The organism is Stenotrophomonas maltophilia group sp. SKK55, assembly GCF_057179845.1.
Map to the genome: position 1 here is coordinate 448945 of NZ_JBXUHP010000059.1, position 57671 is coordinate 506615.

The 57671-nt window shown below is 60.0% G+C and carries 53 protein-coding genes and 1 pseudogene (1 of these 54 running past the window's edge); 41 read left to right on the top strand and 13 right to left on the bottom strand.

Annotated elements, in window-relative coordinates; genetic code table 11:
• The 7 genes from AC2A1N_RS20180 to AC2A1N_RS20210 form a co-directional block, all read left to right on the top strand.
• A protein-coding gene (locus AC2A1N_RS20180; protein ID WP_484373297.1) for a rolling circle replication-associated protein crosses the window boundary here: on the top strand, window positions 1-197 show its final stretch. It extends 553 nt beyond the left edge of the window; only the last 197 of its 750 coding nucleotides appear in the window; its start codon lies beyond the left edge, outside the window; it ends in the stop codon at window positions 195-197.
• A gap of 73 nt (window positions 198-270) precedes the next feature.
• A complete protein-coding gene (locus AC2A1N_RS20185) occupies window positions 271-567 on the top strand; it encodes a hypothetical protein (RefSeq protein ID WP_065198572.1) in 297 nt (98 codons plus the stop codon).
• Between the two features lie 249 nt (window positions 568-816).
• Window positions 817-1047, top strand: coding sequence for a hypothetical protein (locus tag AC2A1N_RS20190; RefSeq protein ID WP_484373299.1), 231 nt, complete (start codon window positions 817-819; stop codon window positions 1045-1047).
• A 644-nt stretch (window positions 1048-1691) separates the two neighbouring features.
• Window positions 1692-2585 carry a virulence factor TspB C-terminal domain-related protein gene (locus tag AC2A1N_RS20195; protein ID WP_484373301.1) on the top strand — a complete coding sequence of 298 codons (894 nt, stop codon included), beginning with the start codon at window positions 1692-1694 and terminating at the stop codon, window positions 2583-2585.
• Entirely contained in the window at window positions 2585-2905 is a 321-nt protein-coding gene (locus AC2A1N_RS20200; RefSeq protein ID WP_484373303.1) for a DUF2523 family protein, read from the top strand. The genes AC2A1N_RS20195 and AC2A1N_RS20200 overlap by 1 nt, the downstream gene beginning before the upstream one ends.
• On the top strand, window positions 2902-4086 hold the full coding sequence (locus AC2A1N_RS20205; RefSeq protein WP_484373305.1) for a zonular occludens toxin domain-containing protein: 1185 nt from the start codon (window positions 2902-2904) through the stop codon (window positions 4084-4086). The genes AC2A1N_RS20200 and AC2A1N_RS20205 overlap by 4 nt, the downstream gene beginning before the upstream one ends.
• Window positions 4083-4769 (top strand): TraX family protein, encoded by a 687-nt coding sequence (locus tag AC2A1N_RS20210; protein ID WP_484373307.1) that lies wholly within the window; start codon window positions 4083-4085, stop codon window positions 4767-4769. The genes AC2A1N_RS20205 and AC2A1N_RS20210 overlap by 4 nt, the downstream gene beginning before the upstream one ends.
• Before the next feature lie 563 nt (window positions 4770-5332).
• Here AC2A1N_RS20210 and AC2A1N_RS20215 read toward each other — a convergent pair.
• Window positions 5333-5680 carry a DUF3653 domain-containing protein gene (locus tag AC2A1N_RS20215; protein WP_484373309.1) on the bottom strand — a complete coding sequence of 116 codons (348 nt, stop codon included), beginning with the start codon at window positions 5678-5680 and terminating at the stop codon, window positions 5333-5335.
• Window positions 5681-6108: 428 nt separating this feature from the next.
• Here AC2A1N_RS20215 and AC2A1N_RS20220 point away from each other — a divergent pair, with 428 nt between their 5' ends.
• Window positions 6109-8154 (top strand): helix-turn-helix domain-containing protein, encoded by a 2046-nt coding sequence (locus AC2A1N_RS20220; RefSeq protein WP_032966756.1) that lies wholly within the window; start codon window positions 6109-6111, stop codon window positions 8152-8154.
• Window positions 8155-8367: 213 nt separating this feature from the next.
• On the opposite strand, the gene AC2A1N_RS20225 is transcribed toward AC2A1N_RS20220, so the two are convergent.
• From AC2A1N_RS20225 to AC2A1N_RS20235, 3 genes are all read right to left on the bottom strand, one after another.
• The gene (locus AC2A1N_RS20225) at window positions 8368-9315 is read right to left on the bottom strand and encodes a CXC family chemokine (protein ID WP_125893261.1); all 948 of its coding nucleotides are present in this window, start codon (window positions 9313-9315) and stop codon (window positions 8368-8370) included.
• A 413-nt stretch (window positions 9316-9728) separates the two neighbouring features.
• On the bottom strand, window positions 9729-10355 hold the full coding sequence (locus AC2A1N_RS20230; protein WP_050557871.1) for an SEC-C domain-containing protein: 627 nt from the start codon (window positions 10353-10355) through the stop codon (window positions 9729-9731).
• A gap of 132 nt (window positions 10356-10487) precedes the next feature.
• Window positions 10488-10697, bottom strand: a complete 210-nt coding sequence (locus AC2A1N_RS20235) for a hypothetical protein (RefSeq protein ID WP_128988313.1) — start codon at window positions 10695-10697, stop codon at window positions 10488-10490.
• A 79-nt stretch (window positions 10698-10776) separates the two neighbouring features.
• On the opposite strand from AC2A1N_RS20235, the gene AC2A1N_RS20240 reads away from it, so the two are divergent.
• The gene (locus AC2A1N_RS20240; RefSeq protein ID WP_425522914.1) at window positions 10777-11301 is read left to right on the top strand and encodes a sigma factor-like helix-turn-helix DNA-binding protein; all 525 of its coding nucleotides are present in this window, start codon (window positions 10777-10779) and stop codon (window positions 11299-11301) included.
• Between the two features lie 425 nt (window positions 11302-11726).
• Here AC2A1N_RS20240 and AC2A1N_RS20245 read toward each other — a convergent pair whose 3' ends face one another.
• From AC2A1N_RS20245 to AC2A1N_RS20260, 4 genes are read right to left on the bottom strand one after another with little or no spacing between them, the layout of a single operon-like run.
• On the bottom strand, window positions 11727-13166 hold the full coding sequence (locus AC2A1N_RS20245; protein ID WP_005413363.1) for a hypothetical protein: 1440 nt from the start codon (window positions 13164-13166) through the stop codon (window positions 11727-11729).
• Between the two features lie 15 nt (window positions 13167-13181).
• Window positions 13182-14186, bottom strand: a complete 1005-nt coding sequence (locus tag AC2A1N_RS20250) for an AAA family ATPase (protein WP_005413362.1) — start codon at window positions 14184-14186, stop codon at window positions 13182-13184.
• 57 nt (window positions 14187-14243) lie between these two features.
• Window positions 14244-16097 carry a hypothetical protein gene (locus tag AC2A1N_RS20255; RefSeq protein WP_005413361.1) on the bottom strand — a complete coding sequence of 618 codons (1854 nt, stop codon included), beginning with the start codon at window positions 16095-16097 and terminating at the stop codon, window positions 14244-14246.
• Window positions 16090-16809: a hypothetical protein gene (locus tag AC2A1N_RS20260; RefSeq protein WP_032966753.1), complete on the bottom strand. Its 720-nt coding sequence runs from the start codon at window positions 16807-16809 to the stop codon at window positions 16090-16092. The genes AC2A1N_RS20255 and AC2A1N_RS20260 overlap by 8 nt, the downstream gene beginning before the upstream one ends.
• Window positions 16810-17307: 498 nt before the next feature.
• Here AC2A1N_RS20260 and AC2A1N_RS20265 point away from each other — a divergent pair, with 498 nt between their 5' ends.
• Window positions 17308-18720 (top strand): hypothetical protein, encoded by a 1413-nt coding sequence (locus AC2A1N_RS20265; protein WP_176422024.1) that lies wholly within the window; start codon window positions 17308-17310, stop codon window positions 18718-18720.
• A gap of 471 nt (window positions 18721-19191) precedes the next feature.
• Here AC2A1N_RS20265 and AC2A1N_RS20270 read toward each other — a convergent pair whose 3' ends face one another.
• Window positions 19192-19437: a helix-turn-helix domain-containing protein gene (locus AC2A1N_RS20270; RefSeq protein ID WP_017354505.1), complete on the bottom strand. Its 246-nt coding sequence runs from the start codon at window positions 19435-19437 to the stop codon at window positions 19192-19194.
• A gap of 95 nt (window positions 19438-19532) precedes the next feature.
• Here AC2A1N_RS20270 and AC2A1N_RS20275 point away from each other — a divergent pair, with 95 nt between their 5' ends.
• The 3 genes from AC2A1N_RS20275 to AC2A1N_RS20285 all read left to right on the top strand — a co-directional run bounded on the left by AC2A1N_RS20275 (window position 19533) and on the right by AC2A1N_RS20285 (window position 21519).
• Complete coding sequence (locus tag AC2A1N_RS20275; RefSeq protein ID WP_032966750.1) at window positions 19533-20333, top strand: hypothetical protein; 801 nt, start codon at window positions 19533-19535, stop codon at window positions 20331-20333.
• A 95-nt stretch (window positions 20334-20428) separates the two neighbouring features.
• On the top strand, window positions 20429-20863 hold the full coding sequence (locus tag AC2A1N_RS20280) for an NIF family HAD-type phosphatase (protein WP_032966749.1): 435 nt from the start codon (window positions 20429-20431) through the stop codon (window positions 20861-20863).
• 206 nt (window positions 20864-21069) lie between these two features.
• Window positions 21070-21519 carry a phosphatase domain-containing protein gene (locus AC2A1N_RS20285; protein WP_080101843.1) on the top strand — a complete coding sequence of 150 codons (450 nt, stop codon included), beginning with the start codon at window positions 21070-21072 and terminating at the stop codon, window positions 21517-21519.
• A gap of 2143 nt (window positions 21520-23662) precedes the next feature.
• Here AC2A1N_RS20285 and cydB read toward each other — a convergent pair.
• Both cydB and AC2A1N_RS20295 read right to left on the bottom strand, forming a co-directional pair.
• Window positions 23663-24676: a cytochrome d ubiquinol oxidase subunit II gene (gene cydB / locus AC2A1N_RS20290; RefSeq protein WP_005413358.1), complete on the bottom strand. Its 1014-nt coding sequence runs from the start codon at window positions 24674-24676 to the stop codon at window positions 23663-23665.
• 11 nt (window positions 24677-24687) lie between these two features.
• A pseudogene (locus tag AC2A1N_RS20295) lies at window positions 24688-25149 on the bottom strand (cytochrome ubiquinol oxidase subunit I); the annotation flags it as partial.
• On the opposite strand from AC2A1N_RS20295, the gene moaCB reads away from it, so the two are divergent.
• From moaCB to AC2A1N_RS20390, 19 genes are all read left to right on the top strand, one after another.
• Window positions 25124-26065, top strand: a complete 942-nt coding sequence (gene moaCB / locus AC2A1N_RS20300) for a bifunctional molybdenum cofactor biosynthesis protein MoaC/MoaB (RefSeq protein WP_484373315.1) — start codon at window positions 25124-25126, stop codon at window positions 26063-26065. The pseudogene AC2A1N_RS20295 and the gene moaCB overlap by 26 nt on opposite strands.
• Window positions 26062-27315, top strand: coding sequence for a molybdopterin molybdotransferase MoeA (locus AC2A1N_RS20305; RefSeq protein ID WP_005413353.1), 1254 nt, complete (start codon window positions 26062-26064; stop codon window positions 27313-27315). Before moaCB ends, AC2A1N_RS20305 begins: the two co-directional genes overlap by 4 nt.
• Window positions 27315-27575 (top strand): MoaD/ThiS family protein, encoded by a 261-nt coding sequence (locus AC2A1N_RS20310; RefSeq protein WP_005413352.1) that lies wholly within the window; start codon window positions 27315-27317, stop codon window positions 27573-27575. Before AC2A1N_RS20305 ends, AC2A1N_RS20310 begins: the two co-directional genes overlap by 1 nt.
• A 3-nt stretch (window positions 27576-27578) precedes the next feature.
• Window positions 27579-28097 carry a molybdenum cofactor biosynthesis protein MoaE gene (locus AC2A1N_RS20315; RefSeq protein WP_005413351.1) on the top strand — a complete coding sequence of 173 codons (519 nt, stop codon included), beginning with the start codon at window positions 27579-27581 and terminating at the stop codon, window positions 28095-28097.
• Entirely contained in the window at window positions 28063-28629 is a 567-nt protein-coding gene (mobA, locus tag AC2A1N_RS20320; RefSeq protein WP_005413350.1) for a molybdenum cofactor guanylyltransferase, read from the top strand. The genes AC2A1N_RS20315 and mobA overlap by 35 nt, the downstream gene beginning before the upstream one ends.
• The gene (locus AC2A1N_RS20325; protein WP_032966746.1) at window positions 28626-28985 is read left to right on the top strand and encodes a hypothetical protein; all 360 of its coding nucleotides are present in this window, start codon (window positions 28626-28628) and stop codon (window positions 28983-28985) included. The genes mobA and AC2A1N_RS20325 overlap by 4 nt, the downstream gene beginning before the upstream one ends.
• Window positions 28986-29072: 87 nt before the next feature.
• Window positions 29073-29816 (top strand): molybdate ABC transporter substrate-binding protein, encoded by a 744-nt coding sequence (modA, locus tag AC2A1N_RS20330; protein ID WP_032966745.1) that lies wholly within the window; start codon window positions 29073-29075, stop codon window positions 29814-29816.
• Between the two features lie 3 nt (window positions 29817-29819).
• Window positions 29820-30503, top strand: coding sequence for a molybdate ABC transporter permease subunit (gene modB, locus AC2A1N_RS20335; protein WP_005413347.1), 684 nt, complete (start codon window positions 29820-29822; stop codon window positions 30501-30503).
• Complete coding sequence (locus AC2A1N_RS20340) at window positions 30493-31338, top strand: ATP-binding cassette domain-containing protein (RefSeq protein ID WP_005413346.1); 846 nt, start codon at window positions 30493-30495, stop codon at window positions 31336-31338. The genes modB and AC2A1N_RS20340 overlap by 11 nt, the downstream gene beginning before the upstream one ends.
• A 499-nt stretch (window positions 31339-31837) precedes the next feature.
• Window positions 31838-33235, top strand: a complete 1398-nt coding sequence (locus AC2A1N_RS20345; RefSeq protein WP_100468442.1) for a sigma-54-dependent transcriptional regulator — start codon at window positions 31838-31840, stop codon at window positions 33233-33235.
• A gap of 63 nt (window positions 33236-33298) precedes the next feature.
• On the top strand, window positions 33299-35266 hold the full coding sequence (locus AC2A1N_RS20350) for a cache domain-containing protein (RefSeq protein ID WP_242891708.1): 1968 nt from the start codon (window positions 33299-33301) through the stop codon (window positions 35264-35266).
• Between the two features lie 153 nt (window positions 35267-35419).
• Window positions 35420-36322 (top strand): bestrophin family protein, encoded by a 903-nt coding sequence (locus tag AC2A1N_RS20355; protein WP_032966744.1) that lies wholly within the window; start codon window positions 35420-35422, stop codon window positions 36320-36322.
• A 234-nt stretch (window positions 36323-36556) separates the two neighbouring features.
• Window positions 36557-38536, top strand: coding sequence for an excinuclease ABC subunit UvrB (gene uvrB, locus AC2A1N_RS20360; protein WP_484373320.1), 1980 nt, complete (start codon window positions 36557-36559; stop codon window positions 38534-38536).
• Between the two features lie 212 nt (window positions 38537-38748).
• The gene (gene frmR / locus AC2A1N_RS20365; RefSeq protein WP_017354484.1) at window positions 38749-39024 is read left to right on the top strand and encodes a formaldehyde-responsive transcriptional repressor FrmR; all 276 of its coding nucleotides are present in this window, start codon (window positions 38749-38751) and stop codon (window positions 39022-39024) included.
• A gap of 504 nt (window positions 39025-39528) precedes the next feature.
• Window positions 39529-40857, top strand: coding sequence for a DUF3422 family protein (locus tag AC2A1N_RS20370; RefSeq protein WP_005413343.1), 1329 nt, complete (start codon window positions 39529-39531; stop codon window positions 40855-40857).
• A 68-nt stretch (window positions 40858-40925) separates the two neighbouring features.
• Window positions 40926-41756 (top strand): S-formylglutathione hydrolase, encoded by an 831-nt coding sequence (gene fghA / locus AC2A1N_RS20375; protein WP_005413342.1) that lies wholly within the window; start codon window positions 40926-40928, stop codon window positions 41754-41756.
• A gap of 15 nt (window positions 41757-41771) precedes the next feature.
• Window positions 41772-43076, top strand: coding sequence for an NAD(P)/FAD-dependent oxidoreductase (locus tag AC2A1N_RS20380; protein WP_032966743.1), 1305 nt, complete (start codon window positions 41772-41774; stop codon window positions 43074-43076).
• Window positions 43077-43130: 54 nt separating this feature from the next.
• A complete protein-coding gene (locus AC2A1N_RS20385; RefSeq protein WP_005413341.1) occupies window positions 43131-44459 on the top strand; it encodes a replication-associated recombination protein A in 1329 nt (442 codons plus the stop codon).
• Window positions 44460-44500: 41 nt separating this feature from the next.
• Window positions 44501-47152, top strand: coding sequence for an excinuclease ABC subunit UvrA (locus AC2A1N_RS20390; RefSeq protein WP_032967168.1), 2652 nt, complete (start codon window positions 44501-44503; stop codon window positions 47150-47152).
• An 85-nt stretch (window positions 47153-47237) separates the two neighbouring features.
• On the opposite strand, the gene AC2A1N_RS20395 is transcribed toward AC2A1N_RS20390, so the two are convergent.
• Window positions 47238-48197 (bottom strand): LysR family transcriptional regulator, encoded by a 960-nt coding sequence (locus AC2A1N_RS20395; RefSeq protein ID WP_032966742.1) that lies wholly within the window; start codon window positions 48195-48197, stop codon window positions 47238-47240.
• 131 nt (window positions 48198-48328) lie between these two features.
• On the opposite strand from AC2A1N_RS20395, the gene AC2A1N_RS20400 reads away from it, so the two are divergent.
• From AC2A1N_RS20400 to AC2A1N_RS20440, 9 genes are all read left to right on the top strand, one after another.
• Window positions 48329-48736, top strand: coding sequence for a ketosteroid isomerase-related protein (locus AC2A1N_RS20400; RefSeq protein WP_005413338.1), 408 nt, complete (start codon window positions 48329-48331; stop codon window positions 48734-48736).
• A gap of 1 nt (window position 48737) precedes the next feature.
• The gene (locus tag AC2A1N_RS20405; protein ID WP_017354477.1) at window positions 48738-49343 is read left to right on the top strand and encodes a GNAT family N-acetyltransferase; all 606 of its coding nucleotides are present in this window, start codon (window positions 48738-48740) and stop codon (window positions 49341-49343) included.
• Window positions 49340-50212 carry a carbon-nitrogen hydrolase family protein gene (locus AC2A1N_RS20410; RefSeq protein ID WP_005413337.1) on the top strand — a complete coding sequence of 291 codons (873 nt, stop codon included), beginning with the start codon at window positions 49340-49342 and terminating at the stop codon, window positions 50210-50212. Before AC2A1N_RS20405 ends, AC2A1N_RS20410 begins: the two co-directional genes overlap by 4 nt.
• Window positions 50213-50284: 72 nt before the next feature.
• Entirely contained in the window at window positions 50285-51574 is a 1290-nt protein-coding gene (locus AC2A1N_RS20415; RefSeq protein WP_032966740.1) for an NAD(P)/FAD-dependent oxidoreductase, read from the top strand.
• 265 nt (window positions 51575-51839) lie between these two features.
• Entirely contained in the window at window positions 51840-52949 is a 1110-nt protein-coding gene (locus tag AC2A1N_RS20420) for an S-(hydroxymethyl)glutathione dehydrogenase/class III alcohol dehydrogenase (RefSeq protein WP_005413335.1), read from the top strand.
• Window positions 52950-53005: 56 nt separating this feature from the next.
• Window positions 53006-53581, top strand: coding sequence for an S-(hydroxymethyl)glutathione synthase (gfa, locus tag AC2A1N_RS20425; protein WP_005413334.1), 576 nt, complete (start codon window positions 53006-53008; stop codon window positions 53579-53581).
• A 97-nt stretch (window positions 53582-53678) separates the two neighbouring features.
• Entirely contained in the window at window positions 53679-54422 is a 744-nt protein-coding gene (locus AC2A1N_RS20430) for a cation diffusion facilitator family transporter (protein ID WP_050557869.1), read from the top strand.
• Between the two features lie 543 nt (window positions 54423-54965).
• Complete coding sequence (locus AC2A1N_RS20435; protein ID WP_162292552.1) at window positions 54966-56006, top strand: lipid A deacylase LpxR family protein; 1041 nt, start codon at window positions 54966-54968, stop codon at window positions 56004-56006.
• Between the two features lie 105 nt (window positions 56007-56111).
• Entirely contained in the window at window positions 56112-56729 is a 618-nt protein-coding gene (locus tag AC2A1N_RS20440) for a flavodoxin family protein (RefSeq protein ID WP_080101811.1), read from the top strand.
• Window positions 56730-56962: 233 nt separating this feature from the next.
• On the opposite strand, the gene AC2A1N_RS20445 is transcribed toward AC2A1N_RS20440, so the two are convergent.
• Complete coding sequence (locus AC2A1N_RS20445; RefSeq protein WP_080101810.1) at window positions 56963-57265, bottom strand: helix-turn-helix domain-containing protein; 303 nt, start codon at window positions 57263-57265, stop codon at window positions 56963-56965.
• Between the last annotated feature and the right edge of the window lie 406 nt (window positions 57266-57671).

Genomic DNA, 57671 nt, shown 5'->3' on the forward strand with positions numbered 1-57671 from the left:
GGGCATGGAACCCGCCGCCCATCGACTACACCCGCCGCCCAGAGCAAGACGCCTTGATCGCAGGTGACAGCAAGACGCGATCCGACCGGCCAGGGCGACACCTGGTCACCGGGCGGACTGATGCAAGCATCGCGCAACGGGGCAACAAGCGGTCCACCACGTCTCCCTGCGGGGGGGTAGGGGGGGACTTAGCTTGACCCCACAGTACCGCCCGAAATTTGCCAACGACGAAACGACAACGCTAATCAAATAGACCAAGGAATCGAACCCATGAACGCTCCGAAGATCACGATCAATACCGCCGTCGAAACCCGCACCGTGACCACCAGCAAGGGCATGCAGAAGCCGATCTACAGTCAGCGTGCAACGCTCGAAACCGAAGCCATGCGCATCCAAATCGAAGTCGAAGTCGATGGCCTGGATAAGGGCTATCCGGTTGGCGCGGTGAAGGAGTGGGACCTCACCACGGACCTGGTGCCGGGCCGCTTCGGTGTGGAGCTCGCTCGCCGCATGACCTTGGTTGATCCGGTAGGCGTGAAGGCGCAGCCGGCTAACAAGGCGGCCTGATCATGTCCGGCCCGGCACCTCTCTACGTGGTCGGTTGCGCTGCTGAGAAAGTGCAGCAGGACGGCACGTGCTCGGTGCCGGTCTGGATGCCATACCACCAGCCAATTCTGCCTCCCCTGGATTTGGCCGATGGGACCCTCGTTGCAGGAGCGATTGTTTTGTCCTGGGCGATTGGGTTGAAGGCGCGCCTCGTATTCCGCGCTGCGCGCATAGGGGTCTACTGATGACGAGGAAACCGCAATGAAGCACATGAACACCCTGCGCCGTTTTGGCGCCTCCACCCTCACCAAGATCGGCGCCGGTGCCGGTGCCCTGGCCGCATCGGGCGCAGCCCTGGCCTCCGGCAGCACCTCGCCCGGCGCAGCCATCGCTGCCGAGGTCGCGAAGGGCAACGCAGACATGGCAATCGTGATCGGCGCCATCGCCCTGCTGCTCGGCATCTTGGTCGTGTGGGCGTACACCAAGCGAGCCGCCAAGTAACGCCGTGCAACGCGGAGCAGGGGGCGCGCGGAAACGTTCGCCCCCTTTTTATTGGGAGAAGGGATCATGGGCTACTTCGTCATCGTGGCTATCTGTGGTGCATGCTGGCTCGCGTTCGAGGGTCTGTAATGAACTGGTTAGCGCGTGTTTTTGCCAGGGCATTGGTACGGCGAACCGTCTACGCTTTCATGGCGCTTCTGCTCGCGTGGGCCGGCCTTGGACACGCTGAGGCGCAGACAACCAAGAATTGCAGCATTGACGGCACTAATTGCACGCCGGCCGAGGCATCAGCGCAATGCAATGCCTTTGTCATTACGGGCAATTCGAGCATTCCTGGCGGCGTCACCCGCAGGGAGTGTCAAATGTCGTCCGGCCAGACGACGGGGCGTTTCGTGCTGGTTTACTGGGGGCTAAATTCTCAGGGCAAAGAGGTCGGTCAGTTCTTGGGAGGCACGTGGTACTGGCGGAATCAGTGTTCTAGCGAGCCGAGCAAGACCACCCCATTCTTTCCTCCGAGCGGGTCTGTTAGGTGCATAAGCAACTGCGAAGTTACCTATCGTCAGAACGAAGACGACACGACTACGTACAGCCCCAATGGGCGGGTATGTGATCGGAAACCAGACTGCGCGGCTCAGGGAAAGAACATGGTCTGGAACGCCATGCTTGGCGTTTGCCAGCCCGTTGAGCCGGAGTGTCCACCGGGCAAGGTTATGGTCGGCAATACCTGCGCTGATGAGAAGCCCTGCCCGGATGGCATGGCGCTCGTCAATGGGTCGTGCAAGAAGGAGGACAACGAATGCCCGTCCGGCATGATTCGCAGCCCATTGGGCAATTGCATTCCGGGTGACGGCCAGTGTGCTCAGGGTGAGGTGCGCGGCCCGGACGGAACCTGCAAGCGGGATAGCGACAACGATGGCGACCCTGACCCGACCGGGCCAGATGATCCGGAGACGTTTAGCGGTGGCGACGCCTGTAACGCGCCGCCTTCGTGCAGTGGTTCTCCGATCATGTGCGGGCAGGCCCGCATCCAGTGGCGCATTGACTGCAATACGCGCAGGAATAACAACATCAGTGGCGGACATTGCTCGCAGTCTGGGATGCCCGTCTGCACGGGTGAGAAGTGCAACGCAATGGAGTACGCGGGGCTGTTGATGCAGTGGCGTTCTGCGTGTGCGCTGGAGAAGATGGCGGGCGAGAAATCGGAGACGCCTGGCTCCAGCAAGACGGATGCGAACGGGAACGGTGTGCCTGATGCGCTGGAGGGGAGGGGGGAGGTGACGGGGGTCGGCGACAACGCGGCAGATATCGCTAGCGCCAAGAAGTGGGGCATCGGGCTTTCGACGGACAGCCTTGATACCAGCAACATGTTCGGCGGTGCTGGAACGTGTCCCGAGCCTCCCGCGATCACGATCATGGGCAAAACGGTTACTTCGGCGGATTTCCCCCACTTCTGCCGTATTGCCGCAATCCTTCGCGCATTGATCCTGATTTTTGGTGCCTACTCTGCGATTCGAATTCTCATGGGAGGCATTTTCTGATGGGCATGATCTCTGACTGGATTACAGATGCAACAACGTCGCTGGTCGGCAAGCTGAAGGATGCTGCGGCCGGGCTGGTGGGCAAAGGGCTTGCGACTTTCGGCTTGACCACGGTCACCTTCAATGCGCTATTGCCCAAGCTCAAAGAGTTCGTCATGCAGTTTATTGGCGGAATCGACGGTCCCGCATGGCAGATGCTCAACTATCTGGGTGTCGGCATTTGTTTCTCAATGATCTTCTCTGCATTGACGGTTCGCATGGCTTGGAAAGTCTTCATTGTTCCCAAGGCTGTCGCTGACCAGCTGGGGGCGGGCTCATGATCTACTGGTATACCGGCCAACCCGGACACGGCAAGACGCTTCACGCCATCGAGCGCCTACTTGAGTTCAAAGACCAGGGGCGCATCGTATACGCATGCAACATTCGCGAGTTTGACTACGCGAAGACTGGCGTTTTGGAAATGACGCCGGAGCAGTTCCGTGACTGGCCTAACTTCTTGCCTGATGGCGCGGTCGCCCTGGTCGATGAGGCGTATGAGCACGGCATGCTTCCGAAGCGGCCAGCCGGTGCGAAGGTTCCACACCACGTGGAGCAACTTGCCAAGCACCGGCACAAGGGCTTGGACTTCATTTTCGTAAGCCAATCCCCCGACAAGCAGTGCGATCAGTTCGTGCATGACCTGATCGAGCGCCACGTACATGTGCGCCGCCGCTTCGGAACGAAGTTCGTGCACCTCCGCGAGTTCGACAGGTTCGAGGCTCGGGCCGAGAAGGCGACGCCTCTGACGATCAAGCGCAAGACGCTCCCGACGCGTCCGATGGGCATGTACAAGTCTACTGAGCTCGATACCACCGAGCGCAAGATTCCCTGGTACTACATCGCGCTACCTGTTCTCGCCGTAGTTGCAGTGGTGATGCTGTACGTGGCGTTCGGGCGAATGGACAAGCGCATGAGCGGCGGCGACCTTCCCGCGCCAGGTAGTGCCAGCGGCGTCAGCGCTCCGCGCGACGGAGCGTTAGCGACGGCGGGCGGAGCGGTGGCGGCCAAGCCGTCACAACCTCTCAAGGATTACGTCGACAAGTTCTTACCGCGCGTCCCATCTCAGCCCTGGAGCGCGCCGGTATATGACGACGCGCTCAGTGTTCCCAGCGAGCCACCGCGTGTGTTCTGTATGTCATCGTTGGGTGGCCAGAATGGTCTCGGTGGTCATGACGAGCCCAGTTGCAATTGCGTGACTGAGCAGGGCAGTCGTTACGACCTTGACGAGCCGACGTGCCGTTACGTTGCTCGGCGTGGCCAGTACGAGCCGTATCTGCCTCGACGTGAGAACAGGCTTGTGGATGGCCATACGCAGATCAACCGCGCCCTGGATCAGATCGAGCAGCGGGGCCAGGGCGTAGCCATTGAGCGACAGCCTCGCGCAATGGGGAGCTTTCCCGAGTCGCCGCCGATCCCAACTGGCACCTATATGACAACGCCAGCTGGGGAGAATCGGCTATGACCAGCGGTGGACGTGAACTGCTCAAGTGGCTTGCCCTGGTGCTGATGACCGGCGATCACGTTGTGACGGTGTTTGGCTTGGGTCACGTGCCAGTCGTTTCCCAGCTCGGTCGCGTTGCGTTCCCCGTGTTCGCCCTGGTCATGGCTTACAACCTGGCGCAACCTGGCGCCGATGCGGGCAAGTCTGCTCGGCGCCTGGCGCTTTGGGGCTTGGTTGCCACTCCCGCGGCTGTGCTGGCATTCGGCCAGGCGTTGCCGCTCAACGTCCTGCTGACGTTCGCCGCCGCAGCCGGCTGCATATGGGCCCTGGAACGCCGTCAGTGGGCGCTGGCGGCGTTGCTGTGTATCGTGGCCCCTGTCGCCCTCGACTACACCTGGCCCGGCGTATGGCTCGTTCTGGCGGCCTGGGCGTGGTTCAAAAATCATGGAAGGCGCATGCACTGGTTGCTGGGCTCCTGGGACTGGCGCCAGCAACGGCTTTACCTGGTGCTGCCGATCTGGGTGTGGGCATGCATGGGCATGCTTTGCCTGTACAACGGCAACGGCTGGGCATTATTGGCCCTGCCTGCCATGGTCCTGGGCGAACTGCCGGCACGGATTCCACGATCAGGCCGGGCCTTCTACGCCTATTACGTTGGCCACCTGGCGTTCTTGGTCGTGCTTGTGGCTATAGTCGGCGCATGAGCAAATTCTTCGACCTGCATTACTGGTTTGCCAGGTGGATGGACCGCGCGTTCAACCGACGCTAGCCTTGTCGGTGTAATCAAACCTGACAGGGGTAGGGTATGGATATCCGCGCTGGCTTCCTTTTCGCGCTTCTCGCGTTCGCTTTGCCCGCCGCAGCGCAGCTGCAGTCGGCTACCGGCCCCAGGCCGAAGCCTCTCCCAGCGGCCCCGAAGCCTGCTTATAACTCGATGTCAAAGACCACCACGCCGCTCAATTGTCACGAATTGGCCTGGCCGAACCACCCGCACCCGGGCGTAAAGACGTACTGCGAGCACCTCGAAGCCCGTCTGCTTTCAGATGAGGCGCGCCGCGCCGGTCGCCCTGGTCCTTCCGATAGCGTCGTCGGGCTCCCTTCGCTCGGGTCCGATGCGGCTAGGCGCTCAGGACTCGCCTGTATTGGCGGTCAAGCCTTCCGAAGGCTCTCAAACGGATGGGAACAGGTTTCTTCGCCCGCAGGCGGCTGGCAACGCTGCCGAGAGCAGTGATCCGGGGTGTAGGGGCAGCGCCCCTACGGAGTCGCCTTACACGCGCTCGTGGCGCCTTGGCCCCGGTGCCGGTAGGTCTGCCGCTGGTGGTGCGGCGTCAGCGCCAGCCATCGCCACCGCCGAACGCTGTTTGCGCTGGCTCACAACGTCCCGCAGATTGACGACAGTGGCAGGATGATGGCGAATGCCGGCGTCGCGATTGCGCACATTTCTGGAACTGTCGATCGACGGCGACGAGCGGGCAGCTTCCATCATCCGGCGCCATTCCTGCGCTTGGCAGGCGGTGAGCGACAGCCAGGCCAGATCTTCGGGCAGCAACTCGCGGCCTTCGGGCGTGATCAGACGATCACCGATGAAAGAAAAACCGGCCCAGGGGCCGGTCAAGTCGATACTGATTGACGGGGACGATGTCCCCCATCTGCAAGCCATTGATTCTTATAGTTTGGCGACATGGATTGGGTGAACTGTCCGTAGTTCGAACTACGATAAATGCGCCCCGTTCTTAGTGAACTACGGAAAAAGCGCCCCATCGTCCGCGAACTCCGGAAAAGGTGTCCCGCTTGCGCTAGAACCCCGGGCAATGTGCCCCAGATTTCGCGAGAGGGGGCTCAATTGAGCGAGTGATGCTGGCCGGCGGCACCTTCCTTCTCCCGGGTGCTAGGTCCGTCGGATCATAGAGCTGCTCCTCGTGGCGCTCTATTGTTGCCGAGTCTGACGCTCTTGAACGGCGCAATCGACAGCAGAGTGGACAGTCGGTGGCTGGAACGCGATATTCATCTCCAAGGAACGCCGTAAAAGGCAGGGAGGGGGAGATGCTGGACGGGTGGATCGGTACCGAAGCAGGAGAGCTTTCAGACGAGTCCGCGGTTGAGATCATCAAAAACTGGATGTCGCTCTCGTTACAGCGATCCGAGGGCATCTCGGATATCCATGCAAAGACAGGGATACAGAGGAAGCGACTCGTCAAGCTCTTCAGCTTGCATTGTCAAGACACTCCTCTGCCAGAGGAAATCAAAAAGATCTCCGCCGCTACCGGCTATCCTGCCCACGATCTTGTAGTACAGGCGGCCGACTACCTTTGCCCAACTGTGCTGGACCTCACTCCTTCAGAAAAAACGGTTGTACTTCCCCGAGCATCGCGCAATGCGCTGAAGCTTTGGCTCCGCTCCGCGCGCCGCGATAATCCAAGAGGCCGCTTAACCCAGATGGAGCTGGCGGACCGCATAGGACGATCGCATATGTCAGTGGCAGCATGGGAGAACCCGGGAATCAGCAGAATTCCTAAGTACAAGGATATCTGTGCCATCGCTGAGGCATGCTGCGTTGAACCCCCTGGTCCCGATTTCGACGTGCGCCAGGGGCGGGCCATTCAAGCTGAAGTGATAGCGTCCATGGCTTCTCCGACGGATCTATACGAGGAGATTCTATTCAACGGTTGTCTGTTAAGCCGGCGCGCGCATGCGCCCTCCCATGCCGAGCGAAATGCGCAGGTCTTCAGGGCCCGCTATGGCGGGCAGGGAGATTCCGAGAGCACATTGAGTGCCATAGGGGAGATTCATGGAATCACCCGCGAGCGCATCCGTCAGATCGTGGACAAGCAGCTGTCCTTCCTTCCGACGACCACCGTCCTAACAGCGCAGTTCGATGCACTAGCAGAGGCGTGTCAGGAGCTGGGAGCTGTTGCAGTTCCAGAGGCTGAAGAGCGGTTGCGGAGTCTCTTGGGTGGGACACTGAGCTTGCAGGGCGCAATTGACTACGGGCGCGAGGTGCTCGGGCGATCTCTTCCCGTTCAGATCATTCAGATCAAGAAGGGAGATCCGGTGGTCCTTCCTGGGCAGCTGCCCACGTGGTTTGTGGCGGGGATTTCGCAGTCCAAGGCGGCGATCCGGCATTGTGGTGCCGCCCAGATCAATCTCGTCTGGGCCTTGACCATGCGCCAGCACGGAGATTGGATCGCTCCTGATGAGTTCCGCTCAATCATCGCTCATGCCCCAGGATTCGAGTGGGTCGATGACGATCAAGCCTGGTATTGGTTTGGTGTTGACGGGAGCGCGAATCGAGTCGTGAACCGGGCGATCGATATCCTCTCCAATGCAAAGGGTGCACTTGACATCGAGGTCATTTATAGCGGCGTAACACGCTATTCACGTGGCGCCTCATCTGATGTTGCAGAAGATGCCGGCATTTGGCCGCCAATGGAGGTCGTTCAAAGGGTTCTCGCCAAGACGCCTGTTCTAGTCTGCCAACAAGGCGACGACTTCCGGCTGGCTAACCCTGGTGCGCCTCGTGAGGGCAAGAAGGGAGTTGCACAATCAATCGTTGAGGAACTCAAGCTTCGAGGCGGGCTGGCCTCTCGCAGCGAACTTCATCAATCATTGGTCGTAAATCTTGGACTCAACGCCATCTCCTTCTCTGTTGCCTTGGCTTGCTCGCCCCTCTTGCGCCAAGTTGATCGAGGCATCTTTGCAATTCGAGGCTGGCCGATTAACGCTGCACGCCTGACCGAGGCGCAGGGCCGGGTAGGAACTAGTAGTGGACCACTGGTCAACCATCGGGAGGTCAGCGTCTCCAGCTCCGGCGACGTTAGCTGGGTCAACACGGTTAGCAAGAGCTCGCTGAGTAACCTCTACGCCGGCGTGCCCGCCAAGGCCTTCCTGCATTTGGGAGAGGGCGACTATGATGCAGGTGGCATCATGCTCACACTGACCGAGACCAGGATGGTTGGCTTGATCAAGTATGTGGTTTCGTTGGGAGGCACTGCCGGGACGGCATACAAAGTAACCGCCAATGGCAGGACCAGAAGGGCGCTCGTCGAAGTCATGGGGGCGACAGAGGATGAGTTTGAAGAGGGTAACTGAAGCTCACTCAGAGGTTGCGGCCTTACCAATCGCTCTCGGAAACAACATTGGGCTGTTTAGGCGAGCTCCTTCGCAGTTCACCCACTGATCAAGACTCGGGGAAAGGGGGGCTGAGGGGAGGGGCGCCGAGCTTTCGCTAGGGATCTAGCCAGGCTGGCATGCGCCTTGCCCACCGGAATCGAACTATCAAACCTACGAGACTTGGCGCGGAGCCTAGGCGGCCTGTCTCCAGTGCGGCAGGCGAGAAATGATAACGCCGCCGACTCCATCAAGTTTGATCGACTGAATGCCCTGAGATCTGATAATTTCCAGGCGCATCAGCGTCTCAAGATTGGATTCGGTAAAGAATCGCCCAGCTGCAACAATGCTGGAATTCAAGCGATTGCTCAGTGGCGCCAGATCACGGGTCGCTTGAAGCAGGGCGCGTTGGGCGCTGCGATCCTTCTGTGCGGGAGACCACTTCAACAATGTCTCGACCAACCGCTGAAGGTCCATCCTTAACCGTTCCGGATTTCCGTTGCCCTTGAAGCACTCGAGCCCCTCAATGCGCCCTACAACGACCCTCTCCACAGTGGGCAAATACGGCATTGGCTCATCTTCTGTTCGGCGGCCAGCAAGCATCGCCCGTCGCAACTGAACTTCATCATCGGTCAGCCGTCGTTCGCTCTCTATGTCTACGTGCCCACGCTCGGCGCGCCGTTCAAGCTCCTTAAGAAGCCCGCCGCGGGCTTGAACTGAGAATGACTGGAGCAGCGCGATTGCACGATCAACTTCAGGAGAATTGTCCAACCAATACTGCTTCCCCTGCGCTTGCTCTCTCACCTCTACAAGCGCGACCGCCCGAGCTCTGGAGGCTTCCTGCTCTCTATAGTTCCTGATGCTTGACGACCATAAACCCGCCTGGGCGTACTTCAACGCGCAGTCGTTCCCAATGTTGACGAAACGCCCTCCAGCCAAGGCGACAAGCCAGCCATGACAGTGCTTTTGCTCGCACCCCAGCCGGCCACAGGGGCGAAGATCGTTGGAGCTGAATGTGTACTCATAATCGACTCTCCCGCGTTCTATCTCCTCGATAGGGATTCCATGAAGCCCATGGGTAATCTCAAAGAGGTCGTCCCAACCCTTCGGCCGTGGCGGGACTGGAGCGAAATCAGAAGACATCATTGCCTCCAAGAGCGCGGTTAGTAGTATTGCTACTAATACACCTTTCGGGTACGGCAGGCAACTGGCAGGACGCAGTTCTCCTGCACTAGGCCTTTAAGTGCAAGGCCTGAGCGCCAAAAACGCGGTCCGGCCGCTCGAACGGCGACATCTGCTGTGGCCGCTTGATCTCGGTGCCAGCGCGGTCGGATGCTGCAATGCAGCACTCACCTCTTGCCTGGAGGGCACGTCGTAATTAACGAGCGATGCGGGTGATTGTTCGTGTTCCCAGGGCGCCGCTAGGAAGAGTGCAATCAGTCGCCACCAGGCCTGAGTTCGCTTGGGGCGCACTGATTCCAGCTACCGACGCTGCGCTAGAAGCAACGGCGTTGCTTTGGATTGACGACAATTCAAATGAGCCAAGAACGCCACCATCAAGAGCCAAAGAAGGCCTCTACGTGGCTACCATGGCAACGCGCATACTTGCGGCCGCTGCCGCATAGGCACGGCGTATGCTCGCGGAGCCCTGCGGCGAGTGATTGCCCCAGGAAAGCTCTTGCCTGCAGAAGCGGCTGAATCTCATTGGCGGGAACGCTGACGTGGCCGTACTGCGTTGCTCGCTTGCCTCGATTCATGACCCCCACGATGGCCTCGGACATTTGGATGAAATGCCTGATCAGCAGATCGTCGCTCAGCGGCATTCGGACGTTATCGATGGCCAAGCCCTCGTAGCGCCTGCCCGGGTCCGGAACGAACAGTATGCGCGTTTCACCTTCGGGCTTTGGCGAGACGTCGATCGGCTCCCCGCACGGGCTGACCCACACAGCATGGAACTCTGCCTCCACCAGCACATCCGGCCACTCCCAAAGCTGCCAACCGCACAGCATCTGGCCGCCATCCCGGGCGATCTTGGCCTGCACATTGGGAAAGCACTCATGCACGATCGCGTCGGCTTCAGGCCGGACGGGGAGATAGATCGGCTCTGCGCCAAGTACGACGGAATCGGTCAGACGACGCACCGCAATGGTGATTTTGGGCGGTGTAGTGGTGATTGTGCTCACGGCAAAGCTCCTTGGGGTCGTTACGTCTACTTCTTCCAGCCTACGGCCCCAGCGTCTCTTCCGATGAGATTGGCATCGAGTCCTCGCCGCTGACATGTACTGGGCGGGCCAGCGGCGCACGGTGTCACTGTCTCAGCGTTTTGGCTCCAGCCGGACACTGAGCCGGCGAACAAGCACGGCAACATCACGCATCTCAGCCTGAAGTTTGCTTATTGCGTGAGCATAGGGCTGAGCGCAGTTGCGTTCATGACTCAGCCGCGCCGATAGAACGGTGCGACGGCTGTTGAGGAGAGCCCGCTCAACGTCGTATTTGACCGCTTGCGTGTAATCAATCGTCGCCATTGAACTTCCCCAGAGATGCGGCCTCGCCAGCATTCTGACACGGCGCGCCCATGCACCATCGCGTGCAGAGAGAAATGCCCTGGTCTTCAGGGCTCGCTATGGCGGGCAGGGCGAGGATGAGAGCACCCTGCGTGCAATTGGCGAGGTGCACGGGATTACTCGAGAGAGAATCCGCCAGATTGTATCTAGGCAGCTGTCCTTCTTGGGGAATACCCCTTTGGAGGCTGCGTGCTTCGAGGCACTGGTTGAGGCATGCGCCGGCCTTGGCCCAGTTTCGGTCCAAGAGGCTGAGCAGCAACTGCGCCCCCTGCTCGGAGGAACTCTCACGCTCCAAGGGGCAAGTGACTACGGACGGGAAATACTGGGACGTCCGCTTCCGGTTCAGATCGTCCAGATTAGCGAGGCCGATCCCATGGTTCTGGCCGGGCATTTGCCTGAGTGGCTCCCGCTGGACATGACGCAATCGAGGGCTGCTATTCGCCACTCCGGTGCGGCGCAGCTGAATCTGGTCTGGGCGCTCACCATGCGCCAGCTCGGCGGCTGGGTCAAAACGAGGCAGGCAGTGGTCATGGTGGAATCCGTAGGTTCAGAAGGAACTCCCTAGCTAAACGGCACTCACGGTTCTATTTGCCATTCCTAGGGGTGACGCGATGATCCAGAATCGCCAGTCTCTGTGCTATCGGACAACGTCGAAATTCCGGCCGTCACGTACAGCCCCCTTCCTGCACCCGTCGGAACAGCTTGCATAGCCTCACCGAATTCGGTCCAATCTTGGCTCAAATGCCACCAGGTAGCGCTTTCGCTACGCCTGAATATGCACCAAACCTGCGTAGGCTCACTACCGTCCCGAACACTGGACCCATCGCCCCCGTCGCCGCGAGTCGACCGCAGGCGCAGCCCTAGCGCTTGAAATTGCACGAGTCGCTGCTCGCCTCCGCTTCTGAGCACCCTTGTCGGCCGAAGAGACAGAGATTACCTTCTCCAAGGATCATGTGACCCACGTCGTCGCAGACCCTCCCGTTCCCTTCTCTACGCCGAATTCGGTTTCGACCTCGGTGAAACCTCGCGAATGTCACAGGGCGCCGGCAGGCTTGGCGCCCGTTTTTCCGAAGGAGAGGGCGCCCACGCCACCTGAACCCTGGCAATGGCCCCATCACGGATCTGCAGTTCAATCAGTGGAACCTCCAGAGTGCTGGCCTGCGCATTCTTCGGCTTCTGTGTGGGGTGGCACAGCCGCGATCTAAGACCTTGGTCATAAGCACGACATACGCAATCCATCATTGCGTCCACAAGGTGCCTGCGGCCGCCGATGGAACCAAGCACCGACGCCACGCTCGCCTGCGGAGACAGATGCAGTTCAAGAGACGTGCGCAGTTTCTCAGAAAAGTGCAGTAGGGCGTTTCCGCAGGCAATCGTCAGCTCCTTGTCCACTACCGCCAGGCTGAGCCAAGCATGACCGCTCTCCGACAGGCCATAGGGGCCGATAAGGAATGTGCGATCTCTGGCCGGCGACGCTGACGTTGAATCGAGCGGGCGAGCGTGACCTTCGCTTGGCACCATTTCGCGCTCCTGTTTCGCCACTTCCGCAACGGCCTGATCCGTGATGGCCGCCAGCCGGTCAATGACGCCTTTGGGCAAAGGCGTCAAGCGGAAGACTTGGGGGCCACCCAGGTGCGAGAAGCCCCACAGGCAATCGTGGTCAGGATCTGCGCCAACGCCTTCAAACACGAAATGTGTCGGTGCCGTTCTAGAGGCAGGCAGCTCCCGAGTGACAAGATAGGCAGGCGGGGCAGCCACTGCGGCATAGGCCTGATCCCATGCCTGGTTGGATTCGGGCACATAGAGAACTCGTCTTTCCCGCTGACGCTGGGCCCACTCCAAGTAGACCTCGGCCCACGAAGCGCATTGATACGTTGGGAAGCTGCGCATGCCTGCAAGCGCAGTCCGGGCGTTCATCGCGATGTATCCACAGGCACAGACACCCAGCGCATTTTTATCATTGAAGCGGGCGAACTGGGTTTGACCGCACTGCGGGCAGGTACAGCTGAGCCGCAGCCCATGCCAGGGGCAACGAGTGATGGAGGGAAGCTGGAACAGCGCACTGTGGTATCCGTGCTCAGCGCACTCCCAGCATTGCCGAAGCGGTCTCGGATGCCGAGAGAACAATCCTGGGCAGTCGGTTGGCGACCAGACTTCCGGGGCCCAATATGCCCCCACCTTCGTGTCGGTCAACGCCAAGCTCCAAAGGAAGTTCGATCGGGGCTTGCCCAATCGCTGGGTCGCAATCAGAACATCCATCCCCTTTCGATTCCTGAAGCCAAGGGCCGTCAGCTCCACACCGGCGGGGAGGGCAAACGCCGTGATGCGTTGAGCCAATCCGTAGCCGGAGATGTAGGGATAGGGGCTGAGGTCAGCCCCTATCATGCGTGGCACTGCCGGCTGCCCTTGGATATCGTCGTTCCAGGCCATTACGTGCTCCTTCCGTCAGCTCGTCAGAGGCATACGCATGCGCGCCCGGACGTACTCCAACCGCAGATAGCCGCAGTTCTGCAGGGCGGTGGCCACCTGGTCGGCGGTGAAGCCTGTGAAGTCCTTCTGCCGAAATGCAATGTCGTGGAGCAAATGACGCACCATCAAGGTGAACGTTGCCATCGGCCAGGCCTGGCTCTCCGGCAACTTTCCCTTCTTTCGAAGCTCTCCCATCACCTGCCAGATCAGCGGGGCCTCCATCGCCAGGCGCCAGCCGCCGTCGAAGGCGGAGCGGGCGAAGTAGCGGCTGTAGGGCATGTCAGGCGTTGGCCACCAACTGCTGTCGTAACCGCCCAAGGCATGCTTGGCCTCATCCAGGCCCATCAATGGGCCAAAGGGGGCGGTGGCCATGAACCAGCGCCGGATGCTGTGGGTTGCACGATCACGCCAGTCATCGCCCACGTCCACGCCTTCGGCGTCACTCTGGCGCATCAGCACCAAGAACAGGCTCAGCCGGTCCTCTCTGACCATACTGTCCAGATCCTCCAGGTACTCGTACTCGGCCTCGGTGATCCGCTGCGCATTGTCGATGAACAGGACCATCCTGCTCACGCCGGCTTGGCCGCAGCGGCTGCTGATCAGGTTCCTGAGCTTGGCCATCCCTGCCGCTGCTGAGGTTGCGCTTGAGCTACCGATCCCCATCCGATCATTCATGGTCGACCAGAAGGCGCGGTCCGTGCGACGAATGCCGCTGGCCATGACCATCCGCATCGCCACACCCATCGGGGATTTGTCGCTGTCAATCAGCCAGCGCGGTGCATTGTCGGTGAGGTAGGCAATGGCGGTGGTTTTCCCCACGCCGCCGCCTCCATAGGCCGAGCACCCGTGGTGTCCTTCAAAGATGTTCTTACGAATGAAATTGGCCAGCCGCTCGGTGGGCTTGGTGTTGATCTGGTAACCATCGGGGACCAGCAACGGATGGTGGGAGGCAATCAGCGGATTGCTGTGGGTGTGTTTCATGGCAAGGTCTGGAAGTTGGCGGTGGCAGAGCTGGCGAGGAGGCGATCAGGCGTCGCACTATTCATCCAGGCTGATCCAGCCGTCGGTTGCCATCGTGATAGCCGTGCTGTAGCAGTCAGGCTCAACAGCCTGGCGAGACACTGGGCGTGTCGCCGCGTCCATGCGCGCCAATTGATCGACCGCCAGCTGTGAGGTCTGCATCCTGCTTTTGAGGAAGCCCACATAGGCCACAACTGCGCAATCAGCACCGGCAACGCTGAACCCGTCGCGATTCTTGATCCATCGCATGATCAAAGATCGGGTCGTCTCATCGTGTGCCGTGCGGGCCCAAGGGTCTGCAGCGCGTACACCGCACAACGGAGCGGTGACGCTCTTCATCAATGTCAACGTACGTAGGTCATTGCGATTGACGCGAGCGAGCACCGTCTTGCCGATCAGCTCCCAGCGCCCATCCAGGCCGGGTCCACGGTATTTGACATATTTGTAGTTGACGTGGGGCATCACACCCTGGGGCCTGTTGCCATGCACGACCAACGGAACCAGGACCGTGCACAGGTCCGCGGCGTCCTGCTCGGCGACATCGGGACTGAAAGCAAAGGCCGAGCAGGGCTGGGTCCTGAGGAACTGAAGAGGAGACAGGCTCCCCAGCGCTGGGTGCGGCGTAGCGTTGTAGTTTGCGATGATGACGTCAAGCAGCTCTTCGAATGCGCCCAGATTGAAGTAGTGCTCATTCCCAGGGACTTTGCTTATCCGTCGCCTGCTTTCATTTAGGGACTTGGCAGGCTCAAAGCCGCCAGGGATCCGGCGCAGTGCTCCGCGCTCCAAGCGCGAGAACAGCTGCTCGACAATAGGCCGAGATCGGGGCTCGTGGGCGCGGCCGAAGATGATCACGCCACCGCGGGAGCGACACATCGAAGCTTCCAGCTCCAGGGCTGAGTGGGCCAAGGCGTTGTCCAGGGCGATCGAGCGCGAGCGCCTGGAGGCCAATGCCGGCTCCAGTCCCGTTGGCATTCCCGCACCGGGCGCATAGGCCAGATCAGGAATGGTGAGCTCGCGAGGCGACCACGGGCGAAGTCCCGATGCCAGGCAGGTGGCCACATCGAGGTTGTTGTAGCCACGACCAACGCGCAGGGACCACGAGACAATGGCTCTGGAGCGCACCTCCACCTCTACCAGAAGCCACAGGGTAGTGATGGGCCGCTCTGCAACCCCGCCATCCGGAAGCTCAACACTCAAGGTGCCTTCGACATCGATGCGGTGCGCGTCGAACTCCGTACGATCAAACAGCCTGCCTCGGAAGGCGTCTTCCAGCTTATGGACAGCCATAGGCTCCAGCTCCAGCGTCCCCGGCACGACCGCGGCAAGCCGGTCACGACGCAGGTAGTCGAGCAGGGCTCTGCGCCCATGGTCAGGCGTGTTCAGGGGGTAGTGGTCAGAGAGATCCAGTCGACGCAGTTCCGCGCAAATGCGCTCATGTAGGCGGGAGAATGCCCTTGGTGCACGCCCTGGCGGCAATGGGTCTGTGAAGCGCTCCACCAGGTCACGCACTGCAGGCAGCGCCTGAAGCAGCTGAGCGATGCTTCCGGGCCCGCCACTGCTAGGAACAGACACCTCGCCTGATGCTCCTGGCATGCGCTGATAGGTGCCGTAGGGCACACATACGCGAAATCCGTTGGCCATGCCGTCGGCATGGACGCCCGGCGCATGGGCTACCATCCGCCTTAGGCGTTTACGACACAGTCCGTGCAGCTTGGCCGCCCGCGCAAGGGAGAGCTGCCCGGTGACCACCCCGAGCAGCGCGGCCTCAGCACGGCGATAGGAGTCGCGGTCTTCTTCCCGCACCTCATTCACATTCGGCCGGTACCACGTGGCCAGCTCCTGGGCATCGTAGAGATAGGGAGGATTAGCCACGGACGAGCTCCAGTACGGCGTCCGAAGCGCCGGGGGTATGGTCGATCAGGTGGACCACGCCCTGGTGAACCATCCAGGCCACCGTGGCTCGCACCTGGTTGGAGGTATAGGGCAGGGCAGCTGCAACGCTGAGCAGGCTCAGACGAGCGGCGCGCTTAAGCAGCTCTTTTACCTGCTCAGCGATCGCAGCCCGCGCGCTTATACGGGCGCTATCCCATACCAGTGGCAACAGCTCGTAGGCAACGGCGATCTGGGACAACTGGGAGGTCAGCTCGTGCTCGGTAACCAGTGTCAGATTGACCCCGTTGCGAGTCCCAATCTCGATGAGCTCCTGCTTTCCCGGCAGCGCCATTGAGCCTGTGGTGCTCTGCAGAGTACGGGCGGCCGGTATGATCAGATCAAATCGCTCGGTGCCGTCATTTCGCTCCGACCAGAAGCTCAGGTCTATGCGGCTCTTGCTCGTTACTTGAAGCTGCCGCGGCCTTTCCACGTAGGTTCGCACGGTTGGATCGAACTCGAGCAGAAGGGCGTAGGCAAACGCACTGGCGTCGGCGACGGTGACCACGCGGCCATTGCGCGGGGACTGGAACACGAAAACCTCGCGCCGGCTACGCTGGCCTCGCTTGAGCGGACGGGGTGTGTAGTTCAGTGAAGCGTCAACGTGATGTGACGTGGCCACGCCCGAGGCGGTGGCCGCTGCTCCTGCAGTCATTGGTTTCTCCTGTTGCGGCGCATGTGTGCGCTGCTTCGCACCATGCGCGGCCAGGGAAACTCAGCACGCCTCTTGTCTGCCGGGGTCGACTGGCCCGAGCGAGCGCACACGAGTGCCCAGCCGCCGGCATTGGGCGACTTGACTTGGGGGGAGAAATGCGCGAGCCTGATGTCAGCTTCTACTAGTGCTCACCACCTCTCGCTCCGACGAGAGGCCAAATGCCTCCGCGCCAACGGGGGCATTTTTCATTTCTATGGTCCGGAGTTCTGAACTAGGTCTGCGAGGATGTTCTCCTTACCGTCAGCAACTGGGGGGCGGCTCCGGGCGCGAGGCTCTGCTGCATCCATCTGCAACAGTTACGTAAACGACGCCGACAGGGTCATCGACGCCGACAAGTGCAGCAGGCGTCGGCGCGAACAACGCAGTCAGCCCCGACTGGGCGCGAAACTGTGGCTACTAGCATCCTGCCGACTCAACGCCTTGTGCGTGATGTCGTAATTGGGCCAACCACTGCGCGACATCCTTGCACAGCGCGAACTTGCCGCGCCGATGTGCGATGGCAAAAACAGGAACGGGCAAGACCCCTCGAGCGAGGGCCTGGCGGAAGGCGTCGGAAGAGCTGTAGCCCAAGGCTTGCCGCAGATCATCCTGGCCAATCATTGGTCCATAGCGCTGCAGCAAATCCTGCTCCAGCAAGCGAGCCAGTGGGTCCACGATCGTGTCACGCTCAGTCATGGCACTAGCGTAGTCATTGCATTGGCTTTTGCACAGATGGCAAGCTGGAGTAAATCGTTACTCTATTTCCACACCAAGATGTCTGCTAAGCCATTGAAAAGGATAAAGCCTTATCACGAAGCCCGGCTAGAAAACATGCTGTGTTTTGCCCAATCCGATCGCCCCAGATCATTGAAGAAGGCGTTGAACGTCCTTAGAGCTGGCGTTTGGTTTGAAGGGCTACGCATACGCCTGCACCAATCCACCGCCTACGGCGTCGGACAGCGACTGCAGCCACACACCTACCGTGATGGCTTGTATCACCACAACGTGTGGGCCAAGTACGCTGTGGGGAAGCACCTCCCAAGTGCTGAGACGGTCTATGCCTGTGAACAGCAGGTCCCGCGTTCTAGCTACCTGCTGGAGGATCCGAGCTGGGACCTGCTGGATGTGAGTCGGCCGATCGGTGGCGACGGTGACAAGCTGCTGAAGCGACTGCGGCCATCGATCCAAAGTGCCCTATTCGAAGAACGGGCATTGGCGATGGGGCGCTATGTTCGGCGCACCGCCCCGGTCCAGCCGCTAATCCGCCTTGAGGGGCAGGCAGACCTGCAGGCGATCGCTGCTGCCGTCGTACTCGTTCGGGAAGCCCATGAAGCGGGTGATGCGTCGCGTGCGTTTGACATCGGACGTTCATTGCATGGAATCATGCTGATGGCCGCCACTGTGACGGGCTTGCGAGCGATCGCACCGGAACTTTTCGAGTACCTTATCCGATATGTTTTCCCAATGGCCTCTGACACGTTCGTTGAGTTCGAACTGGACCGGGGAGTGCTCAATGCCCAGGCAGATTGGCTGCGCAGCACCATCCTTCACATGAAAGCCAATGGCTGGACGGGCTACGTCCCCGGCGGCCCAACGCGGGAGCTTCGCCGACTGCTCTCGGTCGACTACGGCTTTGACCTTCGCTTTGGATTGGGGCCGAGAATCAAACTGAAGGTGCCGTTCGAAGACGCCAGCGAAGACGTGCGACGGTCCGTCAGTTTCAATAACGTTGCCTGGGAGTGGGCAACCTCGGTACTAGCAACGGGAAGAAGGCAAGCTCTGCTGCCCGAAGACGCGATTATTCGCTTGATGGCTGCCCACGAAGAGCCAGGTGGCGCCAAGGCGCACTCCCATCCGATGGAGAGTGCGTAGATCGTTGTAATCACTCATGTCCACCGCGGAGGCGGGCACTGAACAAGCTCCGTATTCCTTACCCAAGATCCTAGGTTCAGCGCCTTGCAGTGGCCGAATGAACGGGACGAGCGCGGCAGGGGGAGGGGGCGGAGATGACCCATCGCGCCGGCGCCCGATCATTAAATGTCTGGCACAACGGTCGACGAGCCTCTCCTCGGGACAATGCCGGCAGGTGGCCGCGTACTGCTGTTGCGGTGAGGCCAGGTAGCAAAGCCACGCGGCAGCGCTGCCGGAAAGCATTGCCAGGATGGCAAGCAAAGCGGTCATGGCATCGTTCTCGTGATGGCATGCTCCTCCTCCGCGACGATGGAAGGGCTTTTCGGGGTCACCAGGTCCAGCGCGCATTGGCGGTGATGGTACGGCCGCTGGGCACTATGTGTGAGCCTAGTGGTACGCATCTGAAGAAGACTGAGCCATAGCTCAGTAAAGTCAGTCTTTGAGTCGCTTCTCAAAGTCGGCAATGAGCTTGCCCAGGGATAGGCCTGTCAGGCGCGCTATGTCCCTAAGCTCCACGACGTCAACCCTGCGCTTCCCTGTCTCAACATCGCTAATGAACGACTGGCTGCGCCCCAGCTTGCTGGACACTTGTACTTGGGTAAGGCCAGCAGCCAAGCGCGCGTCTCTGACGGTCTCAATCAGGGCGGCGTATTCCTTGCGATGGATTGTCTTGGCCACGGCCGCACCCTGGTTGAGCGGCTTCAGAAGCTATATCCAGTTCTCCGATATCTAAAAACCAGATATCCTGTGCTTCTCATTGACAGGGGAAGGGCATGATCAAAGAACAACGTCGACGCGACGCAGCTGGCTGGGGCAGGCAGGGCTTGCTGCTTGCTCTGACGGTCCTAGTTGCCGCCTGCAGCGGTCCAGTAGACAGGAAGTTGGTCACTGACGGCACGCAGGAGCAATACAGAGCGTCGATTGACGCGATTGACGCCGAGCTGAGTGCCCATGAGCGGGATGCCTTCAACTGGGCCGTTGCCGACCTTGATCTGGCTGAGCTGAACAAGGCCTACCCGAATGCATCTATAAGACAGGTGGTTAGGGGGCACATCAAGCAGATTAGGGATGCCCATCCAAAAGAAATTCTTGCTCTGCAGGAGCAGGCCAACACACAGCGTCCGACGATCACCGAACTAGAAAGAGTGCGTGCGAGTGGCGCAACGTTACGGATCGAGGACAGCTTCTTTGGCCCGAAGCCGGTCATTGAGGCGCGAATTGCCAATAGCTCAACTTTGGCGCTCAGCCAGGCCAGCTGGGCGGCGACGCTCTACATCAATGGCGAAGCTCAGCCCACGGCAAAGTCGCGGGTGCACAGCGACTTCCGATCGATTGATGGCCTCAAGCCGAACCACGGCGTCACGGCGCGCTTCAATGTTGGCTTCGTAAAAGGTGATGATGCGTGGTCGACACTGGCAATTCGACAAGCGTCTTCAACGCGAGTCGAGCTCGAACTAATTCCTCAGACGGCTTTGGACTTCAATGACAAGCCCTACATAGCTGCCAACTATAGGGAAAAGATCCATTCTCTGGAGAATCAGCTTAAGCAAGCCGAGAAGTTCTCAGATATCTGACTCATTGGCGTTCAGCAACTGCGTCCGATGACCAAGCGCAGCGCGGAACGCTCCAGATCCAAGTGTCCAACTACTGATGAGGATTCTAGCGCTCAATGCGACCGACCATCCTTGCTCTCGATCTCGAGGGGACGCTGATCTCAAATGCTGTCAGCCAGATTCCACGCCCAGGGCTTTATCAGTTCCTTGAGGTCGCTCATGAACTCTTCGAGCATCTGGTCATCTACACCACGGTCCCTGAGGCAGCTTTCCGCAGGATTTCGCGGCTGCTGGTCGAGGAAGGGAGCGCGCCAGGCTGGTTCGCTGAGTTGCCATATACATTCTGGGGAGGGGCAACGAAGGACCTCCGGTATGTGTCTCCGATCCTGGGTGCAGCGCTGTTGCTGGACGATCACTCGGACTACATCCATCCGGGGCAGGAGCGCTATTGGATTGAGGTCTCTTTGTTCGGCGCTCCATATGACGCGGATGACGCCGGCCTGGAAGTGGCCCTTGAGATGCTGAAGGAACGATTGGTTGTTCCGTTGTAGTTGGTGTGCTTAGTGAGTGGGTTGGCGGGTGCAGCTCTTCCAGCCAGCAGCGCCGGTTGCTGCATAGGAATGGGCTGTCGTTCAGGAGATCCGACATGATTCGAACAAGTTTGACCCACCCTTTAGCTATCGCGGAACTCCCGGTTGGCGAAAGGGGAGGGGCAATTGGTGTGACCTTCGCGCCAGGTAAGTACCAAGAAGTTGCGATGACGGGGGCATGGGCGAGAGACATCGATGTGGATGTCTCTGTGATTCAGCGTTGGGGAGCCAGCCACCTGATTACGCTACTCGAGCCGTGGGAGTTCAGTGAGTTGCGGATCGAGTGCTTGCCTCAAGTGGTTGAAGGGCAGGGCATCTCATGGCATGGCCTTCCAATCACGGATGGCGCAGCGCCTGACCAGAGGTTGCTCGAACGATGGCCAGTACTGGGGTCAATGCTCGTTCGGAGTTTGCATTCGGGCCTGCGCATTGTGGTCCACTGCAAGGGTGGGCTGGGGCGAGCCGGCACTGTCGCAGCGATGCTTCTACTGCAGTCAGGGGCTGAGCGAACAGCGCAGGCTGCCATTGGCTCGGTGCGACGTGTCAGGCCGGGTGCCATCGAGACCGCTGTCCAGGAGGAGTTCCTGCAGCAATGGGCACAGGGACTGCGCTCGTAGTTGCCCTTCCAGATCAAACGCGTGGCGAGCTCATCAGTCGTTCAAGGCCAGGCCCTGGCTATTGGCGCCACCGATACCTACGCGATCTAGTTGACCGCTGACACCGGATTCGCTGGGTCGCGCGCCCACTAGTGGACGCGGCGCGGAGAGTATCCGCTAAAGCCTCCAGTCGCTACTTGGCTGCAGCCAGTACTGTCTGCCCAGAGGGATAAAGGTCTCCATTGCCACGTCCAAGATCAACGGCTGACGCCAGCCATGGCCTGGCACGAAGCAAAAGTCAGTCGGGTCAAGTGCTCCCGATTGAACTCGGCTAACGAGCCAAGTGCATCTCCTGCTGATCTCTCGATCAAGTACCCGACGGGCGGCCTCCTCGTCCAGATGAGCTTTCAGGAACTCCGACGCAACGTTGCGCATGCCGGCCCACAGTACATACCTCTTGCGTCCCAAGCTCAGTGCATTCCACTCCGGGAGCTGGGTCGATCTCAGGCCATTGCCCAGCGTGGGAGATAGCCGATACTTGCGTAGCAGGTTGGCCAGGTATGCACGGGCTTCGCTCTCTGCGAGCGAGGTTCCCAAGGTCCGTTTGGCAGTGGACGGGCATTCGGCAGCCCATCGGGTAAGCGTACTGGTCAACCTGGCCTCCAGACTCACGTCCTGACGTGACCAAGCGGCCTGATAGGTCCATGCCAGAGGCTCATACAAGGACCTCGCCCCGGAATTGGGGGCTGCGATGGGAATGCGCTGCAGTACGCGAAGTGAGGCAAGCGTATCGAGTGCGGCTGAGGCCAAGCCCTCGGCGGCAACAGGCCCGCTTACGGTCCTTGAGCGCTCCAGTGCGCACCAGGCGCAGGCTAAGAACGGGCCGATTGAACGAACGAAATCGTCCAACTCTGGCCAATGCGAAATGAGGGTCGGTTGGGTGACAACATAGGCCACTTGTCTCTCAGATCGCTCGCCTAGTTCACCAGCATAGCAGCGAGGCGAGTTCGCGTCCATCTGATCTTCAGATATCACCACACTGCTGTCCGTGGCTGCGCTGGAGTTGTGAGTGAAAGTCCCGTCGCTTCCTCCAGCGGCGTTCTAGGTTCTTTGGGGAGCCGTGCTATGCCGAGGAGCGCGAGTAGGCCATTGAGCATGGACGAATCAGTGGTTCAAGTTCCATGTCGCGCGGCCGATACAGCTCTGTCCAGACTCCTGGCGGGTCGTCCCGGCCACGAATCCAGTCGATGGCATCCCGTTTGCCCAGGAGCTCCGGAGCGACGTTCTAAGTACCCTGCCATGTACTCAATTCAGAAGATCATCGACCTGCTGCTGCTATTGGGCGTTCCTTCGCTGCTCTTCATTGGCGCTTACGTTCTGCGCCGCCCCAAAAGAGAGCTCAGTTGGGAGCCGGTGCTGGATCAGCGAGTTCATTGCTGGAAATGGTGCGCCTATGGCTTCATTTTTCTCTTGTATGTTCCCGGGACGACGTTGTATCGAACGTTGATTCCTACGGGTTGTGATGGACTTGTTTGCGTCCAGTTCTTCACCGCGAGTGGATACCGTATCGCCCCGAGCGAACTTCATGTTGTTCTCGTCGCAACTGCCGTTTTCGCGGGGTACTTCTTTGCGCGTGTTCGAGCTTCGTACTCACCGATTCCTACCAGGGCCCGGGGCTACGTCCTGAAGGTTGCCTATCATGGCAAGGGGGAGTACTCGCCACACTTGGAGATAGCCCGCCAAGTTCGCCGGCGTCAGCTCAGAGCGGAGCTTGCTGAAAGGCGTAGGCTTGAGCGGGAGGGCTTCCACCTATGGTTAAGATCCGTACGGCCGTGGGTTTGCACGTTGGCCAGAGGCTCTACTGTTGAGCTACTTAGCCCCATGCTGTCGGGAAGGGACCCACTCACTCTTGTCAGGTGGCTATCTCGTAGCGGCCCCATACATGATGTAGTCCTTCTTTCTAGGCGGCTTCGTTGGTGTGAGGCGTTCTTCTACCACCTCACCGTGAATCATCGACTTTCCTTCAAGTCAGTTCGATCCGAAGGCATACGATTCAGGGTCGGCTGAAGGCCTCATTCATCACATCCTGTGTGTCTTAGGGCGATACACGATTCTGGGAGGCCGGGCGTATTGGCTAATCAGGCGAATGGGTGGTATATCACGCTCAATGATAGCTCGTGCTCGCACTCACCTTGCCGCGGAAAACGCGGTATGACCAGGCGGTGTAGCCCAGGATGACCGGAAGCATGACCGCCAAGCCGACCAGGCTGAAGCCAAGCGACGACACTGGCGCTGCTGCATCCCAGATCGTCAATCCGGGCGGGAGCAGGTACGGCCACATGCCGAGTACGAGACCTAGGTAGCCCAGGACAAACAACGACAGGCTCAGTAGGAAAGGGGCAAGATCATGAGTGGGGCGTTTCTCCGCGCGCCACAGCGCCACTGCCACGGCGAGCGTAAGAAGGGGGACGGGGGACAGCCACCAGAAATTCCCGTCACTGAACCAGCGAGTCATTAGTCGCAGATCAAGGAACGGCAGCCAGCTGCTCACGAGCCCCATGGCCACGATCACGGCGACCACCAGGGGGCGGGTCAGGCGCCTGGCAAGTGCCTGGGTTCGCCCCTCGGTCTTCAAGATTAGCCAGGTGCCTCCAAGCAAGGCGTAGCCGGCAACCAAGGCTGCTCCGGTAAGCATGGCAAAGGGGCTGAACCATAGGAATGGTCCGCCAGCGTAGGTGTCACCAGTCATTGGCACGCCTTGCACCACCGTGCCAAGAATCACTCCTTGAGAGAACGCGGCCAGAAGCGAGCCAAGGCCGAAAGCCACGCTCCAAAGCCTCTTGGAGCGATGGGCTTTGAACCTGAACTCAAAGGCGACCCCCCGGAAAACCAATGATACAAGCAGCAGAAGTACTGGAAGGTACAGGGCCGAAAGAAGCGCTGCATAGGCTGTTGGAAACGCTGCTAGCAATCCGGCTCCGCCGAGCACCAGCCAGGTTTCGTTGCCATCCCATATTGGGGCAGCGGTGTTCATCATCACATCGAGCTGCTCTTCATCCTCGGCAAAGGGCGCGAGAATGCCAATACCGAGTACGAAGCCGTCGAGGACGACGTACATCAGGACGCCGAAGCTGATGACGGCGAACCAGGCGATGGGCAACCAGGTCATCGAGTCCATGTCAGCGTTCCTCAGAGAGATTGATCAGCGGCCGAGATAGGCCGTGCAGGTGTGCGATCACCACCCTCTAGCGACGGACTTCCGTCTTGGGCATGTGGGCCATGTCGGAGGATCTTGACCAGATACCAGATGCCCCAACCAAATACGAACGCATATCCAGCGACATAGACCGCGAGTGAGATCGCTGTCATCCAGGCCGTTTGCGGTCCCACGGCATCAGCCGTTCGCAAAACGCCATAGACAATCCAAGGCTGGCGCCCCATCTCGGTGACAAACCAGCCGGCCACCAAAGCAACGAACCCACTTGGAAGCATCCAGTTCCAAGCGCGCAGCAGGGCCCCGGAATCGAACAGCTTACGGCGGGCCAGGGTGAAAGCAGAAAGCCAGGCGAGCAGTAGCATGAGGGTGCCTATCCCAACCATGATCCGGAATGCGAAGAACACAGGCGTGACCGGAGGCCGTTCGCTCGCCGGTCCGGTGGCCTATCCGCTGATCGTCGAGCGCCGCCTGCCCAAGGGCGATGCGCTGGTGATGGCCGAGATTGCCGGCCTGCAGGGCGCCAAGATGGCCTCGACGCTGATGCCACTGTGCCACCCGCTGCCGCTGGAACTGGTGCAGGTGTTCTGCGCGCCGGTACCGGAACGGCAGGCGATCCGAGTGTGGTGCGAGTGCGCCAGCGAGGCGCGCACCGGCGTGGAGATGGAGGCACTGGCCGGCGTCAACGCGGCGCTGCTGACCCTGTACGACCTGAGCAAGCCGGTGGAGCCGGCGCTGCGCATCGAAGGCATCCGCCTGCTGTTCAAGGAAGGCGGCAAGCGCGGTGTCTGGCTGCACCCCGACGGCATGGACGATGCCGAGCGCACGCGTTTCAAGCCGCGTGCGCCGAAGGGCCTGGAGGGCGCGGCCTGCGCGGTGATCACGCTGAGCGATCGCGCCAGCGACGGCACCTATGAGGATATCTCTGGCCCGACCCTGGTGACCGGCCTGAAAAAGCTGGGCGGCGAGGTGGTGGCCGCTGAGGTGTTGCCCGATGGCATCGAGCCATTGGCGGGCCGCCTGCAGGCCTTGGCCGCCGAGGGCGTGCGCCTGTGCCTGTGTACCGGCGGTACCGGGCTGGGCCCGCGTGATTTGACCCCGGAGGCGTTGCGTTCCTTGAACGCGCGGCCGGTACATGGCCTGGCGCAGATGGTGCGGGCACTGAGTGCACAGCACACGCCGATGGCCTGGCTGAGCCGCGCCGAGGTGGTGCAACTGGGCGGCATGCTGGTGTTCGCGCTGCCGGGCAGCCCGAAGGCGGCGGCACAGTGCCTGGACATCCTGGCGCCGGTGCTCGGCCACGCACTGGCGATGGTCGATGGCGGCGGCCATGCCCATGGGGGCGCGGCATGATTGCCTACAGCGACGCCCTGCAACACCTGCTGGACGCGGCCACGGCGCTGCCGGCCGAGACCCTGCGCCTGCATGAGGCCGCGGGCCGGACGCTGGCTGCCGACATCCACAGTGGGCAGTCGCTGCCGCCGTTCGACAACTCGGCGATGGACGGCTTCGCGCTGCGCGCCGAGGGCCGGGTGTTCGAGCCGGGTACCGAATTCGCGGTGCAGGGCTGGCAGGCCGCCGGTGATGCCAGCGCAGAAGGCGGCGAGGGTGCGTGGGAAATCATGACCGGCGCACGCATGCCATCCGGGCTGGATACGGTGGTGCCAGTCGAGAATGTGCAGGTCCTTGCCAGCGACGCGGGCCGGCCGACCCGCATCGCGCTGACCGCGACGGTGAAGCCGGGCCAGAACGTGCGCCTGCGCGGCCAGGACGTGAGCGAAGGCGAGCGTGTGCTGCAGGCCGGGCAGGTGCTGGATATCAATGCGCGCACCCTGCTGCACGCCCTGGGCGTGGGTGAGGTGGCGGTGGTGGCGCGGCCGAGGGCGGCGGTGATCGCCACCGGCAAGGAACTGGTGACCGAGGCGGCGCAGGCGCTGGAATCGGGCCAGATCCGTGACAGCAATCGCCCCTACCTGGTGGGCCGCCTGCAGGCGGCCGGTGCCGAGGTGGTCTGGCAGGGCACGGTGGGTGATGAGGTGGCCGCGTTCAATGCCGTGCTGGATGAGGCGTTGGCCGCCGGCGCGCAGGTGTTGATCAGTACCGGCGCGGTCTCGGCCGGTCGCTACGACTTCGTTCCGGATGCGCTGCGCGAGCGTGGTGCACGCATCGTATTCCACAAGGTGGCGATCCGCCCGGGCAAGCCGCTGCTGTTCGCGGTGCTGCCCAATGGCGCACTGTACTTCGGCCTGCCGGGCAACCCGGTCTCCGCTGCCGTGGGCCAGCGCTTCTTCGTCGAGCCGGTGCTACGCCGCCTGTTGGGGCTGGCGCCGGAAGTCATGTTGCAGCTGCCGCTGCAGGCCGACGTGCGAAAGCCGCCGGGCCTGCGCTTCCACGCGCGTGCGCGGGTGGAAATGGACGGGCAGGGGCGCCTGAGTGCGCGTGTGCTGTCCGGGCAGGAGTCGTTCCGTTTGATGTCCATGCTGCAGGCCAACGCCTGGGTGGTGCTGGAGGCCGAGGGTGACCTGGCCAGCGCCGGCACCTACGTGCGCGTGCAGGGCTGGGGTCACCACGAACCGCTGCAGCTGGTGAGCCAGGAGTCATGATGAAACAGGTGAATCTGCAATTGTTCGGTGCGTTTTCCGATCTGGATGCCAGCCGCGAAATCGCCGTCGATGTGGCCGGTGGCACCGTGGCCGACCTGCGCCAGGCGTTGCGCGAACTGCTGCCGCTGCGCTGGCCGGATTTCCGTGCCGGCCTGCTGGATTATTCGGCGTTCGCCGACCAGCAACGCGTGCTGCGTGACCACGAGGCGCTGCCCGACGATGGCCGGGTGGCGATCCTGCCGCCCGTGAGCGGGGGCTGAGCGATGAGCGGGAAGATCATCGCGAAGGTGGTGGACCGCGCGCAGGCGGCGATCGATCCGGCCGAAGGCATCGCGGCGGTATCTGATCCGGGCTTCGGTGGCATCGACGTGTTCATCGGCAAGGTGCGCGACGTCAACATCGGCCGGCCGGTGACCGGGATCACCTACGACCTGTTCGAGCCGTTGGTGTTGAACGAGTTCAAGCGCCTGGCCGCCGAGGTCGAGGCGACGTTCGGTCCGAAGCTGAAGCTGTATGTGGCCCACGCCAAGGGCCGGTTGGGCATTGGCGATGTGGCGGTGGTGGTGGCTGCCGGCAGCCCGCATCGAGACGAGGCGTTCCGGGCCTGCCGGCAGTTGATCGAGGCGGTGAAGCACCAGTGCCCGATCTGGAAGCAGGAGCATTACGAGGACGGCGACAGCGAGTGGACCGAAGGCTGCAGTCTCTGCCATGCGGATAACGAACCCACGCAAGCTCATGACAATGCCCATGAATGTGCACACGATCACGAACATTCCCACTGACGGCATCGTGCTGGCCGGTGGTCTTTCCAGCAGGATGGGCCGTGACAAGGCGCTGCTACCGTGGCACGGGCGAACCCTGCTAGAGCACATGCGTGGCCTGCTGCGACAGGCAGGTGCGGAAAGGGTATGGGTGAGTGGCAACTACCCGGCCTTCGGTGGCATTCCTGATCGCGTGGCACGCTGCGGCCCGTTGGGCGGGCTCTACAGTGTGGCCATGTGCATGCCGGACGCTGCCGCTCTGGTGCTTCCGGTGGATACGCCCAATGTGACCCCGGCGTTACTACAACGGTTACGTGATGCGCCTTCGGCTGCCTGTGTGCTGTTTGCGGAAGAACCCCTGCCGATGCGGTTGCAGATTGATGACCATTGCCGGCATGTGTTGCGGGAATTGATCGAGAATCCGGCGGCGCACCGCTCGCTACGCGCCCTGCGAGAACGCTTGGGCGCAATCGAGCTGCCACTGGCGGATAGCGAATACGACCAGCTACTCAACTGCAACACCTCAACCGAGCTCGAGTTCATTGCATCATGAAAGTCCAGCTACAGCGGCAGGCAGTTCGTCTGCGCGTTGATGAAGAGGAGCTAGCGCAGTTGCTGGCCGGCGAATCGGTGGAGAACCTGACGCGGTTCGGCGGCGATCGCGGCTGGGGCATGGTGCTATCACTGCATGCAGGGCAACAGGCGGTGCTTCTGGAGGGGAGCGAGTACTGCCGGTTGATGCTTCCTCGCGAAGCGGTTCAGTCCTTGGCATCACGTTTGCCCTGTCGTGATGGTCTTGGTTTTGGCATCGCGCTGGGTGATGACATCTCGCTGCAGCTTCAATTCGATGTGGATGTACGAGACAGCCTGCGCCAACGAGGTCCGCACCGTCGTGCACCCTCTGCCTAGCTCTGGGCGGGCCACCTATGTAGCGCCTGCGATGCCAAGGATAGGCGGTGAAACCGATCTAAACCCAACCAAACGGGGAAACCAATGATGAAACGAGCTGGACTGTTGTTGCTGGGACTGCTGGCCACGGTGCCGGCCTGGGCGGCCGAGCTGACGGTGTCGGCGGCATCGAGCCTGACCGAGAGCTTCCGCGAGCTGGGCGCCGCCTATGAGAAGGCGCACCCGGGGACCAAGGTCGACTTCAACTTCGCCGCGTCTGGCGTACTGCTGCAGCAGATCAGCCGCGGCGCACCGGTGGATGTGTTCGCGTCGGCCGACGAAACCACGATGGACCAGGCCCAGCAGCAGGACCTGCTGGCGGCCGGTACCCGCGAGGTGTTCGCGGTGAATGCGCTGTGGGTGGTGGTGCCGCCGCAGGCCAAGGCCTCGCCGCGTACCCTGAAGGATCTGGCCGGTGCCGGCGTGCAGCGCATCGCGCTGGGCAACCCGGACAGCGTGCCGGTCGGACGCTATGCCAAGGGCGCGCTGGAAGCGGCAGGCCTGTGGCCGTCAGTGCAGGGCAAGACCATCACCACGCAGAACGTACGCCAGTCGCTGGATTACGTGGCGCGCGGTGAAGTGGATGCCGGCTTCGTCTATGCCACCGACGCACAGGCGATGCCCGACCGGGTGCGCTGTGCCTTCGCGGTGCCGGTGGCGGGGCGCATTGCCTATCCGTTGGCGGTGACCAAGGCCAGCGCGCAACCGGCTGAAGCAAAGCGCTTCACCGCCTTCGTGCGTTCGGCACAGGGCCAGGCGATCCTGGCCAAGCACGGGTTCGGCAAGCCCTGAGGCATGGATCTCGACTGGAGCGCACTGTGGTTGTCGCTGAAGGTGGCCGGCTGGGCCACTGCGATCAATCTGGTGCTGGGCGTGGCACTGGGCGCGCTGCTGGCGCGTCGGCGATTTCCCGGCCGTGAGCTGCTGGATTCACTGCTCACCCTTCCGATGGTGCTGCCACCGACCGTGCTGGGTTATTACCTGCTGGTGCTGATCGGTCGCAACGGCCCGATCGGCGCGTGGTTGCAGTCGTGGTTCGGCATCAACCTGGTATTCACCTGGCAGGCTGCAGTGATTGCTGCGGCGGTGGCCTCGCTGCCGCTGGTGTTCAAGCCGGCACGCGCGGCGTTCGAGGAAGTGGACGGTCAGCTGGAACAGGCCGCACGCACGCTGGGTGTGTCCGAAGCGGCGGTGTTTTTCCGCATCACGCTGCCACTGGCCTGGCGCGGCATACTCGCTGGCCTGTTGCTGGCGTTTGCACGCGCGATGGGCGAGTTCGGCGCGACACTGATGGTGGCGGGCAGCATTCCGGGCCGCACGCAGACGTTGTCGATCGCCATCTACGAGGCGGTGCAGGCCGGCCAGGATGGCAAGGCAAATGCGCTGGTGATCCTGACTTCGGTGGTCTGTATCGTGATCCTGTTGCTGGCCGCGCGGCTGGTGGGCGGGCGTCGCCGGGAGCTGCGCGATGTGGCTTGACCTGCAGGTGCAGCGCGGCCTGCAGGGGGCCGGCCAGGATTTTGTGTTGGACGTATCGCTGCAGTGCACGCAGCGGCAGGTGGTGCTGTTCGGGCCTTCAGGCGCCGGCAAGAGCCTGACTTTGAAGGCGGTGGCTGGGCTGCTACGGCCGGGCCAGGGTCATGTACGGCTGCAGGGGCAGACCCTGTTTGATGCGGCCACCGGCGTGGATCTGCCGCCGCAACGCCGCCGGCTGGGCTACGTGTTCCAGGATTACGCGTTGTTCCCGCATCTGAGCGTGCGCCAGAACGTGGCGTTCGGTCTGGAGAAGGGGTGGTTGAATCCGCGGATCGGCCAGCGCTTCGATGCGGTGGAGCAGTGGTTGCACGCATTCCGCATCGACACGGTGGGCGATCTGCTGCCCTCGCAGGTCTCCGGTGGCCAACGCCAGCGTACCGCCTTGGCACGCGCCCTGGTGACGCAGCCGCAGGCGCTGCTGCTGGATGAACCGTTCTCCGCGCTGGACCATGATCTTCGCCAGCACCTGCGGCAGGAGCTGGAGGCCGTGCTGGACGGGGCCGGTATTCCACTGCTGCTGATCAGCCATGATCCCAACGACATTGAGATATTTGGGGGCCAGATCGCCTGCATCGAAAATGGGCGACTGACCTCTCCTCCCGGCTCGCGTCAGAGGCCGACCCGTCAGCCCCGCCTTCTACCATCCTTAGTCAGCTCCCCAACAAGCCCGGGTCTTGAGGGGAAGAGCAACTATCAGTCGGTCGGAGACTCAGAGAGCCCAAAGCCACGATACATCTGCCCGCGAGCCGCGCAAATGGGAGACGACCCTGGTGCATAGGCATCTCTATGCCGGTAGGCGAGCGGTAGGGCCTGAACCTTCTTGCAAGGCGAATCGACTCGCCCGCGCTTGGCCGCGCTGCGTGGCTCCGGCCGAGGCGGGGACAACGCGCACCCAGCGCTTCCCATATGGCCGAATTGGCGTAATGATCCGCTCGAAGGGAGCGAGACTTCTCCAGCCTCCCGTGGCGGCCGACCGCCAAGGGGCTTGGAGGGGCACGGAGGCCATTGGCGCTCTGGGCAATATGGCGAGGAGCCCCCGGTCCGTTTGGCCACCAAGAGGTCGATACGAGGCTCATAGGGCAAGAATTCCGGATTGGCATATGACTGAGGTCGACAGCATTGAACGTCTCAGACTGGCCTTTGGTGCACAACGTCCTACGTCGTGAGAGGGGGTGTTTTGTTCGATATGTCACCCGTCATCTAGCGGTCGAAAGATCGAAATGAACTCGACCACGAATCGACGGAACTAGCCACGCTTCAATTGTACTGAGGGAAACATGACGCCAAAGAGCGCCAACCAATCTTCCGAAGAGCGCGCAAACGGCGATCTTGCATGGCCGGACCTTGCGCGCTCATCGATACTGATCGTTGACGACGAACCTGGCATGCGTAGCTTCTTGGTTCGTGCCTTGCGACCGCGATGCAAAGCTGTGGAAGCTGCAGCTGACACCATTGAAGCGGAGCAGCATCTGACGGAGCGCCACTTTGACATCGTGATTGTGGACAACGTGTTGCCAGGGAAGAGTGGCATCGCGTGGCTGGAGGACCAGCGCAGGGGAGGGGTCTTGGCCGACTTCATTCTGATTACTGCGTACGCAGACTTGGATTCCGCTATCGGCGCTATCCGCGCGGGAGCGGCTGATTTTCTTCTCAAGCCTTTCAGAACCAATCAGTTGCTGGCCGCTATATCGCGCTGCCTGGAACGCGGTCGCCTACGGCGGGAGAATGCCATTCTCCGTCACGAGCTACATGGCTCCGGTGCACCAGCTGCGCTTCGAGACAGGCTCACAGGTAGCTCGCGTGCGATTCAGGCCACCAAGGATCTGATCGCGAAGGTCGCACCACTGCCCAGTAGCGTGCTGTTCACTGGAGAATCCGGCTCTGGAAAGGAGGTTGCCGCAAGATCGCTGCACGCGTTGTCCGCACGGGCATCTCATCCTTTCATTCCAATAAATTGTGCAGCTGTTCCCAGCGAGTTGATTGACGTTGAACTGTTCGGGAGTCTCAAAGGAACGTTCAGTGGAGCGAACTCGCCTCGCCAAGGACTGGTCGCCTATGCAGAAGGCGGAACATTGCTGTTTGACGAAGTCGCTGATCTTCCCTTGGCTCTCCAAGGAAAGCTGCTAAGGATGCTTGAAGATAGACGGATACGACCAGTTGGCGCAGATCGGGAGATTCCGATCGATGTCAGATTCATCTTCTCAACCAACAAGAATTTGGTTGCGGAAGTGAAGAATGGAACATTCCGGTCGGATCTCTACTATCGCATCAACGTTCTCGAGGTGTCGCTTCCTCGCCTTCATGACCGCGGCGCTGATGTGTTGGAGCTGGCGGCGGGCTTCATGCGTGAGCTGGGGCTGCAGCTTGGCCTTCAACCGATTCCGATCGACGAAAGGACCCGGGCATATCTTCAGAGCTACTCGTGGCCCGGGAACGTCCGCGAGCTTCACAACTACGTTGAGCGTAGCCTGATACTCGGACACTTTCCGACTCAGCTTGAGCGGTTGGAGTCACTCTCTGACCCACGAAGCCGGCTGCTCTCGGAGGTCGAGCGCAGGCACATCCTTGCAGTGCTTCGAGAGACTGGCGGAGATCGCGAAAGAGCGGCCACGATCTTGGGCATATCGCGAAAGACGATTGATCGTAAGTGCTCCAGTTGGAATGTATCAGCCTAGGAATCTGCAATGAACCGAGCGCGATCAGTTCGCTTCCGCCTGCTTCTAATCGCGATCCTTCCAATGTTTGTGATCCTGCCGGCTATCGTCGGCGGACTCATCTACCAATGGGATTTGCGCTTCGACCGACTGCTCGCCTCGAAGGTTGGCGGGGACCTGAAAGTTGCGGGACAGTACATGAACCAGCTGCTCGTCAACGACCGCGCGACGCTGGCTGCGATTGCTGATTCGCAGAGCTTCCATGGCGTCATTAGCCAGGGGGTCAACAAGAATGCAGAGCTTGGCAGCCTACTAGCGTCGAAAGCCCAAGGTGGTTCACTAGACTTCATCGCACTGTTGGATTCAAACGGTCGCTTGTTGGCTAGTAGCGAGCCGGCCTCGCCAGCTGAGCTTGACTTGGACTGGTCAGTCATCGAAAAGGCCCTGAAGGGGGCGTCCAGCGTGGAGGTGGGGGTGGTAAGCCGGGACGATCTGATGGAGATCTCCCCAAAGCTCGCTGCACGGGCCGAGGTCATTCGTCCGCATAACGCAAGGAATCCTGTCGATTCGGCCCAGAGTGAGAAGCGGGGCCTAATGATTCAAGCTGCAACGCCGGTTGCACTGCCAAACAATCAGGTCGGCGTCTTGATTGCGGGTACCCTGCTGAACCACAACACCGAATTCATCAAGCAGATCACTGATCTTGTCTACCGAGATAAGGCCCTGCGTACTGGCGCAACAGGGATAGCCTCCATCTTCCTTGGTGATACCCGCATCAGCACCAACGCGTTGTTGGCGGGAGGGAACCCAGCGTCGGGGACACGGGTGTCTTCTGAAGTGGCCGAGGCCGTGCTGGGCCAGGGAAAGACCTGGCAGGCAAGAGCCTACGTAGTCAATGATTGGTACATTGCCGGCTATATGCCCATTCTCAATGGCCGGGGCGTACCCATTGGTATGCTCTTCGTGGGCTTTCTGGAGGAGCCATTCACCACCGCCCGTCGAAATTCCATCGGAGCGATCGTGTTCGGTTGCCTGCTTGTTGCAGTCATCACCGTACCCCTTTTTCTGTACATCGCTCGCGGCGTGTTCAAGCCACTTGAGCGGATGGATCAGGCAATTGGACGGGTCAAGGCGGGTGACCGCAGTGCTCGCTCCGGAGCAGGGGCATCCAATGATGAAATCGGACGTGTCGCTTCGCACTTGGACCAGCTGCTCTGTCAGCTGGAAGAGAAGGAACGACAGCTGGTCGCCTGGAACGAGGAGCTCAATTCCAGGGTAGAGGAGCGAACTGCTGGTCTCGCACTAGCCAATAGACGGTTGGAAGAGACGACCCAGCACCTGATTGTCACTGAGAAGCTGGCAACAATTGGCGAGATCGCAGCAGGAATAGCGCACGAGATCAACAATCCGCTTGCCGTCATGCAGGGGAACCTCGAGCTTCTGCGTGACTCGATCAGGGAGCCCGAGGGTCAGCGGTTTGGAGAAGAGATTGACCTCATTGAGGATCAGATTGGGCGTATCAGCACCATTGTTTCCAAGTTGCTGCAGTTCTCCAAGCCCAGTGAGTACTCCGGTCATAGTGAGCTGCTAGAGCCTGCCACGCTGATGTTGGAGACGCTGCCCCTGATTCAACACCTCATCAAGCGCCATCCCGTGAAGATAGAGGAGAACTTCCTGTCCACACGGCTCGTAACGGGCAATCGGGGCGAGCTGCAGCAAATTCTTGTGAACCTCATGATCAATGCAATCTATGTGATGCAGAAGGGCGGAACGCTGGGATTGGCGACGTTGGACGTTGACGACGTTCATGGTCACCCTGGCGTCGCTTTGCGAGTCTCAGATACTGGAAGCGGCATTCCTCAGGATATTCTGGTCCGAATTTTTGAGCCATTCTTTACGACCAAACATCGTCAAGGTACCGGGCTGGGTCTTTCCATCAGTCAGATGCTTGCCAACCGCTACGGTGGCAGCCTGTCTGTGGAGAGAACCGGCCTGACAGGGACGGTCATTGAACTATGGATGCCCGAGGCTGCCGACGATGAACTGCATTAGACCTGCTGTAGCAGTGTCATGCGAACGGCGTGATGTCATTCGCATTTCGAACTCAAGTGGAAGGAATTTGTTGCCTGGGCGTATCGACGCCAGCAGTCGATCAATGAATCAGAGGTTGGCATGACACACCGTCTCCCAGATGTTGAAACGAGAATGCGAAGGCAGCCGACGTTGTGGGACGTTGCGTTTGCCGTCAGGGGTACCATCCTGCCCAGGATCGCATTGCATCTACTACTGATTAGCATTGTGACCGCAGGAGCGGTGCTCGCATCAACGGAGCATCCAGGAATCTTTGCTCGCTTCAGTGGCGTTCCGTTCACGCTCATTGGTATCGCACTTTCCGTATTCATGAGCTTTCGAAACAACGCTTGCTACTCCAGATGGTGGGAGGCGAGGCACCTTTGGGGTGACCTGGTCATAGCGTGTCGCTCGATAGCCAGGCAGACGTCCCTGCTGGATCCAAACAGCCGAGCACAGATCCTGCGAGGCCTGTGTGGCTTCAGTGCGGGCCTCTATTCTCGACTGCGCCGAGCCGACGAAGCCCATGCGATCGCACCTTGGTGGGATATTGGCAAGGCATCACAAGGCCCGAATCCGACGGACGCTGTGCTCCAGGGCATTGGCTTGAAGCTTGCCCATCTGGCTCATGAGGGAAGGATCGACTCGATTCAGTACTCGGTGCTGGATAAGCAGCTTGCCAACTTGGCTCGTATCCAAGGTGGGTGCGAGAGGATACTCAATACTCCGATTCCATTCTCGTATTCGCTGCTGCTTCACCGGACTGCGATCGTATTCTGCACAACGCTTCCTTTTGCGCTGGCAGGAACATTGGGGTGGTGGACCTTTCTACCGGTGCTCATTGTGGCGTACACGTTTTTTGGTCTCGATGCGCTGGGCCGTCAGCTGGAGGAGCCATTCAGTTCCGCGCCGAACGCGCTCCCGATCTACTCAATGCAGAGGACGATCGAGACAGAGCTAATGTCTACGCTGGCCCTGACTGTGGTCGATCAGGAGTCGGTACAGCAGCCAGTGCAGCAGCCACGTAGGGAGGAGTGAGGTGTGAGCGGAGGAAGGTCGGTGCACTTGTGAGGCCGCTCCGGCATTTTCCAGCAGGCAAGCTCATGCCCTAGCGTCAGTCAGCCATGGATTACGAGGCTCACCTGGAAAGAACTTGCCCAAAGGTAGCATTCGTGTCGCTCATCCGATTCTGTCCGCACGTATGCGGCGGAATATTCTAGACGGCTTTAACTTCCATAACGATCAAAAATTGAGCTAGCAGGAGCAAGAGTGATGTCAACAGATATGTTCGTGATGCATTCGGATCATACGCCGGCGGGGGATCAGCCCGAGGCGATTGCCAGGCTGATTGCTGGCATCGAGGAGGGAGCAACACATCAGACCTTGAAGGGAATTACAGGGTCAGGGAAGACCTTCACGATGGCCAATGTGATCCATCGGCTGAAGCGACCCACGCTCATTCTTGCGCCAAACAAGACGTTGACTGCTCAGCTCTACGGGGAGATGAAGGCGCTGTTCCCCGAGAACGCCGTGGAGTATTTCGTTTCCTACTACGACTTCTTCCAGCCAGAGGTCTATATCCCAGGTAGCGATCGTTACATCCAGAAAGACTCAGCCATCAATGATCACCTTGAGAGGCTTCGACTATCGACTACGAAGTCTCTGATTGAGCGTAGAGACGTGATTGTTGTCGCTTCGGTGTCCTCAATCTATGGACTGGGAGACCCACAGAGCTACCGGGATCTGCAGGTTGAGCTTGCGCTTGGAATCGAGCTGGATCAGAGGGACTTCCTGCGTCGGCTTGCATCGCTTCAGTACGACAGGACTGAGCGGACCCTGAAGCGTGGCACGTTCCGTGTGTCTGGCGATGTGGTCGATATTTTTCCCGCCGACTCTGAGTACAAGGCAATTAGAGTAGAGCTCACGGACGAGGGGAGAGTGCAGTCGCTCATCTGGATTGATGCGGTTACAGGGAAGAAGCTTGGCGATGAGGCGCGCTACCTCGTTTCTCCAAAGACACTCTTCGCAAGCCCCAAAACAGAAATCAATGAGGCTACGAAGGCCATCCTCAAGGATTTGGAGGCCAGGGTGGCGGAGCTCAACGCATCTGGTCGAATCGTTGAGGCAAATAGGCTTTACGAGAAGATCACGAACGACGTGGAGATGATGAGGGAGCTGGGATATTGCTCTGGCATGGAGAACTACTCCAGTTACCTGAACTCAAAGCCGTCAGGAGCTAGGCCGACGACGCTCATGGACTACCTCCCGAAGGATGGCCTGCTATTTGTTGACGAGTCGCACGTCATGGTTCCTCAGATCGCGGCAATGTTCAGGAGCGATCAGAGCAGGAAGGAGACTCTAATCGAGTACGGGTTCCGTCTACCTTCGGCAATGAACAACAGACCGCTTAGCTTCTCTGAGTTTGAAGCCATCAAGCCCCAGACGATCTTCGTTTCGGCTACGCCTGGCGCCTATGAGATTGGGAGATCCAAGGGAAGATTGATTGACCAGCTCATCAGGCCCACTGGCTTGCTCGATCCGCTGGTAGAGGTGAGGCCTAGGGAGGGCTACAGGTGCGATCTTCTGTCAGAGATCGCCCGTTGTGTACGAGAGGGCGACAGGGTCTTGGTGACCACGCTGACAAAGGTGTCTGCTGAGGAGCTGTGCGAGTTCCTCGAGGATCAAGGGGTGCGTGCGAAGTACATGCACTCGGATATCAAGGCAGAGGATCGAGTTGAGATCATCAATGGGCTGAGGGCCGGCGAGTTCGATGTGCTAGTGGGTATCAGCCTGCTGAGAGAGGGGCTCGATATTCCCGAGGCCTCTCTGGTCGCTATCGTTGATGCGGACCAGGCGGGCTTCCTTCGGTCGAGCCAGGCCCTCATTCAGATGATTGGACGAGCTGCAAGAAACTCGCGCGGTAAGGCGATCATGTATGCCGATACGATCACCAGTGCGATGCGGCAGGCCATTTCTGAGACTGATGACAGGCGACAGCATCAGATCGCGTTCAATGAGGAGTTCGGCATCACCCCGTCAACGTCTCGCGGAATGTTGGGATCAACAGAGGCTCGCCCTGACCGGTCGCAAGCCCATTCAGCGGAGTTCTGCGCCAGCCTAGAAGATCTCTGTGATCGAATTACATCAAAGGAGCGACAGCTTCTGGATCTCTCTGATGCCGGGGACGAGGAGGAGATCGAGTTCGTCCGGCTGGAGCTAGACAAGCTATACCGCCAATTCATCTACATGTAACCACTCTCCCGAGTGGTGGGGCGTGGCTCCTGCAGGAGCCCGCCTTTTCTGGTGTGCGGGTGGGGCGAGAGGGGCCTTTCACTGGCCTCTGGCGGCTGCTCGAAATCAGGCGCAGACTCAGTTGACGGAGCTAAAGACCCTCCCAGATTGCTAGCTTGCATACTATCGGGGAGTATAGTATCGTCCCCTCATGTGATACGGACAGGTGCGCAATGCCTCACAGCCCTCGGGAGAAAAAGCAGGCCCTTACCCGCGTACGTCGGATCAGCGGACAGGTGGCTGCATTGGAGCAGGCTCTGGAGAGCGGGGCGGAATGTGCTGCAGTACTTCAGCAGCTTGCTGCTGTGCGCGGGGCGGTCAATGGTTTGATGGCGACGGTTCTGGAGAGCTATCTGCGTGAAGAGTTCCCGCATAGCGACACCCACACCGACTCTCAAAGGAAGTCGATTGACGAGACCATCTCTATTGTCCGCTCCTATCTCCGTTAGTCAGTTCGCGACATTGCTTGATGGCGCTAGTACTAAGTAGAGGAGGCAATCTATGGGTGTCCGAACTACTTCATTTCCAAGTAGAACCCGCCATTCCTAACCCCTTCGTGGGTTAGGGCGTCACGACTAGGACGTTGAGGCCTTTCCAGGAGGCTCCAAGGCATGCTGGATGATGTCAGTCGAGTTGCGCCTGTCTGTATTTCTTGGAGCGGGCAATCTCTGTCGGCATCGTTGCTTTCCGCATCTGACTGAGTCATGGCAGGCCCTTTGAAGTGAGCTTCCAGCCTCGTTGCGACTCCCATGTGGTCCGCGCCTGGCTTGGAAGGTGGGAGAGCAAGGGCCTGCGATCTATGCGGTGCCGTCCTCCCAGCTTGTTGTGGTTCCCACTACCGCCCTACACCAGAGCCGGTTCCACCACGCGACCTTTCGCTGAGCTATCGCACAAGCAAGTGATAGACCTCCCGTGAGCGGTGTTTAGAAGATCATCCATTCTTGAGGCTATGTATGAATGACCCATCCGGCCTGAGCCAAGCTGCAGGCACGCCAGCAGAAGGCTACGTATATGGGATGCCGGCGCACGCGGACCGCCGCGCCGCCGTTGAGGAAGTCCATGCGCGACCGCACCTGCTCACCCAGTCTCCGCGAAGCCTTCTCCAGCTCTCCTTCATGACAGAAGGGGACATGAGTCGAGATCGTGCCGCGATCGACGATCTTTCAGGTCGTATGGGGGCTGCAGTCGAGGATCACACCACACCTCATCACGCGCTTACGTGGAATGAGGGCGATCTGCACTGCGAGAAGCACACTGAGTTCTCTTCCTACCTCTGGAGCGCACCACTGAGCTCAGAAACAGGTGAGCCTTGTGGGGACAACCCGTTTAGACAGGGGTTCAAGCCGCCAGGACCCGTGATCTCGGCTGTTAGCGTCAGGCTTTTGCCTTGGACCGCGGAGGCGGAGAAGGAAATAGATTGCTTTGATCCCGTCAGCCGCTGCTATTCGCTGGTTGAGAACGGTGCCGCGGCCATTGTGACCGACTTCCGGCAAGACGAGGAAGGGCTAACCCACATGCTCATCCTTGATCGCGGCCTGACTCCGGCGCGGGCAGGGGCGCTGGCACAACGACTGCTCGAGGTCGAGACATACCGAACGCTTGCCCTGCTAGCGCTACCGCTGACTCGCTCCATGACGTCGAATCTTCGTCGCATGGAGGCGCGTCTGGCTGCAATTACTGAAGAGATGCGCAGGGCCTCCGGTGGACGTCGTGACAGTGACGTACTCCTCTCGGATTTGACCAGCTTGGCTGCAGAGTTGGAGGCGGACGCCGCGGCAAATCTCTATAGGTTTGGTGCAAGTCGGGCTTACTACGAAATTGTTGAAGAGCGACTGGATGCGTTGGCGGAGGATCAAGTTGCCGGCTATAGCACCTGGGCGGACTTCTTGTATCGAAGGATTGCACCGGCCATGCGAACTTGCCAGTCAGTGAAGGAGCGACAGGGGAAGCTCTCAGACAAGTTGACGCGCTCAATCTCGCTCCTTCGGTCGTGGATTGATGTTGAGCTCGAGCGGCAGAACCGCGACCTACTGGCGTCCATGAATGAACGGGCGAAGGTTCAGCTGCGCCTGCAGCAGACGGTGGAAGGTTTGTCGGTGGCCGCCATCTCGTACTACGTCGTGAGTCTTCTCGCATACCTGCTCAAGGGTTTGCCTGGGACGCATGACATCGCAGCAACCGTCACTGCGATCTTGGTTCCCGCTGTATTGCTGCTGATTTGGTGGATTGTCCGAAGGATTAGGCATGCACACGGTGACTCGGCAGTCGAGGACAAGGCCTAAAGCCTCGCTTAAGGCCACATTCGATTCGCGATAGATGGCCTATCAAATTCAATTCAGAGGAAAGAACAATGGAACGCATTGAGCGTCACGCAAGCTTCGGTGGATGGCAGGACGTCTACCAGCATGAATCATCCAGCCTTGGTTGCACCATGAAGTTTGGAGTCTATCTCCCTCCACAGGCGTCCAGCGGCCCGGTACCTGTTCTCTACTGGCTCTCTGGCCTGACGTGCACAGAGCAGAACTTCATCACCAAGTCTGCAGTGCAGCAGCTCGCTGCTGAGCATGGCATTGCCATCGTTGCTCCGGATACAAGTCCGCGCGGAGAGTCCGTCGCGGATGATCCAGCTTACGATCTCGGCCAAGGCGCGGGGTTCTACGTCAATGCCACCGAGGCACCGTGGTCTGACCACTACCGCATGTATGACTACGTTGTAAGTGAGCTGCCTGCTCTCGTTGAGAAGAACTTCCCTGTTAGCCAGGCTCGCTCAATTAGCGGCCACTCAATGGGCGGCCACGGTGCCTTGGTCATCGCTTTGCGAAACCCAGGTCGCTATCGCAGCGTATCCGCCTTCTCTCCGATAGTGGCGCCCACCCAGGTTCCTTGGGGCCAGAAGGCGTTTTCGGCCTACCTGGGGGGAGATCAGGAGCAGTGGCGGCAGTATGACGCCGTGGAGCTGATTGCAGATGCAAAGGAGCGCCTGCCCCTACTGGTGGATCAAGGGCTCAGTGATGACTTCTTGCAGAATCAGCTTCGCCCTGAACTGCTTCGAGATGCATGCGCCAAGGCGAATCATCCGCTTTCGCTGAACCTTCGCGATGGTTACGACCATAGCTACTACTTCATCTCCAGCTTCATTGCCGATCACCTCAAGCACCACGCATCGGCACTGAGCACCTAATTAGGGAGTGCTGCCGTGATCAAGACCTCCAGAAATCGTCATCAAGTTGTGATCGTTGGGGCGGGCTTCGGCGGACTGGAGGCCGCCACGCACCTTGAAGGAGTGGATGTCGATGTAACAATCATTGACCGGCGGAACTATCACTTGTTCCAGCCGCTGCTCTACCAGGTAGCTGGTGCGTCACTGTCACCGTCGGAGATTGCATGGCCGATCCGCTATCTGTTCCGTGACCGCCCGGAGGTGAGGACCCTCATGGCGGAGGTCGAGGGTGTGGATAAAGCTGCCCGCCAAGTGATCCTTCAGGACGGCACTCGATACCCTTACGACACCCTTGTGCTCGCTACGGGAGCGACACATGCCTACTTTGGGCATGACGAATGGTCGAAGTACGCTCCAGGCCTGAAGAGCCTGGAGGACGCAACAACCATTCGAGGCAGGATCCTGAGCGCGTTCGAGCAAGCGGAGCTCTGCAATGATCCCGAGGTTCGAGAAGCCCTTCAAACCTTTGTGATCATTGGTGGCGGGCCTACAGGTGTCGAGCTTGCCGGAACCATCGCGGAGCTGGCGCGAGGCACGCTGCAGGATGACTTTCGGTCAGTTGATCCCAGCAAAACCCGGGTATTTCTCATTGAAGCGGGTCCGCGGCTGCTTCCTGTCTTTCCTGAAAAGCTCTCCGAGTACACGAGGCGCGCCCTCGAGAAGCTTGGGGTATCCGTTTTGTTGGGGGCACCTGTCACAGAGTGCGCCTCTGATGGGGTGATGCTCAATGGCAAGAAGCTGGCGGCATCCACAATCGTCTGGGCAGCCGGAGTTCAGGCGTCTCCAGCCGCACGTTGGCTCGACACCGAATCAGATCGGGCGGGGCGCGCAATCGTCGGCCCTGATCTAACGGTGCCTGGTTCCCCCAACATCTTCGTGATTGGGGACACTGCTTCATCAGCCACTGCGGACGGAAAGACCGTTCCTGGAATCGCGCCGGCGGCCAAGCAACAAGGCAAGTACGTCGCGGGCCAGATTGAAGGGCTGATAACAGGGGCGCGGAGGACCGCTGCATTCAAGTACCGGCACCAGGGCAACCTCGCCACGATTGGACGCAGCCTTGCAGTAATCGATATGGGGAAGCTAAAGCTGAGCGGAGGAATCGCATGGTGGATCTGGAAGCTCGCTCACATCTACTTCCTTATCGGAGTGCGAAATCGCCTGAGCGTCGCAATGAGCTGGGTATGGAATCATAGCGTTGGATACAGAGGAGCTCGCATCATCCTCCGTGATAAAGCAAGCAATGCCACAAGCGGCTCATTGGATGGGAAGCTGAAATAGGGGCCAAGAAGCTCCGAATGCATACTCGCAACTGACTTCCCGAAGGAGAACACCTTGGCAGATCTATTCACAGCGAAACCAAGGGCACCCCTGGCCGAACTGCTACGACCGAAGTCTCTCGACGAGTTTGTTGGGCAGCAGCACCTGCTGGGGCCGGGGAAGCCTTTGCGTCTTGCCTTTGAAGCAAGAAGTCTGCACTCCTTCATCATGTGGGGGCCCCCGGGCGTCGGTAAGACCACCCTGGGGCGCCTCGCAGCGATGGTGACTGACAGTCACTTCATTGCGATCTCCGCCGTACTCGCCGGGGTAAAGGACATCAGGCAGGCCATTGATGATGCGCGGGCCGAACTCGACGTACGCGGTCGCTCCACGGTACTTTTCGTCGACGAAATTCACCGGTTCAACAAGGCCCAGCAGGATGCGCTGCTACCTCACGTTGAATCAGGGCTACTCACGCTGGTGGGCGGCACCACAGAGCATCCAGGACTGGCCGTTAACTCGGCGCTGCTTTCGCGCGCGCAGGTGTACACACTTGAGCCTCTGTCTGACGCAGATCTTGAGAAGCTCTACGAACGCGCCAGACCTCACTTGCGAGGCGTTGACCTCTCCGATCCCGCATTGCAGCTGCTGAAGGGCTTCGCTGATGGTGATGGCCGCAGATTCCTGAATCTTCTCGAGCAGGTCTCAACTGCGGCCTCTGAGAAGCGGGTGGAAGAGGTGGATCTTGAGTTTGCCAAGCGCTCCACCAGCCCGTCACTGCGTCGATTCGATAAGGGTGGGGACGAGTTCTATTGGCAGCTCTCCGCGTTTCACAAATCACTGCGTGGCTCTGATCCCGACGCCTCCCTCTACTGGCTAGCGCGCATTCTGGATGGGGGCGGGGACGTGAGCCAGGTCACACGTCGAATGATTGTTATGGCAAGCGAAGATATCGGAAATGCTGATCCGGGCGCTCTGCACTTGGCCATCCACGCTGCGCAGGCGTATGAGCGACTTGGCTCTCCTGAAGGTGAAATTGTCTTGGCCCAGGCTGCGACCTATCTGGCGCTCTCCCCCAAGTCGAATGCGTCCTATGCGGCTTGGGATCTAGCAAGGGCCTTCGTCAAGGAGCACGGATCATTACCAGTTCCCATGCATCTTCGGAATGCTCCAGCGAAGCTTATGAGGCAGATGGGGTATCGACAAGCATATCGCTACGCGCATCATGAGCCAGACGGCTACGCAGCTGGACAGACGTACCTGCCGGAGGGTGTGGAGAGGCCGAACTGGTATCGGCCCACTGATCGGGGAGCTGAGCGCGCCTTGGCTGAGAGACAGGCATGGCAGCGAGCCTTGGATGAAGAGGCATCGCAAACCGAAGCCGATCCCTCTTCGGGCCAGTGATCCAGCTGAACTTAACGTCTACAACCTACAGAGACATGCACATGCCAAACGCCACATTCGGTGAAGCTTCCTGCAGTGTCGCAGCAAGCGGCCTTGTAGAGGTGCGCGGTGCGCGTGAGAACAACCTTAGAGACGTTGATGTCTCAATTCCTCGCAACGCACTGGTCGTCTTTTCCGGTGTATCCGGTTCCGGGAAGTCATCTCTTGCATTCGGGACAATCTATGCGGAAGCTCAAAGGAGGTACTTTGAGTCCGTTGCTCCCTATGCTCGACGCCTAATCGATCAAGCAGGCGTCCCTGATGTTGACTCCATCGATGGACTCCCGCCAGCGGTAGCACTGCAGCAGCAGCGTGGTGCCAGCAATGCGCGATCTTCGGTGGGTAGCGTCACCACGCTATCCAGCCTCATTCGTATGATGTATTCCCGCGCGGGAGCATATCCGGCTGATCAGCCTATGCTCTATGCCGAGGACTTCTCACCCAATACTCCCCAGGGCGCATGCGCGACCTGCCATGGCCTTGGCCATGTGTACGAGGTGACAGAGGCCCTCATGGTGCCGGATCCAAAGCTGAGCATCCGTGAGCGTGCCATTGCTTCGTGGCCACCTGCATGGCACGGGCAGAACCTTCGCGACATTCTGGTGACGCTGGGCTACGACATTGATAGACCTTGGAAGGACCTTCCCAAGAAGGACCGCGATTGGATTCTGTTTACCGAGGAGTCGCCCACTGTGCCGGTCTATGCTGGGTTCACGCCAGCGGAGACGCGTGCGGCCCTGAAGCGTAAGACTGAGCCAAGCTACATGGGAACCTTCACTGGCGCCCGTAGGTATGTCCTGCACACGTTTGCTAACACGCAAAGTGCCCTGATGAGGCGCCGCGTATCGCGATACATGGAGGGAAAGCTTTGTCCCACCTGCCATGGCAAGCGCCTTAAGGCAGAGTCGCTGTCAGTGACATTTGCGGGTGTGGACATTGGTCAATTCATGCAGATGCCTCTTGACCAACTGGCGTCCCTGCTCGAGCCCATTTCTCGAGGAGACTTCAGTGCTCATGCTGGCGGGGGGAAGGCGAACAAGGAGGCCACCCGTCGTGATCGCGCCGATAGGGCGGCCAGTGGGCGGGCGGTCCACGCGGTGTCTCCTGACGTCCGCCGCACCTCAGCGCTGTCGGAGGAGAAGCGCCTGGCCGCGCAGCGCCTCGCTAGTGGAGTGATGAGCCGAATCAGTCAGTTGCGTGGCCTTGGGCTTGGTTATCTAACTTTGGATCGCGCTACGCCGACATTGTCCGCTGGCGAGTTGCAGCGATTGAGACTCGCCACGCAGTTGAGCTCGCTGCTCTTTGGCGTGGTGTACGTGTTGGACGAGCCGTCGGCAGGCCTTCATCCCTCCGACAGCCAGGCTCTCTATGACGCCTTGGACCGCCTCCGCGACGGTGGTAATTCCGTATTTGTTGTGGAGCACGATCTGGAGCTGATGCGCCGTGCCCAGTGGTTGGTGGATGTTGGGCCTGAGGCGGGAGAGCGGGGCGGCAAAGTGCTCTACAGTGGAGAGCCGGATGGTCTTCGTGACATCGACGAGTCACGTACCGCGTTGTACCTCTTTGACAAGGTCCCGCCCCCTAGTGGCCAAGAGCGTCAAGCGAGTGGTTGGCTGGAACTTCAGGGCATCCAGCGTCACAACCTGAAGCGCATTGATGCAAAGATACCTTTGGGCATCCTCACCGCGGTGACCGGGATTTCGGGATCGGGCAAGTCCAGCCTCGTCGCCCAGGCGTTGCCGGAGCTGATGATGCTTCAACTTGGGCACGAGCCTGAGGACGACGCGGTGGAAACGGGGGCAGCAGACGGGCCAACCGTCATCGAGACGACAGGGGGACACCTCGGCGGAGATGTCGATGCTATTCAGCGTCTCGTCCAGGTTGATCAGAAGCCAATCGGACGGACGCCGCGATCGAATCTCGCGACTTACACCGGCCTTTTCGATCATGTTCGAAAGCTTTTTGCCGCAACACCAGATGCGCGGCGTCGACGTTACGACGCAGGTCGATTCTCCTTCAACGTGGCCAAGGGACGTTGTGAGACGTGCGAAGGGGAGGGATTCGTGAGCGTCGAGCTGCTGTTTATGCCTAGCGTCTATGCACCGTGCCCAACGTGCCACGGTGCGCGATACAACGAGGCTACGCTGAAGGTGCTTTGGAACGGTAAGAACATTGCAGACGTTCTGCGGATGACTGTGGAGGATGCACGTGAATTCTTTGGCGATGAGGACGCGATCGCTCGCCCACTTCAGTTGCTGAAGGAGATCGGCCTTGGATACCTTCGACTGGGCCAGCCGGCTACCGAGCTATCGGGTGGTGAAGCGCAGCGAATCAAGCTGGCCACAGAGCTTCAACGGAGCCAGCGCGGGCGGACACTGTATGTCCTGGATGAACCTACTACGGGCCTCCATGCCTCGGACGCGGATAGGCTGCTTGTGCAGCTCCAGCGGCTCGTTGATTCCGGCAATACGGTGGTCATGATCGAGCACGACATGCGTGCCGTTGCTCAGGCGGATTGGGTAATCGACGTGGGTCCAGGTGCCGGTGACGCGGGCGGGCAGATCGTGGCGGCAGGAACTCCAAAACAGGTCGCTCGCGTGAAGAGAAGCCGTACCGCCCCCTTCTTGGCTGAGGAACTCGCCCGCGCGGGTTGACCCGACGCTCTTTTGGCCACCATGAGCGTCCCTGGCGCTCATGGTGGCCAGATCCCGTATCAGAGAGCGGCCAAGCGACTCGGCGTTAGCGCTTCCCTGCTTTGGATGGCGTTAGGGCCGAGGTGGGGGAGGGCGTCATCTGCATAAGGCTCGGTAGTGCTCCGACGGCGGAATGGAGTGCATCGAAAACTACTCTGACGCGAGGTGAGACTGGGCCGCGTTGTGGCCGATAGACGTACAAGCCCCACGGGGCAGGATCGAATTCTTCCATCACACGCTGCAGAACACCTGACTGAATGAGTGGGGCAGCCATGTAATCAGCAAGTTGGGCAAACCCCAAGCCCGCAATGACCCCTGCCATCTCCATGTCGGCATTGTCTGCAATGAAGGCCGGTGCTGTCGGCGCCACCTGTACGCCTCCAGCCAGGTACCAGGGCCAGGGCCTGCCTGTATTGATGTCCACCGACGCAACCAGTGGAAACCGCGAGAGCTCGCTAGTCTCCGCTGGTGCTCCGATTCTCTCTACAAGTGCGGGGGAGCCAACGATGTGCAGTCGCATCTCTCCTGCCTTCTTCGCAATGAATCTGCTATCACGCATGAAGCCGACGCGGATTCCGACATCGATCCCTTCATCGACAGCGTCTGCAACCCGATCGCTTAAGCGAACGTCCAAGACAATTCCCGGGTGACTTTGGGTCACTGTATCCAAGGCGGCAAGAACTGCCCTGGAGCCCATGCTGTGAGGGGCACTAATTCGGACTGTGCCCACAATCTGTGAGGCCGTCGCCTTGGTTCGCGGGCGCCACAGCTTGTCTAAGCCCTCAAGCGCCGGCCGCAGCTGATGTAAGAGATCCTCCCCAAAGGCCGTGATGCGAACCTGGCGTGTGCTTCGGTGGAACAACAGCTCCCCGTAATGACTTTCAAGGGCCTGTATCGCTCGGGTGATGGCCTGAGGAGAGCTTCCCAGTCGAACAGCGGCCTCACGAAAGCTCGGCGCCTCAGCCGCGGCCCTAAACGTCTTTAGAAGATCCAGCTCGCTGTTCATCTCAAGGCCCCCGTGGTCGTTGGGCTCATATTATTCCATTTTAGGGAATTATGAAATCCTATCAATTCCATATACAACAATTCTTCAGGTCTCCAGAATTCCTCCACACCCTCACCTGACCGGAGAACCTGATGAGCAAGTTCAACTACATCGAAGAGTACTACCAGGCATTCAACCGCGGTGATCGCGACGCGATGCTCTCGATGCTCACTGATGACGTTGTGCACGATCTAAATCAGGGGAATCGCGAAGTAGGGATCGACGCATTCCGCGCGTTCCTGAGCCGCATGGATTCCTGCTACAGCGAGCAGCTTCACGACATCGTGGTGATGTACAGCAGCGATGGTGCGCGTGCCGGCGCGGAGTACGTGGTGCACGGACTCTACCACCACACGGACGAAGGTCTCCCTGCAGCGGCAGGGCAGATCTATGTTCTTCCCGGTGGCGCGTTCTTTGACATCCGTGATGGAAAGATTGCGCGCGTTACCAACTACTACAACCTGGAGGACTGGATTTCCCAGGTCCACAAGGCGCCCTGAAATGGCTACCAACGTGCGAGTAGAGGTACTGGTCGGCACCGAAATCGAGGACTGGCTCGATCGCGTCGCTCAGCTGCGGATCGAGATATTCAGTAGCTATCCCTACCTGTACGAAGGAGACATGGACTATGAGCGTCACTACCTCCGCAACTATGCGACGTCTGACGGGGGCATCGTTGTCCTGGCCAGGGATGGAAGGGACGTTGTAGGTGCATCGACTGGCCTTCCTTTGTTGAGCGCCGATGCCGCTTTCATTCGTCCCTTCCAGGAGCACGGTCCCCGGCCAGAAGAAGTCTTCTACTGCGGGGAGTCCGTACTGAGGCCGGAGTACAGAGGAGCTGGCTTGGGCCACGTCTTCTTTGATCGAAGAGAGGAGCAAGCCCGACGAAAGGGCTTCAAGTGGTCTTCTTTCGCGTCGGTGGTTCGGTCGGAGACTGATCCGCTTAGGCCACCTGGATATCGAAGCAATGAAGGCTTCTGGACTCGCCGTGGGTATGCACAACAGAGCGCGATGAAGGTCGCTCTTCCCTGGCGGCAGCATGGGGCCACGCACGAAACCGAGCAGACACTTTCACTTTGGCTCCGTTCCTTGGAGGACGTTACATGAAGATTGCAGCAGCTAAGTACGTGATCGGTCGTCCGAAGACCTTTGCCGAGTTCGCTGCGCGCCAGCGCCGAATTCTGAATGACGCAAGGGAACAAGGAGTTGAGCTTGCAGTACTTCCGGAATACCTGTCGCTGGAACTGGGTTCGACTCTTCCAGAAGCTCTTCAGCTTAGCCTGAGGTCCACCCTGGAGTCGCTCCAGATCTATCAGAGCGCATGGTGTGAGCTCTATAGCACCTTGGCTGTCGAACTGGGAATGACCATCCAGGCAGGAACGTTCCTCACCGCAACATCCCATGGGATGTATCGCAACCGTGCCTGGTGGTTCACAGCTGATGGTCGCAGCGGATGGCAGGACAAGCTTCAGCTTACTGGCTTCGAGAAGCAGGCAGTTGTCATCGAGCCTGGCGATCGCATCGCGGCGTTTGAGCAGGACGGAAAGCGTGTCGGGATTGCGGTTTGCTATGACAGCGAATTTCCGCTTCCTGTTCGCCTCCAGCAGGAGGCAGGGGTGCGCTTGCTGTTGGTGCCAAGTTGCACCGACACCGACGCCGGTGCCACCCGTGTCGATGTTGGGTGCCGAGCGCGAGCGCTTGAGAATCGGATGTTTGTGGCAAAGGCGGTCACCGCCGGCGTCGCCGACTGGAGTGAAGCGCTTGATATCAACACCGGTGAAGCAATGATCCTCTCACCGATGGACCATGGCTTCCCCAGTGACGGCGTGCTCGCAGCGACCTCCGACGATCAGGAGTGGGCGATTGCTGACATTGACTTCGCAGCGCTCGAAGCAAGCCGTGCACGAGCGCAGGTAGCCGTCGACAAGGATTGGGATGGTCAGCTCCGCTTCCATTCCGTTGAGGTCCTGAACTAACCAACGTCTAGATGCCTGAGCCATGAAGTGCTCGTGGGCGTCGCTGGCAACTCAAATACCTGGGGAATCAAAATGCATCGTATTGTCATTGTTGGTGGTGGGGCCGGAGGGCTGGAGCTGGCTACGCAGCTGGGCCGGAAGCTCGGGCGCTCAGGGCGAGCAAAAGTCACTCTTGTCGATGCTCGGATGACGCATCTGTGGAAGCCACTTCTTCACGAGGTTGCCTCAGGCGCGTTGGATGCCGCAGAAAGTGAGCTCAACTATCTCGCCCAGGCTAGCTGGAATCACTTCCAGTTTCAGTTGGGGCGGATGACGGGTTTGGATCAGAAGTCCAGAAAGATCGAGCTTGCCCCACTGTACGATGAGGAGGGCAACGTTATTGCGCCCCGTCGCTCGATCTCCTACGACACCCTGGTGATCAGCGTGGGTAGCGGAACGAACGACTTTGGAACTCCCGGTGCAGCGGATCATTGCCTGTTCCTGGACGATCCCGATGCCGCCATTGCTTTCCAGAAGCGGCTGCTGAGCGAGTACATGGGCGCGCAAGCGCGTGGCAAGTCAGAAACACTGGAGGTTGCGATCGTCGGCGCCGGTGCCACCGGTGTCGAGCTGGCTGCCGAGTTGCGTGATGCTGCGAGGCAATTTAGCGCTTATGGGCTGGACAAGATCTCTCCCGAGAATCTGAAGATCACGCTTATCGAGGCTGGTCCGCGAGTGCTGCCAGCTCTGCCAGAGCGCGTGAGCCTGCCGGTAGCCGAGCGACTTGTACATGAAGGCGTTCGTGTCATGTGTGGCTCGGCTGTCACCCTGGTGGATGAAGAGGGCCTGCAACTCGCCAATGGCATCAAGGTTGCTGCGAGGCTGAAGGTATGGGCGGCGGGCATCCGTGCTCCCGTCTTCCTTGCATCCCTCGGGAACCTCAAGACCAATCGCATCAACCAGCTCGAGGTATCTGAAACGCTGCAGACAACGCAGGATCCGAACATCTTCGCATTCGGGGATTGTGCAGCCTGCCCGAATGGACACAGCGGTACAAACGTGCCTCCAAGGGCACAGGCCGCTCATCAGCAGGCTCACTTCCTTGCGCTGGCAATTGCCCGCCGTATCGAGGGGCGCCCGCTGCCCAGCTTCACCTATCGGGACTATGGATCGCTGGTGTCCCTGTCGAGGGAGGGCGCCGTTGGCACGCTGATGGGCAACCTCATGGGGTCATTCAAGGTCGAGGGCTGGCTGGCCAGGATGTTCTACATCTCACTGTATCGCATGCATCAGAGGAGCCTGTTCGGTACACGCCGGGTGGTTGCTCGCATGCTGGCAGACGCATTGGGACGGAGTACGGAGCCTCGCCTCAAGTTGCATTGATGCGGGCGAGCTGGGGGGCGGAGCTGTGAGTTAATAATTCCATGGATAGGAATTATGAAATCCAATCTATTCCATATACAGCAATCCATCGAAGTCCAATACTTGGTCCCAACAGCTCGCCAAGAAGAATGCTGTAGGCGCATTCGACCTGATTGAAACGCGTTCTAGAGCCGGCGCCAGGGGCGGCGCGCCCGATGTTCCACTGATCAAGCTCGCCCCAAAGACCGTTGTCGCACTTATCTCGTTACACCCAAGGAGAACTCACATGAAATCCCGTGCAGCCGTTGCATTCGGTCCCGGTCAACCGCTCGAGATCGTCGAAATCGATGTTGCTCCGCCGAAGAAGGGCGAAGTACTGGTGAAGATCACCAGCACCGGTGTCTGCCATACCGACGCATTCACCCTGTCGGGCAATGACCCTGAAGGCCTGTTCCCGGTGGTGCTGGGCCATGAAGGCGCCGGCATCGTTGTCGAAGTGGGCGAGGGCGTGACCAGTGTGAAGCCCGGCGATCACGTCATCCCGCTGTACACCGCAGAATGCGGTGAGTGTCTGTTCTGCAAGAGCGGCAAGACCAACCTGTGCGTTGCCGTACGCGCCACCCAGGGTAAGGGCGTGATGCCTGATGGCACCAGCCGCTTCAGCTACAACGGCCAGCCGCTGTATCACTACATGGGCTGCTCGACCTTCAGCGAGTACACCGTCGTGGCCGAAGTCTCTCTGGCCAAGATCAATCCGGAAGCGAATCCGGAGCACGTCTGCCTGCTCGGTTGCGGTGTCACCACTGGCATTGGTGCGGTGCACAACACGGCCAAGGTGCAGGAAGGTGACAGCGTGGCCGTGTTCGGCCTCGGTGGCATCGGCCTGGCGGTGATCCAGGGTGCTCGTCAGGCGAAGGCTGGTCGCATCATCGCAGTGGACACCAACCCGTCCAAGTTCGAGTTGGCCAAGCAGTTCGGCGCAACCGAATTCGTGAACCCGAAGGATTACGACCGTCCGGTTCAAGAAGTCATCGTTGAGATGACCGGCTGGGGCGTCGATCACAGCTTCGAGTGCATCGGCAACGTCAATGTGATGCGTTCTGCGCTGGAGTGTGCACACCGCGGCTGGGGCCAGAGCGTTGTCATCGGTGTGGCCGGTGCTGGTCAGGAGATCTCCACCCGTCCGTTCCAGCTCGTGACCGGTCGTCGCTGGATTGGCAGTGCCTTCGGTGGTGTGAAGGGCCGTAGCCAGCTGCCTGGCATGGTCGAAGACGCCATGCGGGGTGAGATCGATCTGGCTCCGTTCGTGACCCATACGATGGGCCTGGAAGCAATCAACGAAGCCTTCGAACTCATGCACGAAGGCAAGTCCATTCGTACTGTCATCAACTACTGATGCACCGCAGCACCGGGCAACCGGTGCTGCACTTCCAACAATAGGAGTTTAAGTCCATGCAACACCAAACTATCCATCCCTCGGTCGATTCCGGCGTCGTTGCCGGAACCGCCGGCTTCAAGGGCGGCACGCTGAAGTGCCTGTGCTCTGACAAGCCGGTTGAGATCTCCGTCGCAAGCAATGTGGCCCACAACCACGCCTGTGGTTGCACCAAGTGCTGGAAGCCGGAAGGCGCCATCTTCTCCGTGGTCGGTGTCGTTCCCCGCGATACCGTTTCGATCACGGCGAACGCCGACAAGCTGGCGATTGTCGATCCGGCTGCGACCATCCAGCGCCACGCGTGCAAGGACTGCGGTGTCCACATGTTTGGCCGCATCGAGAACAAGTCCCATGCCTTCTACGGCCTGGATTTCATTCACGTTGAACTGTCCGAACAGAAGGGCTGGGAAGAACCGCGCTTCGCCGCATTCGTGTCTTCGATCATCGAAGGCGGCGGCGCAAGGCCGGAACAGATGGACGGCGTCCGTAGCCGCCTGAAGGCTCTGTCCCTGGAGCCGTACGACGTGTTGAACCCGCCGCTCATGGATGCGCTGTCCGCGCATGCTGCACGACTCAGCGGCGTTCTCTCCTAAGTAGTGTAAATGCCGCCCCTTGCATGCAAGGGGCGGTACTTCCTGACAGTACGCCACCGGCGTATACATTTTCGCTCAGAGCCTGGAGTCTTCGACCATGTCCTTGCTTCCCCCCAACGCAATGCACGAGCGGACTCTGCAGGGCGTACAGAGCACCGGCAACGCACGGGCAATTACGAAGGCCGCGACTCTCACTGCGGTCATGATGTCCGTCGAAATTGCTGGAGGATGGGCCTTCAACTCGATGGCTCTTCTCGCAGATGGCTGGCACATGAGCTCTCACGTGCTGGTGCTCCTGTTCGCACTTTCTATCGCTTGGTACGCTGAGCGGAATCAGAGCCGCCCAGAGCGCGCGGCTCGGGTGCTAGCGGTTGAGCTCATCGCGGCGAGCGTAAGCGCGATGATCATGCTTTGGATTGCCGCTTCGATGGCCTATGAATCGACGGAGCGTCTCCATGCGCCAGAGGCTGTTCAGTACTCAGAAGCGCTTGCCATCGCCGTTGCGGGTTTGATTACAAATATATTCTCAGCGCGGTGGCTACATTCTGCCTACCATCGCGAAGGTGCTGCGGTTGATCACTGCCACGTTCCGCATGAGCGCCATGCTGACGAGAAGGGGCCCGGTGCGCGCAGGAGTCCCAATCTTCGTGCGGCCTATCTTCACGTCGCTACGGACACCGCTGTAACGGCACTCGCAATTACTGCACTTGTCGTGGGAATGATCTGGGACGTGACATGGCTGGACTCAATCACAGGCCTCATCGGCGCGTCGGTTGTCGCAGTCTGGGCCATTAGATTGCTTCGTAGCTCCATTTCGGCGTGGACAGGTCGGCGTAAGTAGCTAGTGCGGTGGTGCCTCCGTGCTCAGCACGGAGGCTAGCCCTGCGATTGGGAGCCTTCCACAAAACTCGCTGCGACCGGAGTCATTCCTGGACGCATCTGGCGAGCCCGCCGAGCGCATATGCCCCACCTCACATGATGCGGAGTTGCTGGCGGGGTGGCCATTCTCTCAGTCAGAGATCAACAAACTGACTGTGATTCTGAAACGTCCATCTTGAGCGGCTGACGTTGCTTCGCAGCGAGGTGACGTGCCCTTCAGTCTAGGTCAGCACCTGGGGCGCCGGCTGTTGCGGCACTTAGGGAGGGCCTGGACGATCTCTTGCTCAGGCGAACGTCTTGGCGAGCCCAAGAGCGCTAGATACTGCTGCAGGGATGCGCCGCCTTTGAAAGCAATTGGCGTGCGGCCGGCTGATGGCCTGGTGTATGGCTCAAACCCCTTCCTCCGGGTCTACTGCGACAGCGCATTAGATCTTCAATTGAACCTCACATTGAGTCAAATGGCAGCAAGCCCATGAAAAGACTGGCGCTTAGTCGGTTGTCTGTGATGGCGGCACTCGTGTTCCTGGCCGCTGCCCGAGCCCCGGTGGCCCAGGCGGCCGAACAATGTGGCCCGGACGCGATGCGCGACCACCCGCCGCAGATCAGCTTCCGCGTCGACAACGACCTGTTCGGTGGCCGCCACCAAGACCAGGGCTATACCAACGGCGCGCAGCTGACCCTGGTCTCGCCGAACCTGGTCGACTACACCGCCGACCCGTGCCTGCCGCGCATGGCGCGCTGGGTGAACCAGTACCTGGAAGGCCTGCACCCCGGCAGGTTCGAGCAGCAGAACATGATCTTCAGCATCGGCCAGGCCATCTTCACCCCCACCGACCCGACCCGCCGCGACCTGATCGAGGATGACCGGCCGTATGCCGGCGTGCTGCTGGCCAGCTTCGGCTTCAACGCACGCAGCGGCGACCGCCTGCAGACCATCCAGCTGGCCGTGGGCGTGGTCGGGCCCTGGGCCCAGGGCAGGCAGGTGCAGAACGCCGTGCACGACGCGCTGGGGGACGAGAAGTTCAAGGGTTGGGACAACCAGCTGCACAACGAGCCGGTGTTCATGCTGACCCACGAGCGCATGCGCCGCTGGCCTGCCGATGCCAGCGTCAATGCCAGTGGTTGGGGCTGGGATGCGATCAGCCACTATGGTGGTGCGATCGGCAACCTGGAAACCAAGGCCAATGCCGGTGGCGAAGTGCGCTTCGGCTGGAAGCTGCCGGACGATTTCGGCAGCACTCCGCTGCGCCCGGCCGGCGAGAACACCGCGCCCACCCGTGGCGGCCGCCTCAGCGCCTGGTCCTGGCACCTGTTTGCGACCACCGACGCGGCATGGGTGATCCGCGACATCACCCTGGATGGCAACACCTTCCGCAACAGCCACAGCGTGGACAAGCGCCACGTGGTCGCCCAAGGCGGCTACGGCATCGCGGTGATGCGCGGGCGCTGGAAATTCGCAATGGCGCGTTACCACAGCACCCGCGAGTTCTATGGCCAGCGCCAGTCGCCGGTGTTCGGAAGCTTCACTATTAGCCGCTCGCTATAGTGGATGGCGACGATCGCGGGTGTTCGACCATGCAATGTCCTTGAGTGCAGTACCTCGCAGAGCGACTACAGAAGTAACGGGGGAGTGCATGATGGAGAGTACTGAATGATACTAATCACTAAGCTCGTCGTAGTCATCGTCGCGCTTGCCGCTGGGATCAAGGTGATTGATTGCTGTGTCGTGTGGGCAGCGCGACGAAGGCTGGAGAAACTTCAGAAGCTAAAGGCGCCGGCCCCATCGAGATCTCCTTTACCCGATGCCCTGGTGGTCTACTACTCTCGCTCTGGGCACACCGCCTTAGCCTCTAGTTATCTGGCGGACCAGTTACACGCCGATCTGCGTGCTGTCGAAGCATTTGACTACTCATTAGGCTTGGCCGGGTGGGTGAATGCTATGGCTGATGGGGGGCTTGATGACGCGTGGATAAATCCCGCGTGGATGGATCTAGCTCCCTATGACGCTATCTATTTGGGAACACCCATCTGGCGTGGTTGCCCAGCGCCGCCGGCTTGGGAGTTTGTTAGGAGCAACATGTTCCCTGGGAAAAAGGTCGTACTAGTCACTACATCCAGAGGATCATGGAAGCAGTCAGCTATTGAGCTCCTTGGGCGAGAGATAGTTCGACGAGGTGCGCGATCATTCGAGCATCGGCCTTTGGCGCGCAAGCGTGCCTGGTTCAGAAGATCGGACCCAGATGATCTCAGAATTACGGATCTGATGTGACCGACCAACCATGAATGCCCCCGGCCAGTGCTGCGTTTAGTCGGCACCCCTCGCTTTGGCCAGCGCTATGCCAATCGCCGCGTCAACCCTTGCTGCACGCTCGTCAACTGCCCAGGGCCGTCCCGAGAGTTTCGTGAGGTGGTTTCATTCGCGATTGTCGAGCCGTCCGTTAGACAACGAGCCTCTCGGTTTCCGAGTACAAGTCTTGGCAGTCGCGGTACTCATGATATTAGTCAATCAGAGTGGCGAACTCGGTCCTCGACCTGTGCCTGCATCGCCTGCAGTTCCTCGGTCGTGGGCAGCCGGAAGGGCTTACTGATTGCGTCGATGTCGCTGAGTTCAGGGGCGTGAGCTAACGCGCGTCGAATGTCGAAACTGGCCGATTTGCCCTGTTCAACCCGCTGAATGGCGCGCACATTCAGTCCTGCTATCACAGCCAGTTGCTCCTGTGACCAGCGGCGCTGCTCACGGAGCTGGCGGATGCAGACGCCAACTTCTGTGGCTGTCAGCAAGCGAGGAGGGGACGTAGTGGTCATGGGGCTGTTTCTCCGATGGGGTAGGGTCCTAGCCTAGGAAGGCATTAGACCAGACAACACGACAGCTACCCGCCGGGCGCACCACATAAGTCAATTCCCTAAGGAACATAGGACACAAGCTTGCTCCACCGTAGCTGACTTGGAAATGCATCCATGATGTTCGACATCAACGGGTACTGAGTAGGCTGCATGATCGCGGCAGCGACAGGTGGTTGCTTCGCCATGGCGACGTGACCGTGCTCCCTCAGAACGGACGCCATGAAGCAACTTAAGGCAACGACCATGAGCCCGGAAGTATGGGTGTTGGGGGATTGGCACCCGACAGACCAGCCGGTGGATTGTAGAGGCCTTGGGTAGGCCGCGGTGGATTGACTGGCTCGCTCTCGGGGGAGTGCGGATCGGCAGC

Coding starts and splice junctions, on each gene's coding strand:
- fghA (WP_005413342.1), top strand. CDS start 40,926: ATGGAACGCATTGAGCGTCACGCAAGCTTCGGTGGATGGCAGGACGTC.
- modA (WP_032966745.1), top strand. CDS start 29,073: ATGAAACGAGCTGGACTGTTGTTGCTGGGACTGCTGGCCACGGTGCCG.
- AC2A1N_RS20260 (WP_032966753.1), bottom strand. CDS start 16,809: ATGACTGCAGGAGCAGCGGCCACCGCCTCGGGCGTGGCCACGTCACAT.
- AC2A1N_RS20415 (WP_032966740.1), top strand. CDS start 50,285: ATGCATCGTATTGTCATTGTTGGTGGTGGGGCCGGAGGGCTGGAGCTG.
- AC2A1N_RS20315 (WP_005413351.1), top strand. CDS start 27,579: ATGAGCGGGAAGATCATCGCGAAGGTGGTGGACCGCGCGCAGGCGGCG.
- AC2A1N_RS20220 (WP_032966756.1), top strand. CDS start 6,109: ATGCTGGACGGGTGGATCGGTACCGAAGCAGGAGAGCTTTCAGACGAG.
- AC2A1N_RS20445 (WP_080101810.1), bottom strand. CDS start 57,265: ATGACCACTACGTCCCCTCCTCGCTTGCTGACAGCCACAGAAGTTGGC.
- AC2A1N_RS20405 (WP_017354477.1), top strand. CDS start 48,738: ATGGCTACCAACGTGCGAGTAGAGGTACTGGTCGGCACCGAAATCGAG.
- AC2A1N_RS20430 (WP_050557869.1), top strand. CDS start 53,679: ATGTCCTTGCTTCCCCCCAACGCAATGCACGAGCGGACTCTGCAGGGC.
- AC2A1N_RS20355 (WP_032966744.1), top strand. CDS start 35,420: ATGCGAAGGCAGCCGACGTTGTGGGACGTTGCGTTTGCCGTCAGGGGT.
- AC2A1N_RS20185 (WP_065198572.1), top strand. CDS start 271: ATGAACGCTCCGAAGATCACGATCAATACCGCCGTCGAAACCCGCACC.
- AC2A1N_RS20410 (WP_005413337.1), top strand. CDS start 49,340: ATGAAGATTGCAGCAGCTAAGTACGTGATCGGTCGTCCGAAGACCTTT.
- AC2A1N_RS20205 (WP_484373305.1), top strand. CDS start 2,902: ATGATCTACTGGTATACCGGCCAACCCGGACACGGCAAGACGCTTCAC.
- cydB (WP_005413358.1), bottom strand. CDS start 24,676: ATGGACTCGATGACCTGGTTGCCCATCGCCTGGTTCGCCGTCATCAGC.
- AC2A1N_RS20250 (WP_005413362.1), bottom strand. CDS start 14,186: ATGAAACACACCCACAGCAATCCGCTGATTGCCTCCCACCATCCGTTG.
- mobA (WP_005413350.1), top strand. CDS start 28,063: ATGAATGTGCACACGATCACGAACATTCCCACTGACGGCATCGTGCTG.
- AC2A1N_RS20325 (WP_032966746.1), top strand. CDS start 28,626: ATGAAAGTCCAGCTACAGCGGCAGGCAGTTCGTCTGCGCGTTGATGAA.
- AC2A1N_RS20245 (WP_005413363.1), bottom strand. CDS start 13,166: ATGGCCTGGAACGACGATATCCAAGGGCAGCCGGCAGTGCCACGCATG.
- AC2A1N_RS20285 (WP_080101843.1), top strand. CDS start 21,070: ATGACGGGGGCATGGGCGAGAGACATCGATGTGGATGTCTCTGTGATT.
- uvrB (WP_484373320.1), top strand. CDS start 36,557: ATGTCAACAGATATGTTCGTGATGCATTCGGATCATACGCCGGCGGGG.
- AC2A1N_RS20210 (WP_484373307.1), top strand. CDS start 4,083: ATGACCAGCGGTGGACGTGAACTGCTCAAGTGGCTTGCCCTGGTGCTG.
- gfa (WP_005413334.1), top strand. CDS start 53,006: ATGCAACACCAAACTATCCATCCCTCGGTCGATTCCGGCGTCGTTGCC.
- AC2A1N_RS20275 (WP_032966750.1), top strand. CDS start 19,533: ATGATCAAAGAACAACGTCGACGCGACGCAGCTGGCTGGGGCAGGCAG.
- AC2A1N_RS20420 (WP_005413335.1), top strand. CDS start 51,840: ATGAAATCCCGTGCAGCCGTTGCATTCGGTCCCGGTCAACCGCTCGAG.
- AC2A1N_RS20200 (WP_484373303.1), top strand. CDS start 2,585: ATGGGCATGATCTCTGACTGGATTACAGATGCAACAACGTCGCTGGTC.
- AC2A1N_RS20190 (WP_484373299.1), top strand. CDS start 817: ATGAACACCCTGCGCCGTTTTGGCGCCTCCACCCTCACCAAGATCGGC.
- AC2A1N_RS20305 (WP_005413353.1), top strand. CDS start 26,062: ATGATTGCCTACAGCGACGCCCTGCAACACCTGCTGGACGCGGCCACG.
- AC2A1N_RS20280 (WP_032966749.1), top strand. CDS start 20,429: ATGCGACCGACCATCCTTGCTCTCGATCTCGAGGGGACGCTGATCTCA.
- modB (WP_005413347.1), top strand. CDS start 29,820: ATGGATCTCGACTGGAGCGCACTGTGGTTGTCGCTGAAGGTGGCCGGC.
- AC2A1N_RS20350 (WP_242891708.1), top strand. CDS start 33,299: ATGTTTGTGATCCTGCCGGCTATCGTCGGCGGACTCATCTACCAATGG.
- AC2A1N_RS20400 (WP_005413338.1), top strand. CDS start 48,329: ATGAGCAAGTTCAACTACATCGAAGAGTACTACCAGGCATTCAACCGC.
- AC2A1N_RS20310 (WP_005413352.1), top strand. CDS start 27,315: ATGAAACAGGTGAATCTGCAATTGTTCGGTGCGTTTTCCGATCTGGAT.
- AC2A1N_RS20345 (WP_100468442.1), top strand. CDS start 31,838: ATGACGCCAAAGAGCGCCAACCAATCTTCCGAAGAGCGCGCAAACGGC.
- AC2A1N_RS20225 (WP_125893261.1), bottom strand. CDS start 9,315: ATGTCTTCTGATTTCGCTCCAGTCCCGCCACGGCCGAAGGGTTGGGAC.
- AC2A1N_RS20395 (WP_032966742.1), bottom strand. CDS start 48,197: ATGAACAGCGAGCTGGATCTTCTAAAGACGTTTAGGGCCGCGGCTGAG.
- frmR (WP_017354484.1), top strand. CDS start 38,749: ATGCCTCACAGCCCTCGGGAGAAAAAGCAGGCCCTTACCCGCGTACGT.
- AC2A1N_RS20435 (WP_162292552.1), top strand. CDS start 54,966: ATGGCGGCACTCGTGTTCCTGGCCGCTGCCCGAGCCCCGGTGGCCCAG.
- AC2A1N_RS20440 (WP_080101811.1), top strand. CDS start 56,112: ATGATACTAATCACTAAGCTCGTCGTAGTCATCGTCGCGCTTGCCGCT.
- AC2A1N_RS20390 (WP_032967168.1), top strand. CDS start 44,501: ATGCCAAACGCCACATTCGGTGAAGCTTCCTGCAGTGTCGCAGCAAGC.
- AC2A1N_RS20370 (WP_005413343.1), top strand. CDS start 39,529: ATGAATGACCCATCCGGCCTGAGCCAAGCTGCAGGCACGCCAGCAGAA.
- AC2A1N_RS20235 (WP_128988313.1), bottom strand. CDS start 10,697: ATGGCGACGATTGATTACACGCAAGCGGTCAAATACGACGTTGAGCGG.
- AC2A1N_RS20195 (WP_484373301.1), top strand. CDS start 1,692: ATGGTCTGGAACGCCATGCTTGGCGTTTGCCAGCCCGTTGAGCCGGAG.
- AC2A1N_RS20340 (WP_005413346.1), top strand. CDS start 30,493: ATGTGGCTTGACCTGCAGGTGCAGCGCGGCCTGCAGGGGGCCGGCCAG.